This window comes from Sporosarcina sp. Y838 (assembly GCF_056786515.1).
Window position 1 is genome coordinate 382250 of record NZ_JBXCJD010000002.1, and the last position, 41666, is coordinate 423915.

The 41666-nt window shown below is 44.8% G+C and carries 44 protein-coding genes, 1 pseudogene and 1 riboswitch (1 of these 46 cut by a window edge); of the genes and pseudogenes, 12 read left to right on the top strand and 33 right to left on the bottom strand.

Annotated features, from left to right (window positions below; genetic code table 11):
- The 22 genes from icmF to AC1TO4_RS04580 form a co-directional block, all read right to left on the bottom strand.
- Window positions 1-2660 carry the 5' portion of a fused isobutyryl-CoA mutase/GTPase IcmF gene (icmF, locus tag AC1TO4_RS04475; protein ID WP_482104332.1) on the bottom strand. 598 nt of this gene lie to the left of the window's left edge, so the window shows 2660 of its 3258 coding nt (coding positions 1-2660); its start codon is at window positions 2658-2660; its stop codon lies beyond the left edge, outside the window.
- A 118-nt stretch (window positions 2661-2778) separates the two neighbouring features.
- On the bottom strand, window positions 2779-3399 hold the full coding sequence (locus tag AC1TO4_RS04480) for a TetR/AcrR family transcriptional regulator (protein ID WP_482101141.1): 621 nt from the start codon (window positions 3397-3399) through the stop codon (window positions 2779-2781).
- A gap of 19 nt (window positions 3400-3418) precedes the next feature.
- On the bottom strand, window positions 3419-4558 hold the full coding sequence (locus AC1TO4_RS04485) for an acyl-CoA dehydrogenase (protein ID WP_482104333.1): 1140 nt from the start codon (window positions 4556-4558) through the stop codon (window positions 3419-3421).
- 48 nt (window positions 4559-4606) lie between these two features.
- The gene (locus tag AC1TO4_RS04490; protein ID WP_482104334.1) at window positions 4607-5743 is read right to left on the bottom strand and encodes an acyl-CoA dehydrogenase; all 1137 of its coding nucleotides are present in this window, start codon (window positions 5741-5743) and stop codon (window positions 4607-4609) included.
- Window positions 5744-5774: 31 nt separating this feature from the next.
- Window positions 5775-6626 carry a 3-hydroxybutyryl-CoA dehydrogenase gene (locus AC1TO4_RS04495; protein ID WP_482104335.1) on the bottom strand — a complete coding sequence of 284 codons (852 nt, stop codon included), beginning with the start codon at window positions 6624-6626 and terminating at the stop codon, window positions 5775-5777.
- A gap of 21 nt (window positions 6627-6647) precedes the next feature.
- Window positions 6648-7844: an acetyl-CoA C-acetyltransferase gene (locus AC1TO4_RS04500; RefSeq protein WP_482104336.1), complete on the bottom strand. Its 1197-nt coding sequence runs from the start codon at window positions 7842-7844 to the stop codon at window positions 6648-6650.
- A gap of 173 nt (window positions 7845-8017) precedes the next feature.
- A complete protein-coding gene (locus AC1TO4_RS04505; protein ID WP_482104337.1) occupies window positions 8018-10168 on the bottom strand; it encodes a (Fe-S)-binding protein in 2151 nt (716 codons plus the stop codon).
- A 303-nt stretch (window positions 10169-10471) separates the two neighbouring features.
- A complete protein-coding gene (locus AC1TO4_RS04510) occupies window positions 10472-11155 on the bottom strand; it encodes a hypothetical protein (protein ID WP_482104338.1) in 684 nt (227 codons plus the stop codon).
- Window positions 11152-11637, bottom strand: coding sequence for an ECF transporter S component (locus AC1TO4_RS04515; protein WP_482101148.1), 486 nt, complete (start codon window positions 11635-11637; stop codon window positions 11152-11154). Before AC1TO4_RS04515 ends, AC1TO4_RS04510 begins: the two co-directional genes overlap by 4 nt.
- Window positions 11638-11640: 3 nt before the next feature.
- On the bottom strand, window positions 11641-12222 hold the full coding sequence (locus AC1TO4_RS04520) for a cob(I)yrinic acid a,c-diamide adenosyltransferase (protein ID WP_482104339.1): 582 nt from the start codon (window positions 12220-12222) through the stop codon (window positions 11641-11643).
- Complete coding sequence (locus AC1TO4_RS04525) at window positions 12219-12641, bottom strand: bifunctional adenosylcobinamide kinase/adenosylcobinamide-phosphate guanylyltransferase (RefSeq protein WP_482104340.1); 423 nt, start codon at window positions 12639-12641, stop codon at window positions 12219-12221. Before AC1TO4_RS04525 ends, AC1TO4_RS04520 begins: the two co-directional genes overlap by 4 nt.
- Window positions 12593-13186: a histidine phosphatase family protein gene (locus AC1TO4_RS04530; protein WP_482104341.1), complete on the bottom strand. Its 594-nt coding sequence runs from the start codon at window positions 13184-13186 to the stop codon at window positions 12593-12595. Before AC1TO4_RS04530 ends, AC1TO4_RS04525 begins: the two co-directional genes overlap by 49 nt.
- Window positions 13159-13920 (bottom strand): adenosylcobinamide-GDP ribazoletransferase, encoded by a 762-nt coding sequence (cobS, locus tag AC1TO4_RS04535; RefSeq protein ID WP_482104342.1) that lies wholly within the window; start codon window positions 13918-13920, stop codon window positions 13159-13161. The genes AC1TO4_RS04530 and cobS overlap by 28 nt, the downstream gene beginning before the upstream one ends.
- The gene (locus tag AC1TO4_RS04540; protein WP_482104343.1) at window positions 13917-14753 is read right to left on the bottom strand and encodes a cobyric acid synthase; all 837 of its coding nucleotides are present in this window, start codon (window positions 14751-14753) and stop codon (window positions 13917-13919) included. Before AC1TO4_RS04540 ends, cobS begins: the two co-directional genes overlap by 4 nt.
- Window positions 14750-15343: a bifunctional adenosylcobinamide kinase/adenosylcobinamide-phosphate guanylyltransferase gene (locus AC1TO4_RS04545; protein WP_482104344.1), complete on the bottom strand. Its 594-nt coding sequence runs from the start codon at window positions 15341-15343 to the stop codon at window positions 14750-14752. Before AC1TO4_RS04545 ends, AC1TO4_RS04540 begins: the two co-directional genes overlap by 4 nt.
- On the bottom strand, window positions 15325-16404 hold the full coding sequence (locus AC1TO4_RS04550; RefSeq protein ID WP_482104345.1) for a pyridoxal phosphate-dependent aminotransferase: 1080 nt from the start codon (window positions 16402-16404) through the stop codon (window positions 15325-15327). The genes AC1TO4_RS04545 and AC1TO4_RS04550 overlap by 19 nt, the downstream gene beginning before the upstream one ends.
- Window positions 16391-17359 carry an adenosylcobinamide-phosphate synthase CbiB gene (gene cbiB, locus AC1TO4_RS04555; RefSeq protein WP_482104346.1) on the bottom strand — a complete coding sequence of 323 codons (969 nt, stop codon included), beginning with the start codon at window positions 17357-17359 and terminating at the stop codon, window positions 16391-16393. The genes AC1TO4_RS04550 and cbiB overlap by 14 nt, the downstream gene beginning before the upstream one ends.
- Window positions 17347-18819 carry a heme ABC transporter ATP-binding protein gene (locus AC1TO4_RS04560; RefSeq protein ID WP_482104347.1) on the bottom strand — a complete coding sequence of 491 codons (1473 nt, stop codon included), beginning with the start codon at window positions 18817-18819 and terminating at the stop codon, window positions 17347-17349. Before AC1TO4_RS04560 ends, cbiB begins: the two co-directional genes overlap by 13 nt.
- Window position 18820: 1 nt before the next feature.
- Window positions 18821-19816, bottom strand: a complete 996-nt coding sequence (locus tag AC1TO4_RS04565; protein ID WP_482104348.1) for a FecCD family ABC transporter permease — start codon at window positions 19814-19816, stop codon at window positions 18821-18823.
- Entirely contained in the window at window positions 19809-20774 is a 966-nt protein-coding gene (locus tag AC1TO4_RS04570) for an ABC transporter substrate-binding protein (RefSeq protein WP_482104349.1), read from the bottom strand. Before AC1TO4_RS04570 ends, AC1TO4_RS04565 begins: the two co-directional genes overlap by 8 nt.
- 120 nt (window positions 20775-20894) lie before the next feature.
- Window positions 20895-21078: riboswitch (cobalamin riboswitch) on the bottom strand.
- 186 nt (window positions 21079-21264) lie between these two features.
- Window positions 21265-22932 (bottom strand): arginine--tRNA ligase, encoded by a 1668-nt coding sequence (gene argS, locus AC1TO4_RS04575; RefSeq protein ID WP_482104350.1) that lies wholly within the window; start codon window positions 22930-22932, stop codon window positions 21265-21267.
- Window positions 22929-23372 carry a YwiB family protein gene (locus AC1TO4_RS04580; protein ID WP_482104351.1) on the bottom strand — a complete coding sequence of 148 codons (444 nt, stop codon included), beginning with the start codon at window positions 23370-23372 and terminating at the stop codon, window positions 22929-22931. Before AC1TO4_RS04580 ends, argS begins: the two co-directional genes overlap by 4 nt.
- 158 nt (window positions 23373-23530) lie before the next feature.
- Between AC1TO4_RS04580 and AC1TO4_RS04585 the strand changes: the two genes are divergently transcribed.
- The gene (locus AC1TO4_RS04585) at window positions 23531-25588 is read left to right on the top strand and encodes a transglycosylase domain-containing protein (protein WP_482104352.1); all 2058 of its coding nucleotides are present in this window, start codon (window positions 23531-23533) and stop codon (window positions 25586-25588) included.
- A gap of 283 nt (window positions 25589-25871) precedes the next feature.
- Here AC1TO4_RS04585 and AC1TO4_RS04590 read toward each other — a convergent pair whose 3' ends face one another.
- Window positions 25872-26402, bottom strand: a complete 531-nt coding sequence (locus tag AC1TO4_RS04590; protein WP_482101162.1) for a YwhD family protein — start codon at window positions 26400-26402, stop codon at window positions 25872-25874.
- 68 nt (window positions 26403-26470) lie between these two features.
- On the opposite strand from AC1TO4_RS04590, the gene AC1TO4_RS04595 reads away from it, so the two are divergent.
- Complete coding sequence (locus AC1TO4_RS04595; RefSeq protein ID WP_482101163.1) at window positions 26471-26656, top strand: 2-hydroxymuconate tautomerase; 186 nt, start codon at window positions 26471-26473, stop codon at window positions 26654-26656.
- 62 nt (window positions 26657-26718) lie between these two features.
- Here the strand turns inward: AC1TO4_RS04595 and AC1TO4_RS04600 are convergent, their stop codons facing one another.
- Both AC1TO4_RS04600 and AC1TO4_RS04605 read right to left on the bottom strand, forming a co-directional pair.
- Window positions 26719-27222, bottom strand: coding sequence for a YwgA family protein (locus tag AC1TO4_RS04600; protein ID WP_482104353.1), 504 nt, complete (start codon window positions 27220-27222; stop codon window positions 26719-26721).
- Between the two features lie 11 nt (window positions 27223-27233).
- Window positions 27234-28532 (bottom strand): HD domain-containing protein, encoded by a 1299-nt coding sequence (locus tag AC1TO4_RS04605; RefSeq protein WP_482104354.1) that lies wholly within the window; start codon window positions 28530-28532, stop codon window positions 27234-27236.
- A gap of 182 nt (window positions 28533-28714) precedes the next feature.
- On the opposite strand from AC1TO4_RS04605, the gene AC1TO4_RS04610 reads away from it, so the two are divergent.
- Window positions 28715-29350, top strand: a complete 636-nt coding sequence (locus AC1TO4_RS04610) for an RsfA family transcriptional regulator (protein ID WP_482104355.1) — start codon at window positions 28715-28717, stop codon at window positions 29348-29350.
- A 32-nt stretch (window positions 29351-29382) separates the two neighbouring features.
- Here AC1TO4_RS04610 and lipL read toward each other — a convergent pair whose 3' ends face one another.
- Both lipL and pta read right to left on the bottom strand, forming a co-directional pair.
- On the bottom strand, window positions 29383-30219 hold the full coding sequence (gene lipL / locus AC1TO4_RS04615) for an octanoyl-[GcvH]:protein N-octanoyltransferase (protein WP_482104356.1): 837 nt from the start codon (window positions 30217-30219) through the stop codon (window positions 29383-29385).
- Window positions 30220-30234: 15 nt separating this feature from the next.
- Window positions 30235-31206, bottom strand: coding sequence for a phosphate acetyltransferase (pta, locus tag AC1TO4_RS04620; RefSeq protein WP_482104357.1), 972 nt, complete (start codon window positions 31204-31206; stop codon window positions 30235-30237).
- A gap of 177 nt (window positions 31207-31383) precedes the next feature.
- On the opposite strand from pta, the gene hemQ reads away from it, so the two are divergent.
- The 3 genes and pseudogenes from hemQ (at window position 31384) to gerQ (ending at window position 33042) form a co-directional block, all read left to right on the top strand.
- Entirely contained in the window at window positions 31384-32133 is a 750-nt protein-coding gene (gene hemQ, locus AC1TO4_RS04625) for a hydrogen peroxide-dependent heme synthase (RefSeq protein ID WP_482101168.1), read from the top strand.
- A 106-nt stretch (window positions 32134-32239) separates the two neighbouring features.
- Window positions 32240-32660, top strand: a pseudogene (locus tag AC1TO4_RS04630) (cell wall hydrolase).
- Between the two features lie 25 nt (window positions 32661-32685).
- On the top strand, window positions 32686-33042 hold the full coding sequence (gene gerQ / locus AC1TO4_RS04635) for a spore coat protein GerQ (protein ID WP_482104358.1): 357 nt from the start codon (window positions 32686-32688) through the stop codon (window positions 33040-33042).
- Between the two features lie 49 nt (window positions 33043-33091).
- Here gerQ and AC1TO4_RS04640 read toward each other — a convergent pair whose 3' ends face one another.
- Genes AC1TO4_RS04640 through AC1TO4_RS04660 form a run of 5 tightly spaced genes read right to left on the bottom strand, consistent with a single transcriptional unit; the run spans window position 33092 to window position 35456 of the window.
- Entirely contained in the window at window positions 33092-33472 is a 381-nt protein-coding gene (locus AC1TO4_RS04640) for a DUF423 domain-containing protein (RefSeq protein WP_482104359.1), read from the bottom strand.
- A gap of 52 nt (window positions 33473-33524) precedes the next feature.
- Window positions 33525-33788 (bottom strand): YwdI family protein, encoded by a 264-nt coding sequence (locus AC1TO4_RS04645; protein ID WP_482104360.1) that lies wholly within the window; start codon window positions 33786-33788, stop codon window positions 33525-33527.
- The gene (locus AC1TO4_RS04650) at window positions 33785-33961 is read right to left on the bottom strand and encodes a uracil-DNA glycosylase (RefSeq protein WP_482104384.1); all 177 of its coding nucleotides are present in this window, start codon (window positions 33959-33961) and stop codon (window positions 33785-33787) included. Before AC1TO4_RS04650 ends, AC1TO4_RS04645 begins: the two co-directional genes overlap by 4 nt.
- Window positions 33962-34010: 49 nt before the next feature.
- On the bottom strand, window positions 34011-34697 hold the full coding sequence (locus AC1TO4_RS04655; RefSeq protein WP_482104361.1) for a uracil-DNA glycosylase: 687 nt from the start codon (window positions 34695-34697) through the stop codon (window positions 34011-34013).
- A 6-nt stretch (window positions 34698-34703) separates the two neighbouring features.
- Window positions 34704-35456, bottom strand: a complete 753-nt coding sequence (locus AC1TO4_RS04660; protein ID WP_482104362.1) for a DUF4230 domain-containing protein — start codon at window positions 35454-35456, stop codon at window positions 34704-34706.
- 207 nt (window positions 35457-35663) lie between these two features.
- Between AC1TO4_RS04660 and AC1TO4_RS04665 the strand changes: the two genes are divergently transcribed.
- The 5 genes from AC1TO4_RS04665 (at window position 35664) to AC1TO4_RS04685 (ending at window position 39680) form a co-directional block, all read left to right on the top strand.
- Complete coding sequence (locus AC1TO4_RS04665) at window positions 35664-35930, top strand: hypothetical protein (protein ID WP_482101174.1); 267 nt, start codon at window positions 35664-35666, stop codon at window positions 35928-35930.
- A gap of 60 nt (window positions 35931-35990) precedes the next feature.
- Window positions 35991-36824, top strand: a complete 834-nt coding sequence (gene thiD / locus AC1TO4_RS04670) for a bifunctional hydroxymethylpyrimidine kinase/phosphomethylpyrimidine kinase (RefSeq protein ID WP_482101175.1) — start codon at window positions 35991-35993, stop codon at window positions 36822-36824.
- A 291-nt stretch (window positions 36825-37115) separates the two neighbouring features.
- Window positions 37116-37466 (top strand): YojF family protein, encoded by a 351-nt coding sequence (locus AC1TO4_RS04675; protein WP_482104363.1) that lies wholly within the window; start codon window positions 37116-37118, stop codon window positions 37464-37466.
- 16 nt (window positions 37467-37482) lie between these two features.
- On the top strand, window positions 37483-38163 hold the full coding sequence (gene bshB2, locus AC1TO4_RS04680) for a bacillithiol biosynthesis deacetylase BshB2 (RefSeq protein WP_482104385.1): 681 nt from the start codon (window positions 37483-37485) through the stop codon (window positions 38161-38163).
- A 164-nt stretch (window positions 38164-38327) separates the two neighbouring features.
- Window positions 38328-39680 carry a YjiH family protein gene (locus AC1TO4_RS04685; RefSeq protein WP_482104364.1) on the top strand — a complete coding sequence of 451 codons (1353 nt, stop codon included), beginning with the start codon at window positions 38328-38330 and terminating at the stop codon, window positions 39678-39680.
- 77 nt (window positions 39681-39757) lie between these two features.
- Here the strand turns inward: AC1TO4_RS04685 and AC1TO4_RS04690 are convergent, their stop codons facing one another.
- A complete protein-coding gene (locus AC1TO4_RS04690) occupies window positions 39758-40702 on the bottom strand; it encodes an L-threonine 3-dehydrogenase (RefSeq protein WP_482104365.1) in 945 nt (314 codons plus the stop codon).
- Between the two features lie 193 nt (window positions 40703-40895).
- On the opposite strand from AC1TO4_RS04690, the gene AC1TO4_RS04695 reads away from it, so the two are divergent.
- Window positions 40896-41567 (top strand): hypothetical protein, encoded by a 672-nt coding sequence (locus AC1TO4_RS04695; protein WP_482104366.1) that lies wholly within the window; start codon window positions 40896-40898, stop codon window positions 41565-41567.
- Window positions 41568-41666: the final 99 nt, after the last annotated feature.

The window sequence follows — 41666 nt, forward strand, 5'->3', positions numbered from 1 at the left end:
GAGTTACAGTTGTCCTGCAGAGCCATAAGTGCTTGTAACGTAGTACGGATATCGTTAAAATCAATTTCCTGTGCGTGCAAGCTGCGCCCGGATGTTTGGACATGGTACTTCAACTTTTGGCTACGTTCGTTTGCGCCGTATTTCTCGCGCATTGCCACAGCCCAAATGCGGCGAGCAACTCGGCCGATTACCGTGTATTCCGGATCGAGTCCGTTCGAGAAGAAGAACGACAAGTTCGGAGCAAAATCATCGATATTCATGCCGCGGCTCAAGTAATATTCCACGTACGTGAAGCCGTTTGATAAAGTGAAAGCCAATTGTGAAATGGGATTCGCGCCTGCTTCAGCAATATGGTAACCCGAAATCGATACCGAGTAATAGTTACGCACTTTTTGGTCGATGAAGTACTGTTGGATATCCCCCATCATACGCAGTGCAAATTCAGTCGAAAAGATACATGTATTCTGTCCTTGGTCCTCTTTCAGAATATCTGCTTGGACCGTACCGCGCACGGCTTGCAGTGTTCCCTCTTTGACCTCTGTAAACTCTTCAACTGTCAAAGCACGACCAAGTTTTTCCTCATTGATGCGCACTTGCTGATCAATAGCCGTATTCATGAACATTGCTAGAATGATAGGGGCTGGACCATTGATGGTCATCGAAACGGATGTTGCCGGTGCGCACAAGTCAAACCCTTCATATAGCTTTTTCATGTCTTCAAGTGTACAGACACTGACACCCGATTCCCCGACTTTACCGTAAATATCCGGGCGTTCATCTGGGTCTTCTCCGTACAATGTCACGGAGTCGAATGCTGTTGATAGGCGCTTTGCATCGTCATCTTTTGATAAATAGTGAAAACGACGGTTCGTCCGTTCAGGCGTTCCTTCTCCTGCGAATTGACGTTTTGGATCTTCCCCTTCACGTTTGAACGGGAATACGCCTGCTGTATAGGGATACGATCCCGGAACGTTCTCTGCATACACCCAACGAAGAATTTCCCCATAATCCTTGAATTTCGGCAATGCGACTTTCGGTATTTTCAATCCAGAAAGGCTCGTTGTCGTCAAAGCGGTACGCAGTTCTTTATCGCGCACTTTTGTGATGAATTCATCACCCGCATAGGCTTCTTTCAACTTTTCCCAGTTTGCTAGAATACGTTTCGATTCCGCCGTCAATTCTTCCTTAATGCCCTCCGCAAGTGTTTGCAGCGAAGTTACGAGTGCATCATCCGGTGCCTGTTCGTTGACCGTTTGAATGGCTCCTTCAAGCTGGAAGAGTTTGCGAGCCAGTGTTTCCTGCACGATGGACTTTTTATGGTAACCGCGGACTGTATCGGAAATTTCCCGTAAGTATTGCTGACGATCGTTCGGTATGATTACATTTTGTTTTTGTGTTTTTACAAATTGTCCATACGAAGTTTCCCAGTCAAGATCACATTTTTCATTCAGCACATTTACAAGTGCCGCGAAAAGCGAATTCGTCCCTTTATCATTGAACTGGCTAGCGATTGTGCCATAGACCGGCATTGTATCTAAGTTTTTATCCCAGAGAAGATGGCTGCGCTGATACTGTTTTTGCACTTGGCGCAGTGCATCTTCAGAGCCTTTACGTTCGAATTTATTGATGACGATGAGGTCCGCGAAGTCAATCATGTCAATCTTTTCAAGTTGTGTCGGCGCGCCGAATTCACTTGTCATAACATACATCGAAGCATCGGATACTTCTGTAATTTCTGCATCGCCTTGACCTATTCCGCTTGTTTCAATCACGATCAGGTCGAATCCGGCTGTTTTGACGATGTCTAATACATCTTTAATGGCACCGGAAAGTTCCGTACGAGAACCGCGTGTCGCAAGACTTCTCATGAATACACGTTTGTTGAAGATGGCATTCATGCGAATTCGGTCCCCTAACAAAGCACCACCCGTTTTCTGTTTCGTCGGGTCGATGGATAGAATCGCTACTTTTTTCTCAGGCAGTTCGTGGAGGAAGCGGCGAATGAGCTCGTCAGTTAACGAACTTTTCCCTGCCCCACCCGTTCCTGTAATTCCGAGAATCGGTGTATTTTTAGATAGCGTACGTGCTTTTTCAAGAACGGCAGTCGCTTGCGGATCGTTTTTACCGTACATTTCTTCCGCATAAGTAATTAAATTCGCAAGTATTTCCGGCTGACTAGCACTAACTTTTTCAAGATTTTCCATTTCGTTATCTGTTTCTGTAAGGAAATCACATTGTTCCATCATCCGGTTAATCATCCCTTGTAGGCCCATTTTGCGCCCGTCTTCCGGTGAAAAGATCCATGTGATGCCATAATCATGCAGCTCTTTAATTTCCTTCGGGATAATTACTCCGCCGCCACCTGCGTAAATGTGGATGTGCGGAGCCCCTTTTTCCTGAAGAAGATCATACATGTATTTGAAGTATTCAACGTGCCCCCCCTGGTACGATGACATTGCGATTGCTTGGACGTCTTCCTGAATTGCGGCATTGACCACTTCTTCAACAGAGCGATTGTGACCCAGGTGAATGACCTCAGCTCCGCTTGCTTGTAAAATGCGACGCATAATATTAATGGATGCATCATGTCCATCGAAAAGACTCGACGCTGTAACGAACCGGATATGGTGTTTCGGCTTGTAAATCTCAACTGTTTCCATATATAGAACACCCCTTCTGATATAGGTGCCAGGTACTCAAACAATTCGAGGTTCATGAATTTAGTAAGTTTCTGGCGCCTTATGAACATTCAACCATTTAGATTGTCGTTTTTTTAATCTATCCCCCGATTAACCCTTTGAAAAGCTGATCCGTTTGAACGCGGATATAATCTTCTATTTTATAGTTTTTTTGCAAAGCCCATCTGCGGAATGCCCACATCTGACCTTGAACGACGATATGATGTGCTGCAATTCCGATTTCTTCTTCAGCAATGCGCAGTTCCCCCGACTTTGCACATGCCTGCAGAAGATTTTCGAACAAGGCGGCCATTTCCATTTCTTTCGTTAAGACGTATTGCAAGGCATCTTTTGGCAACGATTTCGTTTCTTGGTACATGACAACGAATTCATCCGACATATCGTCTATCAAATGGAAATACTGATCAATGGCCACTTTTAGACCTTCCACAGTTCCTTCCTTAATAGGCAGGGCGGATAGGCGATCGTGCACTTCGTTATAAATGCTGTCGCAAACTAGATAGAGCACATCTTCTTTTGTACGGATGTATTCATAAAGCGTTCCGATGCTGAACCCCGCCGCTTTCGCGATTTCACGGGTCGTTGCTCGATGGAACCCTTTCTCTTTAAATAGTTTCACCGCACCATGGATCATCTGTTCACGCCGTTTTTCAATCAAACTTTCATCTTTGACAGACGATTTCACTTCTCTTTTGTTCATCCTAATACTCCTCCCTAGCTTATTTAGTTAGCATACGGGAGATGACGAGACGCTGAATTTCTTGCGTTCCTTCGTAAATCTGCGTAATTTTCGCATCACGCATGTATCGCTCAACCGGATAATCTTTTGTATAACCATAGCCACCGAATACTTGAACAGCATCTGTCGTAACTTTCATCGCTGTATCTCCAGCCATCAATTTCGCCATTGCAGACGCTTTGCCGTACGGTAAATCGTTCGACTCAAGCCAAGCCGCCTGGTAAGTCAACAGTCTCGAAGCTTCTGTTGCTGTCGCCATGTCTGCCAATTTAAAGCCGATGCCTTGGTTTGCTGCAATCGGTTTACCGAACTGAACGCGTTCTTTTGCATAGTCAACGGATGCATCAAGTGCACCTTGTGCAATTCCAACTGCTTGTGCAGCGATTCCGTTACGACCGCCATCAAGTGTTTTCATCGCGATGATGAAGCCCTGTCCTTCTTCGCCAAGAAGGTTTTCTTTTGGTACGCGGCAATTGTCAAACATAATTTCAGTTGTAGGCGATGAACGAATTCCGAGTTTGCGCTCTTTTTTCCCAACTGAGAAGCCTGGGAAGTCTTTTTCTACGATAAATGCGCTTGTGCCTTTATGTTTTGAATCTGGGTCAGTGACCGCGAAGACGATGTATATGTCTGCAATTCCGCCGTTTGTGATGAAGATTTTAGAGCCATTCAAGACATAGTCGTCCCCGTCTCGTTTTGCAGAAGTGCGCATGGCGCCTGCATCAGAACCCGAACTTGGTTCAGTTAAGCCGTATGCGCCCATTTTCGTACCTTCTGCCATTGGACGAAGGTATTGCTGTTTCTGTTCTTCCGTACCGTATTTGAATACAGGCCAGCCTGCAAGTGATGTATGTGCGGAAAGTGTAACTCCTGTTGAAGCACAGACGCGTGACAATTCTTCTACAGCGATACAATAAGCAAGGAAGTCACTGCCAATGCCGCCGTATTCTTCCGGCCAAGGAATACCTGTCAGGCCGAGTTCAGCCATTTTCTTGAAGATATCCATGTCAAAACGTTCTTCTTCATCGCGTTCAGCTGCAGTTGGTGCAACTTCTTTTTCTGCGAAATCGCGGACCATTTTGCGAATCATTTCGTGTTCCTCGGATAATTTAAAGTTCATTGGGTTTCCCACCTTATTTGGTATTTTGTGTTGGCGTGTTTTTATGAGTTACTTCATCAAATGTTTGCTAATGACAATGCGTTGAATTTCGCTTGTACCTTCATAGATTTCCGTCACTTTTGCATCACGGAAATAACGTTCGACTGGATAATCTTCAGTATAACCGTAGCCACCAAACACTTGGACCGCTTCAATCGAGCCTTCCACTGCCGCTCGTGATGCGAACAATTTAGCCATCGATGCTTCTTTTCCGCAAGGCAGTCCTTCTGCGCGCAGTTGTGCAGCCCGGTATACGAGCAATTTCGCCGCTTCGACTGCAGTGGCCATGTCTGCTAGTTTGAATCCTACGCCCTGTTGAGCGGCAATTGGTTTACCGAATTGGACGCGTTGTTTCGCGTAATCTGTTGCTGCTTCAAGTGCCGCTTCAGCGATTCCAAGTGCTTGCGCCGCAATACCGATGCGACCCACGTCAAGATTCGCCATCGCAATTTTGAATCCTTCGCCTTCTACGCCCAATAGGTTTTCCGCAGGAACTTTCATTTGATCAAACGACAACTCTACTGTTCGTGATCCGTGAAGCCCCATTTTTCGTTCATCTTTCCCAATTACGAGACCCGGAGTGTCTTTGTCAACGATGAACGCGGATATTCCGTACGTCCCTTTTGTTGGATCTGTCGTTGCGAAAACGATGTAGACATCTGCTTCTCCACCGTTTGTAATGAACATTTTAGACCCGTTTAAGACGTAGTGGTCCTCTTTTTTGACGGCGCGTGTTTTAAGGGATCCCGCATCAGAACCGGAAGAAGCTTCTGTCAGACAGAATGCACCAAGGTATTCGCCGCTCGCTAGTTTAGGAAGGTAACGACTTTTTTGTTCGTCGTTACCGAAATAGATAATCGGATTTGTGCCGACTGAAGTATGAACGGAAAGAATAACACCCACAACCGCGCTGACTTTCGATAGTTCATGGATAGCGCTAATATACGAGATGAAATCCATGCCCGCTCCCCCGTATTCTTCAGGAACGGTAATGCCCATTAAACCGAGACCGCCCATTTTCTTCAAGATTTCACGTGGAAATTCCCCAGCTTCCATACGTGGAATGAACGGTTCAATTTCGGTTTTCGCAAAGTTTATTACCATGTCGCGCATCATCTGCTGTTCTTCGGTGAATGATAAATCCATTATAATTTCCCCTTTATATTGAAGGCATTAGTTATTCGTAAACGTAGAATCCTCGGCCTGATTTCTTCCCTAGCCATCCTGCTTTAACATACTTTCTAAGTAGCGGACATGGGCGATATTTTGAGTCGCCGAATCCTTCGTGCAAAGTTTCCATAATATACAGGCATGTGTCAAGTCCGATGAAATCTGCTAGTTGTAGCGGCCCCATTGGGTGATTCATGCCAAGTTTCATCACTTCGTCAATTGCTTCTTCAGTTGCAACGCCTTCATAGAGCGTGTAAATTGCTTCGTTAATCATCGGCATAAGTATGCGGTTTGCGACAAACCCAGGAAAGTCATTCACTTCAACTGGTGTTTTTGATAATTTCACGGTCATTTCTTCGACTGCTTTGTATACTTCGTCAGCTGTTGCCAGACCCCGTATGATTTCAACAAGTTTCATAACAGGAACTGGATTCATGAAGTGCATGCCAATCACTTGTTCCGGACGTTTTGTCGCCGCCGCAATTTCAGTGATTGGAAGAGATGATGTATTGGATGCGAGGATCGCATGTTGCGGTGCAATTTCATCCAACTTTTCAAAAATCGACTTTTTAATGGCCATGTTTTCAACAGCTGCTTCGATGACAATATCAACGTCTGAGGCGTCTTGTAGATCGAGTGATTTTGTGATGCGTCCTAGGACTTCAGATTTTTCATCTTCCGTCATACGTCCTTTTTCAACGTTGCGTGAAAGGTTTTTCGTAATGACCGCAAGTCCTTTAACATAGGATTCTTCTTTGATATCATTCAATTTCACGTCGAAGCCCGCTTGTGCACAAACTTGAGCAATGCCTCCGCCCATCTGTCCTGCTCCGATAACCATTATCTTTTTAATAGCCATTTGGTCGATTCCTCCTCCGTATTATTCTGATTTAGCTACTTCAATCATGATCGCGTCGCCTTGGCCTCCGCCTGAACAAATCGCTGCGATACCAATGCCGCCGCCTTGACGTTTCAATTCATGTGCAAGTGTCAGGATAATACGCGCTCCACTCGCTCCGATTGGATGACCTAGCGCAACCGCCCCGCCGTTGACGTTTACTTTTTCAGGATCTAACTCCGCAATTTTCGTACTTGCTAGCGCAACTGCTGCAAATGCTTCATTTATTTCAAAAAGCTTTATGTCTTCTAGTTTCTTACCTGTTTTTTCAAGTAATGCATTGATGACAAGTCCAGGTGTTTGCGGGAAGTTTTCCGGTTCAATGGCAACTTCTGCATGGCCGATAATTGTCGCAAGAGGTGTTTTCCCTTCTTTTAGGGCACGCTCTTCATTCATCAGAATCAGTGCACATGCACCGTCGTTAACGCCAGGTGCGTTTCCTGCCGTGATGGTACCGTCCTTACCAAATACCGGACGCAATTTCGCGAGTGATTCAAGAGATGTCGTACGGCGTGGTGCTTCATCCGTATCAACTAAAACGGGCTCGCCTTTACGCTGCGGGACCTCTACGGGAATGATTTCTTTTGCGAACAAGCCCGAATCAATTGCTTTAAGTGCACGTTCATGACTGCGCAGTGACCACGCATCTTGTGCTTCGCGCGTCAAAGCGAATTCTTCTGCTGTCGCATTGCCGTACGTGCCCATATGGACGCGCTTAGGTGAGAATGAACAAGAAAGTCCATCGTAAATCAAACCGTCAATCAGTTCTGCATCGCCCATTTTCAGTCCGTATCGTGCTTTTGGTAAGTAATAAGGGGCGCAAGACATCGATTCCATTCCACCTGCAACAATTACTTCTTCGTCCCCCAGACGAATTAACTGATCGCCAAGTGTTACGCTTCGCATGCCCGATGCACAAACTTTGTTAATGGTTTCCGTTTTCACAGACCATGGCAGTCCTGCCTTCGTCGCAGCTTGTCTTGATGGAATTTGTCCTTGCCCCGCTTGTAATACTGTTCCAATAATCACTTCACCGATTTCTTCCGGTTTTACATCCACGCGGCTCAATGCCCCTTTGATGGCAATACCCCCGAGATCACTTGCTGTCATCGATTTTAATGCTCCGCCTAACTTTGTAAATGGCGTACGTGCCCCGCTCAAGATAACTGTTCTTCCCATTCCCTTATCGCCCCTTTTTGGTGTAGCCGCTTTCATTTTTCATTTACATCGAACGACTGAACGCTCGCTCGGTTAATATTCAAGAAAAAAGGAGTGTTTCCACTCCTTTTTATTGGTAATTCATAGTTAGTATTCTATTAATTGTACGACAGTATTGTCTGTTGCGCAATGATTTATTGCAAAATTGACTCTACATCTTCTGCTAGAACAGGACTCCAGTTTTCACCGAAAATGGAACGCTCCAGCAATTCAGCGATGTCGTACGTACCGACCGTTTCTTCGACTTCTTTTGCTTTCGTTCCGTCTGATAGCATTGTCAGGCAGTAAGGGCAGCCTGACGAAATGATTCCCGGACTCACTTCAAGCGCTTGTTCAGTTCGGGCAACGTTAATGCGGTGGCCTGAATCTTCTTCCATCCACATTAGTCCTCCACCCGCTCCACAGCACATGCCGTCTTCGCGATTACGCTTCATCTCAACAAGCTCAACTCCTGGAATCGCTTTGAGAATTTCACGCGGCGGATCATAGACGTCGTTGTATCTACCCAGATAACATGAATCATGGAATGTGATTGTTTCATTGATGGCATGTTCCGGCTTCAATTTCCCTTGAACCACAAGTTCGTACAGCATTTCTGTATGATGGACGACTTCCGCTTTAAATCCGAAGTCCGGGTATTCGTTTTTAAAAATATTGTACGCATGCGGGTCAATCGTAACAATTTTTGTGACGCCCGCTTTTTCGAACTCATCAATGTTGGATGTAGCCAGTTCTTGGAATAAAAACTCATTCCCAAGACGACGCGGCGTATCTCCCGAGTTCTTTTCTTTATTGCCCAGAATAGCGAACTTGATGCCTGCTTCGTTCATGAGATGTACAAAGGATAAGGCGATCTTTTGTGAACGATTGTCGAATGAACCCATCGAGCCTACCCAAAACAGGTACTCGAATTCTCCACCCGCTTTCTTCAATTCTTTAACCGTTGGAATTTGAAGATCTGGACGTGCATCTCTCCAGTTTTCTTTTTCTTTCCGGTTCAGCCCCCAAGGATTTCCTTGACGTTCGATGTTTGTCATCGCGCGTTGTGCATCCGGGTCCATTTTCCCTTCTGTCATCACAAGGTAACGGCGAAGGTCGATGATTTTATCAACGTGCTCATTCATAACTGGACATTGGTCTTCACAGTTACGGCAAGTTGTACATGCCCAGATTTCCTCTTCAGTGATAATATCGCCGATTAGGGACGGGTTATAGATATCGTCCATTGTTGCGCCTTCAAGTCCGGCTGCAAATGCAATCTGGTTACCTTTTGTTTTGTTGAATGCGAGCGCTGGCACCCACGGATTCTTCTTCGTGACAAGTGCACCCGTATTGGTCAAGTTATCACGAAGTTTTGTGATCAAGTCCATCGGGGACAGCATTTTACCAGTCCCTGTCGCTGGACACATATTCGTACAGCGTCCACATTCGACGCAAGCGTATAAGTCAATCATTTGCAGCTGTGTGAAGTCAGTGATTTTCCCTACTCCAAGCGGCGGCATTTCTTCTCCTTCTTCCACATTTTCCAATGCTTCGAAGTCGATTGGCTTTAATCTGCCCGCATGGTCAAGACGGTGAAAATAAACGTTGGCAGGCCCTGCAATCAAGTGCGCGTGTTTCGATTGCGGCACATAGACAAGGAATGTTAGTAAGATTAATAGATGAATCCACCAAGCAATAAAGAATATGACGGCTGCCCCAGTTTCCGGCATGAAGCTGAAAATCATGGCAATCGCAGATGCAATTGGTTCAGTCCATGACGCTGCATGTCCTTGCCAAATCATGTTCATACCGTTTGCAAGTAACGTCGAAACCATAAGCCCCCCAATGAAAATCAGAACAAGTCCCGATTTCCATCCGCGTTTCAGACGAACTAGTTTCTCAATATAACGGCGATGGAATGCCCACACAACCGCAACGAGAATCGTTAATGCAACGATTTCTTGGAAAAATGTAAAAGCAGGATAAAGTGGACCGAATGGTAAGTGAGATCCCGGCTTTAACCCTTTCCAGATTAGATCGATGGCCCCGAATTGTACGAGTAAAAACCCGTAGAAAAACATGAGGTGGATCGCTCCACTTTTTTTATCTTTTAATAGTTTCTTTTGTCCGAAAACGTACACCCAGATTTTACGTAGACGTTCGGAGACATTATTATCAAATTCTTCTTTCTTCCCCAGTTTGATAAATTGAATCCGTGTTCGAATTAAATGTGTGAACAGTGCAAGCGCATAGGCCACGACTGCGAGAAACAGAATCCAATTGGCAATAAGCAATGGATGCATATATTCTCCCCCCCTTAAATTGTTTGAATATTATAGACAGTGTAGTCGAAAATAGTATTCTTGTCGATGTCTATTTTCTATCTTAATTATGAATGAGCATTCAGTCAACAGATATTTTTAGATTAGATAGAAATTTAGTTTCGGTTTTGGTTTGATTGCTGATGGGTGGGTGGTTCGGGGTGGAATTCAGGCGGTTGGGGGCCGGGATTGGGCGGTTGCATGTCGGATACGGGCGGTAGCTCGCGCCGAATATACGATTCCGCTTCTTAATCATAGAAAAAACCTGCCAGAAATCTACAGGTTTCAAGTAATTATGATTAATTGATTCAACAGCCTACCGAAAAACGTTGCGGCCTCCTTTATTTTCGCTTCTGGAATGGCGAGGAGGACGACTGTTGACGGACCCGCTGATTTCAGTGGATCTAAAACAGTTTCAATGCGCGCATCTTTGATTCCGGTTAACAAACGGACTTCTTCTAAAATTCCGCTTGAGCCAACTGGCCAGATTTGATGGATGATTTCCTTTTTCATCGCCTCATGAATGAGGGAAACAGATGCAATTTCTTCCGCTTGTTCCCGCACTTCATCCCCGACTAGGGGCTTACCGTATGTAAACCAGGCAACTCTTTCTGTAGCTGGGGCCTCTCCTCGCTTCCCAATCATCGTTACTGCCATTGCTGATTGAACCAGCTCCATATTCGTTTCCGAACTGCCGCTAATTGACGGCACTTCAAGCCCTGCTTCAAGAATTAAATCCGTCACACCAGCCACGTAGTTCCCCCAACTGTCACTGCCGCTAAAATTATGAATTAGAATCGTAATAGGTTCCGCTCGCGTTGCCCATTGCTCGAGCAGCGTCACGCGAGCAGCAAAGTATGCCGTGATTCTGTCTGGCACAGTAACGAGATCGCCTGGTTTTTCACCAATACCGCCCGAATTATCGGTCGTCGCGATCATGCCATTTCCGATATCAATGGCATTCCTCACTTAAGAACACCCAAGCGCCCCGTCACGATATGCTGAAGTGACGGCATGACAACCGCCGCAACAACTGCGTTGACGATTGTAGCAAGCAATAGGAACGGTACTGCTCCTATGAAAAATGCTGGTGAAATTAGGAAATAAAACGGCAGTGGCGCAATCAAACCATTTGCCACTATGAAAAATAGCCATTTCGCAATCGGGCGCTCCGCTTTATGCAGACGTGCAAAGATGATAACAATGACGAACATTTCAAGTGCAATGAGCACGTGAAATGGACCTAAAGGAAAACCCGCATACATTGCAGAGGCTGTGTGCCCGAGCATTGCGGCTACCCCCGAGAAGACGGGTGGAAGAAAGGCAGCCGAGATAAGCGCAGGAACCGTATCGAGTGCCAACGAACCGATGCCAGACGGGATTTTTATCATTCCGCCAACGACACAAAGTGCGACAAACAACGCTGTCAATGTCAGCTTTTTCAACTGCATCGTTTAATCCTCCTTTTTCTTGTCAGTTCTGAACACTTTCGCGCTTCTTACATACTCATTATCAGGCACATTTACCCGTGAATTCGCAATGCGTGCAGCGACAAAAAGATAGTCGGAAAGTCTGTTCAAATAGCGTTGGACAACTGCAGGCACATCGTCTTCAGCTTTCAAAAGCGAAACTGTTTGGCGTTCAGCACGTCTCGCGACAGTTCGCGCAATATGAAGCGTTGCGGCAGCAGGTGTTCCACCCGGTAAGATGAACTTTTCCAAAGGCGGCGCTTCTTCCATGAGTGCATCAATACGTTGTTCAAGTACTTCCACCGGTTCTTCGGCTAATTTATAATGACGTTCTTTCATAACGTTTGCTAAGTCGCCTCCGCCATCGAATAATTCATTTTGAATGGCTTCTAAATCCGTCAGCATATCTGCAAAAATGGCAGGATCTAGTTCCGTCATTGCCTTCCCTACGAATGAATTCAATTCATCCATCGTGCCGTATGCTTCAACTCGAAGACTGTCTTTGTCGACGCGTCCTCCAATTAGACTCGTTTGTCCTTTATCCCCAGTACGTGTATAAATCTTCATTTAAAATCTCCCCTTTTCTTTAGTGGTTTTGCAAGGCCGTACCAAATTCGTGTCACGTCATCCGCTTCCGTGAGCAACCGCTGATAAAGCCGGCCGACAGTATCTCTTAACTTTCGCTGGTTTGCATCTATCGGAACAATTCCCCGTCCAATATCGGTTAAAATAAGTACTGTATCCTGTTGTAGCGATACGCTCTTCATTACATATTCAACTGCCGCTTCTTCCGGCAATTTTGTTTCAGCTAGCCACTTCTCAATTCCGGCTACAACGATTGTCTGGCTAGCATCCTGATTGACTGGATTACTAGCCTCTGGACAATTCCCTTCGAACCATTGAACGTTATGTTTACCTCGTTCCATCAGCCACTTTTTCACATAGTCCCGCTTGCCGTTATGGGCACCGCCGATAAATACGTGCATACTTTCCCCTCCTCGAATGCATTGTCACTTTTCCATTCAAGCCGGTACCCTGTTCCGTGGGGGACATTCCACGACCAGAACTCTTTTGCATCAGGTGAAAACTTCGTTAGAATTGCACGGATTGGTCCGCCATGCGTGACAACAACCGATTTGTTTGGCAATTGTTTCAGCGCTGCAACTACACGCATTTCTACATCCGCCAAACTTTCTCCATCAAACGGTGCAATCGCATAGGGATCGTCAATCCAATTCCTATAGTTCATGTTCTTTTCAAGTTGTGCGTACGTTTTCCCTTCAAATACGCCAAAATTACATTCTCGCCAACTAGTATCTGCTTGAAAATTGGCTTGTGGGAAATAGAGTGCCGCACTTTGTTTTGCCCGAAGAAGATCGCTACCGTAAACGTGTTGCGGCATGTCCGGTAGCATCCACTGCCGTTCGCTAGTTTCCACAATGGGTTCATCCGTCCAGCCAATGTACTTACGCTGTTGATTGCCTAAAGTTGGGAGATGCCGAATCAGATAAAGCACAAAACTGTGAGCCATAAAAGCGCCTCCAACCCTTCAATGAATGCACCGCACAAGTCACCACTAACACCTCCGAAATGTTTCACTGTCCATCTGCGGTATATGAACAATGCGACTATGAGCACAACCGCGAGGGTAGCGGGAATTACCATGTTCATCAAAAATCCGATCCCTACTAAAATCACGACACTACCGAGTAACGTCCATCCAATGACCGATTTTGATGACATATTCCCTTTAAAAAAGTGCGCGATTCCTTTATCTTTCGCGGGTCGTACAGTCGTGAAATACAGATTCATAGCAGCTCTCGCTAGAAAAGGGATGGCTATAAATAATGCACCATTTCCTATTTCACGCATTAAGATTTCATTGAACAAAGCGATTTTTAGAATGATTAGTAAAACGAGCGCCATCGTTCCAAATGCACCAAGGCGCGGGTCATCTAGAATTTCCAACCGTTTTTCACGATCTTTGTATGAAAAGAATGCATCGCCCGCATCCGCCCAGCCATCCAAATGTAAACCGCCCGTCAATAGGATACCCGTCAAAACAACCAACACAGCCGCCAGAAATGTGCCTATTTGCAAATCATTCAATAGGAGTTCTGACACGCCGTACATCGCAAGTCCAATTACCGCTCCAACGAAAGGAAGCGCCACATACATTGCCGTCACTTCTTTTCGGCCAAGTGGCAATTCTTTTCGTATGGGAATTGCGGTGAAAAACTGTACGGCAAGCAATAATCCGTTCATTGTGTCCCACCGGATTGTGAAATCACTTTTTTCATAAGCGGCCAGTTGAGATGTGATTTGACATGACTTGCCCACGCATCAAAGACGTCGACTCCCACAGGCGCATCCATAACTGGTCGGTCCATATCTTCCTCTTCGATGCCATGATCGACTTTAAAAGGAATAACGCCCGCCACCGGAATGCCCGTGTAGGTTTCGATGAATTCAATTCCATCTTGGAACAACGAGACATCGCCATGGAATTTGTTGATAATAATTGCTTTGACGCGCGCACGGTGTTCGGGTTGTAAGAGTTGTAACGTACCCACAATCGAAGCAATGGCACCGCCTCGATCGATATCGGCCACCAAAACAGCCGGCACATCCGCGATTTCCGCAACACGCATATTAACAATTTCTCTGTCATTGAGATTCACTTCAGCAGGACTTCCCGCGCCTTCGATGATAACTGTTTCATACATTTCCGACAGTTTGGCCAGTGACGTTTGAATTGCTTCAATTCCGCGGGTGAAAAATTGTTCCCGATATGCCATTCCGGCTACAGGTCCAAATTTTTTCCCGAAAAAGAGCACTTCTGATTTCATGTCTGCTATCGGTTTTAGTAAGATCGGGTTCATGTAAATCGACGGTATCGTTCGAGCGGCCGTTGCTTGTAAAAATTGCGCACGACTCATCTCTTGTCCATTTTCCGTAATTGCAGAAAAACCGGACATGTTTTGAGATTTGAATGGCGTCACTTGAACACCTTCGTCGGATAAAATACGGCAAAGCGCTGTACAAATCATTGTTTTTCCGGAGTCTGATGCTGTCCCCAGAACAATTAGTCCTCTCATACCGTCATCTCCCGCCGTTCATTTTTCCATACGACCGGAATACCATAGTCCATTTCTATCGCTCTATCCGCTTTTGCGACAACCTTTTGATGGATAGATCCCAGCCATTTTCGGTAGATTTCTGTTTCAGTGTATTCTGTCGGAAGCTCATCGAAGACTTCATTCGAAACGATTACCAGGTGAGCGGCTTTCGCTAAGAGTGCGTCGATAGTTATGTACAGTTGCTCTTCCTTCTGCTCCATACATCCTTTTTGTTCGATACAAGGTTGTCCTAAATCCCAGCCAACATATAACTCGTTTGCAAGCCACGTCGTCGCGCAGTCCCAAAGAATACAATCCCCTGAATGGATAGATGGCAATACGTCTTCCAACTTAGTAGGCTGTTCAAACGTCTTCCAATTATGAGCAATACGATCGACTATGTGCCGCTCGATTCGCGCCTGCATTTCCAAGTCTGTTGCGGTACCAGATGCAATATAGACAAGGCGTCCTCCGCTTTTTCGTACCTCATCTACAAGTGATTTCTCCGCGTAAGCACTCTTCCCACTTCGCACACCGCCGCTTACAAACGTCAGTTTTCCGCGAACCATTGCGACAACTCCTCCTTTAAGCGATTCATGGAAGCTTCGTTTTTCATGCCAATGCGCAACCACCTTCCGTCCATTCCTCTAAAGTTTTCGGAATGACGGAGAACAATTCCTCGCGACAGCATGTCTTTGTAAAGTTTCCTTGCATCCTGCCCTACCCCAGGTCTGAATGAAATAAAATTCGTGGTGGAATCTGTGACGGCGCACCCATTGTCCAGTAAAAACTGTTTCATATTCTCCCGCTCGTAATTACTATGCCTAATTGCATGCTCTCGGAATGATGCTTCTTGTAAACAAACTGCTCCAATTTGAGCCGCTAACCCATTAACGTTCCAATGCGGAGCCAGAGCTTTAATTTCCTGAATAACTGTCGGACTTGCCACTACATAGCCGAGTCGAATTCCCGGAATCGCATACATTTTCGTCATTGAGCGCACGACTAAAACATGCGGATTGTGCTTGATTGCTTGAATAGAGGAAAGGGATTCATCGACGAAATCGATAAAGGCCTCGTCTAATACGACGTCACATTCTAGTTCAGCGCCGTGGTCAATAATCTCCTTTAACTCCGCACGCGTCGGCATCATTCCGGTCGGGTTGTTCGGTGTGCAAAGGTATAAGACAGACGCTGATTTCATGGCATAGAGAATCTCATTCAACGGTAATTTAAATTCGTTTTCTTCCGAAGCGTGAATCCGAATAATCTCCACTTTTTTTGCTGTGAGTGTCGCCTCGTATTCCGAAAATGTGGGGTGTACGATGATTGCCTTCTTCCCTTGATATCGATTTGCCAGAAGAGCTAGCAGTTCGGCTGCCCCGTTTCCTGCAAATACATAATCCGTCGAAACGCCGTGATAATCTGCTGCCGCGGATAGGAACGGCTCCCCTTCCGGATTCGGATAAGCCGTCAGACTTCCGAGTAAATCCGGCCACATCTGTGTAATGGATTCAGGAGGTCCTGCTGGATTAACGTTTTCACTGAAGTCGAGCAGCTGTGCAGGCGGTTGTATTCCTAATTTTACGTATACGCTGTGCGGATTTGCACCGTGTTCAGGCAACTGCATAGAATACCACTCCAATCATTGTTAGTACCATCCAAAAAATGAAAGACACGACATGCATCTGTGTAATAGTTTGTTTGATATGTATTGCCGTCAGTGTACTGTTTCCTGGGCCGAGTTCTGGACGCTTTGATAGGACTTTCTGATAGGTACTCGCTCCGCCAAGTGTAACGCCAAGTTGCCATGCTGTTGCCGCTTCTAAAAATCCGCTGTTCGGGCTTGGATGTTTTCTTGCATCCTTACTCCATCCGGAAAACCGTTTCCCGAAAGGTATCTTGCCTTTATTCGGCGCATATAAAATGATTAATAAACCCGTTATGCGTGCTGGGATGAAATTCAATAAATCGTCTGCGCGGGCGGAAAACTTCCCGAATTTCTCGAAACGCTCGTCTTTGTAACCAATCATCGAATCGAGTGTGTTCACCGCTTTGTACATCCAGAGCCCGGGTGCTCCAAGTAAAAAAGCCCAGAATAAAGGGGATGTGACACCATCCGCAATGTTTTCGGATACCGTTTCCACAGTGCCGCGTACGATACCACTTTCTTTCAATTTGTCGGTGTCGCGACCGACAATCCAAGACAATTTCGTTCGTGCCGCTGGTAAGTCATTCTCAGAAAGCGGGAGATAAACGTCTAGCGCTGCTTCCCGTAAACTCTTCTGTGCAAGCCCGATGGCGATGAGTACTGATTCTACAAGAATCCCTATGTAGAGGTTGAATTGATAAGCCATTCCAACCAAAAAAAATACAATGGACAAAACAATTCCGACGGTGAGGAAAAGTGTAAATGCCCCTTTCAATGTACGGAATCGTCCTTTATTCAAAACTGCTGCCATTTTGGAAATGAACGTCCCAATCCAGCGGACGGGATGCGGCCATTCCGGGGGATCCCCAATTACCCTGTCTAGCAGAAAACCAATAGCGATGGCCATAAAATGTGCAGGAATCACGGCTTCCATCCTTTCGCCTTTTTGTATGCACGGATTGCCGTTACTGTGCAGTCATAGACGCCATGGCCAATCAGTTTCCCTAGTTCCGTGATTGGACCTGCATACGGAAGAAATTCGCCTTGCTGAGTCGACGCAACAAGCAGGCTATCTGTTGAAGTTCCCGTCGCAGTTGTGCCTGTGAGTGGATCCAGAATCGATTCCGTTTGAAGTGCTTTCACTTTCGCTTCCGTTGCAGTAATCATCGCTTGGATAAATGCTTCGTCTGGCAATTGACCATTGATAATCACCCAAGTATTAATCGTACCAACGCGGGGTTTTTCGTCACGCGTAAGTGCTTGCGAAACGTCTACAGCATTCCCGACTCCGGCTGTAACCGCAATAAGGATCGTGCCGAAATCGCCTTTGTATTCCTTGACTTCTGCATGCTCCGTTGTGACAGCAGTCATCATACCGACCGTTTCCGCCAGATGAAAACCTTGACTCTCGAGATAAGATGCATTTTCAGCTTTGACATCATCTACATTGTAATCAGCGTCAACATGCCGATTAACAAACGATCGATACCAACCCATTCCAGCATTGTGGACTGCAGAAGAGATTGTTTTCAACGGATGGTGTGTTCTGAGCGCAACATAGTTTGATGATATCGAAAAGTCTTCTCTTACGATGGTAAAAGGTTTCATTTCTTCATTCGTGTCTGGTAACAATGTAATTTGAGGCTTCGGTAGTTCAGGATGAGGCTGTGATTTGACACGCGCGCCATAAACAGACTCGATTTCTCCTTCTTTCACGACATCCTGCGGTGCACCGATTTTAACGATTTTCCCTTTATTCATCAACAGCAGTCGATCGCAGTACAATGACGCCAAGTTGATGTCATGGAATACAGAAATGACTGTCAGGCCTTTATCGATTGCCTGTTTACGAATCGTGTCCAGAAGTTGTTGCTGATGCGCGATGTCCAAGTGATTTGTTGGTTCGTCGAGCAATAAAATCGGCGCTTCCTGAGCAAGCGCTTGCGCTACGAAAACACGCTGTTGTTCACCGCCCGATAGCAATTCAATGGCGTTCCCAGCGTAGCGCGTGATTTCCATACTGCTCAATGCTTCTGTGACAGCACGCTCGTCTTCATCCGACCACGAAGAAAATAACCCTGACTGATGTGGATAACGCCCTAGTTCTACCGTTTCACGCACAGTGTGGGAAAATGCGACGGCATGCAGTTGCGGCAGGACTGCCACTTTTCTGGCGAATTCTTTTTGCGAGTAACTCGATACATCTTGACCTTCAATTTGGACAGAACCCGATTCCTTCGGGAGAATGCCAGAAATGATTTTTAACAGCGTTGATTTTCCACTGCCGTTTGGACCGAGTATTCCAAGTACTTCCCCTTTAGGGACATGGAACGTCACCGATTGCACGATTGGTTCTTTGCCGTAACCGCCGGAAAGATTTTCGACGTTTAACATGTCACATTCCTCCTGCCCTTCGTTGTTTATAAAAGATGAATGCGAAAACTGGCGCACCGATAAAGGCGGTAATTACACCAACCGGAAGTTCCGTCGGCGCAATAATCGTCCGCGCAATCAGGTCACAAATGATAAGCAATGTCGCACCATTCATGAATGATAACGGCAGTAGGTGGCGGTGATCCGAACCCCATAATAATCTTGTCATATGCGGAACTACAAGCCCAACAAATCCAATCGTACCTGACACCGCGACCGCAGAACCGGTAAGGATAGATCCCCCGATTAAAATGCTGAATTTGCGTCGTTTCACATTGACGCCTAAGTAATGCGCCCGTTCTTCCCCGAATAGCATAGCATTTAATTCGCGGCGGTTCAGCCACAACATGAAGGACCCGATGACAACAAACGGCAATATCATCGTTATGTAATTCCAGCCCCGCATCGATACACTGCCGAGAAGCCAACCAATAATTTGCCGCAACTCTTCTCCAGTAAGCGCAATCATCAATGACAAGACAGAACCGAGGAATGAACCAAAAATAATTCCAGTTAAAATAATTGTTTCCATCCTCATTGCACGGTCCACGAGACGTGCGAATCCGAGCACAAGGAACATCGTCAGTGCAGCACCGACCATACTGAATATAGGAAGCGTATAAGTGCCTAGAAACGGAATAGAAATACCAAAAAAGAGTGTCATCACAGCACCGACCGAGGCGCCGGATGACACTCCGAGGGTATATGGATCAGCGAGCGGATTTTTCAGCAGACCCTGAAAAGCAGCTCCTGAAATTGCGAGCGACGCACCAACAAGTCCAGCGAGTACGACACGCGGCATGCGAATCTTCCACAATATGTTTGAAGCTGTTGCATCCGCCCCAGCATTCCATAACGTACTAATCGGTATTTGCACAGATCCGATCGAAACACCGAGCCATACCGCCACAACAAGTGCGACGGCAGAAACGATGTAGGCAACGCTTGACTTACTCACCGAAAGCCTCTGGATAGATGGCTTTCGCTATTTCTTCTAGTCCGTCCGCTAGACGTGGACCTGTACGGCTTGTGATATTTTCTTTAACCTGTACCACTGCTTCTTCTTTGATAGCCGTAATAGAATCAAAACCTGGTCGTGCATAAACATCTGCGACGGCCGTTTCGATGTAGTCATATAACACAATAATCACATCTGGATTGCGGTTGACGATTTCTTCCGAATCTATCATGAACCAACCTTCTTGATCGGCCGCGATATTTTCCGCGCCAATCATTTCAAGCATTTGATCCATGAATGTATTTTTACCTGGTGTGTAAATTTCCGGAGCTGGTGATGTTTCAACGAAAACGGTCTTTTTATTCTCAACTTTTGCAGTTTTCGCTACCACTTCTTCGACTTTCGCTTTCATGTCTGTAACGATTTTTTCTGCTTCCACTGTTTTACCAGTCGCTTTACCGATTGTTTCAATCGTCGTATAAGTTTCATCAAAGTTTAATGCGTTTTTCACAACAAAGACAGTGATTCCTGCATCACGGATTTGTTGCAGTCCTTCCTTGCCCATTCCAAGTCCTGATTCATGTGCAAAAACGATTTCAGGTTGCATCGAAACGATTTTTTCGACGTTAAATTCCTGGCCGCCGATTTTCTCTTTTTCAAGTGCTTCTTCGGGATAATCATCGTAGTCGTTGACGCCGACGATTTCATCAGCAAGACCAAGTCCAAATAATATTTCTGTATTGCTTGGCATCATCGAAACAATTGTTGCTGGTGCTTTTTCTAACGTAATTTCATTGCCGACCGCGTCCGTTAGTGTCATTGGGAAATCAGCTTTGACCTCTTCTGCGTTTGGTGTTTCGTCCACTTTCGGCTTATCTTCTGTAGCAGTCCCTCCGCATGCTGCGAGCAGGAATACTGCAAAGACAGCCGTCAATCCCAATTGCCAAATCTTCTTCATGTTGTTTTCCTCCTGTTTTTTGCCAAATAAAAATCCCCCGCAATTGCTACGGAGGAATAAGTTGAGTAAAAATCTGGACGCACGGAGACGCCGATTTCCACCAATCCTATCCTCGTAGGGTACGTGTGATCCATAAAGGCAGGTCTCCTGGCTCGTGTTCAAGGCTTGTCGCGTCTTCCCGGATTGTTTCCAGTGACTCAATGCGACTTGCTCACACTTACAGTGGCGGGACCGCGCCGGCATTGAACCGGCTTCCCTTTTAACCCCGTCTTTTAAACGGGGCACCTTTATGTTTGGTATGTATTTTTTGTTCAAAATTCAGTATACTACATTTTTTTGCCTGTCGGTAGCATAACTTGTCGATATTCGGGCAACTCAGGGGGTTTTTGTCCATTACAAAAACCGCCACACCAAAGAGGCAAACTTCTTTGGCGTGGCGGTCATATTGAAAGTTAAGGAACGTCTGGACGGCGCCCTGCGCTTTTGTTTATTACATTTTTTCCGGTGCAGAAACACCAATCAGTTTCAGTGCGTTAGCAATCGTTGTGCGTGTGACTGTAATTAGCGCTAGACGGGCTTCCGATAATTCACGATTATCCGGATCCAACACTTTTTCTGCATTGTAGAAACTATGGAAAGTCGCGGCTAGTTCCTGGATGAACGTAGCAACACGGTGTGGTGAACGGATTCTTGCCGCGTCACTGATCACTTGCGGGAAGTCCCCAATTTTCTTCAGCAATTCCAATTCTTTTTCAGCTTGCAATAAGGAAACATGCTCAACAGAAGCAGACATTCCATTTTCTTCAGCCTGACGTAAAATCGATGAAATCCGTGCATGCGCATATTGTGCGTAGTACACAGGGTTTTCATTGGACTGGGAGATGGCAAGGTCGAGGTCGAAGTCCATTTGGGAGTCGCCCGAACGCATTGCAAAGAAGTACCGGACCGCGTCCAAGCCAACTTCTTCAACCAATTCACGCAACGTAACGGCTTTCCCTGTACGCTTGCTCATTTTGAATTTTTCACCGTCTTTATACAATTGAACCATTTGTACGACGCCGACTTCGAGTGTGTCGTCACCGTAGCCAAGTGCTTCGATTGCCGCTTTCATCCGCGGAATATAACCGTGGTGATCTGCGCCCCAAATATTGATAAGTTTATCAAATCCACGGAACAATTTGTCTTCATGGTACGCGATATCCGGTGTCAAATACGTGTAAGTACCATCGTTTTTAATGAGTACACGGTCTTTGTCATCACCGAAAGTTGTTGAACGGAACCATGTTGCGCCATCTTCTTCGAAGACATGGCCATTGGCACGTAATTTGTCGAGAGCAACGTCGATTTTGCCATTTTCATATAATGACGTTTCCGAGAACCACACATCAAACGACACACGGAAGTTGGCAAGGTCCGTCTTTAACTTCTCTAATTCATGAGCAAGGCCGTATTCGCGGAAGAATGCATAACGTTCTTCATCTGGCGTGTTGACGTATTTATCGCCAAATTCAGTTGCTAGCATTTTCCCGATATTAATTATATCCGGACCTTGGTAGCCGTCTTCCGGCATTTCTTTATCCAAACCAAGCGCTTGGAAATAACGTGCTTCTACAGATTTCGCGAGGTTGTGCACTTGATTACCCGCGTCGTTAATGTAGTATTCACGCGCTACATCGTAGCCTGCAAAATCGAGAACGTTGGATAGAGAATCGCCAAGGGAAGCTCCGCGTGCATGACCAAGGTGAAGGTCACCTGTTGGATTGGCAGAAACGAATTCGACTTGGACTTTTTGTTTATTGCCGAAATTTGAACGACCATAGTTTTCGCCTTGTTCAAGAACGGTCTTGACGATGCCTCCTAAGTAATCCGTTTTTAACTTGATATTAATAAAGCCGGGTCCTGCAATTTCAATCGATTTGATGGCAGTGTCTTCTGTATTTAACTTTTCAAGAATCGCTTCTGCAATTACACGTGGTGGCTTTTTCGCCAATTTTGTCAGTTGCATCGCAATGTTGGTTGCGTAATCGCCATTGTCTTTGTTATTCGGTGTTTCAAGCATAATGTCCGGTATCGCTGTTTCTTCCGCCAGACCTGCGTCAATTACTGCTTGACGCAATGCATTTTTCACTTCTTGTTGAATTTGTTCTACTGCATTCATAGTGTTCCCTCCGTGTATGTAATAGTAAGTTTGTACGTTCCGAGAAGCGATCCTTCTGCATGCAACTCATAGTTGACATTGAAGCGACCTCCTGAATTGTCCTCTTCTTCCGTAAAAGAAAGCTCTTCCGTTTTGACAACCAAATTGAAAGTCGCTGGACCACTTTCATATGAACCGACACGTTCACCTGTTGCCATGAACGGAAGCCTCATATTGACTGCACCCCGACGCATTATAAGTGCATCTTCAGAATCGAGTTTAACAATTGTCTGAATTTGTTGGTCACTTTGTGTTTCTTCATATTTCAAATAGGTTTTTCCTGCTTTTTCAATCAGTAAACCTGTTGCGGTCAATTCATGTTTCTCCTCGTCTTGGTCCGGATGCCGGATTGACGAATAGAGCCGGATCAACACGTTTCGGTCTTTTTTCCGCGATTCCATACGCTCACCGTCCTAGTCATAAAACATCTTCTCATTATATCCTTTTACCAGTCTACATTTCAATCTATCCGAGTAAAGCAAGTTTTTACGTGTGTACCGTTTAATCTGTTTGCATGCGTCGCATACTAGATGGAATGACATGGACGGGACGGGATCGTATGCGACGGACAGTGTATGTAAAAGAGAAAAAAAAACGGACGACGACACGACGGCTGTTGCTATTATCCGTTACGATGCTGATGGCGGCGCTAACCGTATTCATATCGCTCAGACTGTATGCACAGATTACAGGGGCCCCTTCTTTAAGTGTGCCTAAAGCTTCTGTCTTTCTCGATAAAAACGGTAGGCAAATCGGCGATCGTTTTTCTGCGGAGCGGCGGTACTGGGTTGGTCTTGACGAGATGTCCCCTTTTCTGATTGACGCAGTCATTGCAACGGAAGACAAAAACTTTTATAACCACGACGGCTTTGATTATAAACGGATTGCAGGAGCTCTTTTAAAAGATGTGAAAGCAGGAAAAAAAGTTGAAGGTGCCAGTACGATTACCCAGCAGTATGCGCGTAACTTGTACCTGACGTTTGAAAAGACATGGAAACGAAAGATTCATGAAGCGCTGTATGCATACCGAATGGAAGTATTTTATGATAAAGATGTCATTTTGGAAGGATATATGAATACTGTTTACTTCGGCCATGGGATGTACGGAGTTGAAGCAGCAAGTAATTTTTATTTCGGAAAATCCGCAAAAGACTTGACGCTTGAGGAGTCTGCTGTCATTACGGCAATAGCGAAAGGGCCATCGATCTATTCGCCGGTTGATAGTCCTGAAAATTCGAGGAAACGGCAATTGCTTGTTCTTTCATTGATGGAGGCACAAGGATATATTACGGCGCGGCAGGAAGAACGGGCAACAAACGAAGCCATCACGTTAAAAAATCGTGAATGGGCTGATTCGAAGCGCATTGCACCTTACTTTTTGGATGAAGTATGGCGAGAAGCGGAAAAAGTGCTTACCGCGAAAGGACGCTATCCCGCTGAAGGCGGCTGGACAATACGCACAACGTTGGATCCCCTTCATCAGCAAACCGCAGAGGAAATGATTGAAAAATGGATGCCCGACAGCGGATTACAGGTCGGTTTCATGTCAATCGAGGCTGGAACGGGAGCCATCACGTCTCTTGTAGGTGGAATAGATTACACTGAAAGTCCGTTCAATCGGGCGACACAAGCAAAACGCCAACCCGGCTCTGTGATGAAACCTATTTTGTATGCGGCTGCACTGGAAGATGGATTTAGTCCACTGACGTTTTTATCGACTGAAAAGACTATTTTCACGTATGATAACGGCCGCTCGACATATGAGCCAAACAACGTAAACGGTAAATTTGCAGGACACCCCTTATCCCTAGCGCAGGCACTCGCTATCTCTGACAACATCTACGCCGTAAAGACACTTGAGGATATTGGCTATAAGAAATTCAGCAAAATGGCAGAACGTCTTGGTGTCAATGGCGATTTTCCAGAATCACCTGCAACGGCACTCGGCACTTCCCTCGTCACTCTTTCCGATATGACGAATGCCTATAATCGGATTGCATCGGGCGGGGTTGAAACTGTACCAACAACGATTCTATCCATAACAGATGCAGATGGAAAAACGGTATATGAGCGTCCCAAAAAGAGTACAAAACACATCATGAGTGAACAGGATGCATTCGTTCTTTCTCACTTGATGACTGGCATGTTCGATCCCGTGTTCAACGATTATTCTACATCAACAGGATTATCAATGCGGCAAAAACAAACACGTCCTTATGCTGCCAAATCTGGAACAACGATTTCCGATCAATACCTGATTGGTTATACGCCTTCGCTGACAGCTGGCATCTGGACGGGATTCGACGTCGGAAAGCAACTGACCGATGCATCAGATAAAGCGGCATCGAAGAAAATATGGATTGACTTTATGGAGACAGTCCATCGCGGAAAAACGGCAGAACCGTTCATCCCACCAGAAGGTGTAAATGGCGTCATCGTTGACGTTGACACGGGCGGAATTGCAGTTAACGGTTGTGACAAGCAAAGGCTGGTCTATGTGAAAGAGAAGGATATGCCACAAAAGTTATGTACGGATAAAACGCTAAGAGAACAGCGCTCTTCAGGTAAAGCTGACGACAAGAAATTTGAGCTGTTCCCATTTTCGTTTTTTGAGTAGGGATTGGGCGGTCCGCACTCTACTTCGAGCGGTCGACATTGTCATCAAAATCAAAAAAGCTATCCAATCCCAAATCAATTCGGGGTTGGATAGCTTTTTTACCAGTCAAGGCCTCCTGTTAAAAGGTGTATCACGCTTGGGTTTGTTTGATACGGTATTTATCAGGTAATGCACGATTCCGGTTGTCCTAGCTTACAACAGCAAGCTATGATGTTAGTTTACTTCTATTCAAGCTGACATTCAACCTTGGAAGTCAAAGTCTACAAAATTTGTCGTTTTTTGTTCACAATCCAGGTGAGTCTACACTTAGACCGATATGCAATTTCGGTTCGCTTCGATCCCACATTTCCTTATTATGATTTGCAAGGAAGTCGGCAAGGATTTGCTTTGATTTATCATCCATGTGGTCGACAATGATATTGCGTTTCATCGATTTGTCCATCCGATTGACGTGATCGGCGAGTACTTTATAGCCCCGACGTTTTTCACGGTTGATGACCATTTCACAAGCTGTGATGCCGGCATAGTAAGGTCCTTCTTCTCTGAAATCGATTGTCACCCAGACAAGCCAGTAGGGTTTTCCACCTTCTGAATCTTCCCGGTTCAGCGTAAACTTGATACCCCGCTCCGTGTCGCTTCTTGCGTGCATCGCGCCAATTTCGATCTGTGCGACCCCTTCTTCGACGTCGATAATAACTGGCGACACGTTTTCAAGAGACAACGATCCGATTCCATATCCACCATGACCGTCAGTAGGATCATCCTTTATAATTGTAAAACCCAATTTCTGCTTCGGTTTTTTTTCATTTGGCATTTCTTCGTCCCCTCCAAATCTGATACTATATATACTATACCCAATAACTACAGGGAGGGGGAAATGAAATGCCAATCGTCACTGTAAAAATGTTGGAAGGTCGCACGGATGAACAAAAACGTGCGCTTTGCGATAAAGTAACACAAGCAGTCACTGAAACAACAGGTGCACCTGCTCAAAGCGTCACAGTTATCATCGAAGAGATGGTAAAAAACCATTACGCTGTTGCTGGAAAACGTTTAAGCGATCAATAATTAGCAGAAAAAAGGCTATGCCCTTGCGGAATTTTTCCGTGAGGGCATAGCCTTTTTTATTTTTAGATCGCACACTTCTGCATTTCACCGATGAAATCGAATGCAGCAGCCATCTCCGTGTCGGAGAAGTTCAGTTTACTTTTCACGATATGGACTTTGGCAATTTGCTCATCTTTTGCGAGATGATCGAAGTAGAGCAGTGTTGAAACTAACTCTAAAAAACGTGAACTTTTTACATTCATGCTATCGATACAAGTTCCAAGATTTTCATGAGCGTTGTCAGCTGTCTCAAGAAAATGCTGCCCTTCCTCTGTTACCTGGTAGCTGTATTGGACGTAAGATCCCTTATCTATGCATTGTTCCGCTAGAAAGCCCATCTCACGCAGTTCTTCTACGCGCAACGTTAATTCCTCTGAATAAGGTCCATACATGTGGAGCTCGTATTTTTCCGCAAACGGGAAATTCATTTTTTTTGCGATATAAATCATTTTTTGTAATTTTTTTCTGCCAGTCACTTCATTCGCGATTGAAATGAACTGCACAATTTTTGCGTGTTCCTGTAACAACTTAACCTCTCCTAACCTTTCAACATATGTAAAATCTGTCCATACAGTGGATTTTGTTCTTTTCCTGCCTCCAGCACATCTTCGGGGAAATAGATTTTATGGTCTGTCCGTCTTTTACCTGAAATCGCATCCACCACATCCGATGAACGTGACAACTCGCTCAACTCGCCATTTGGCATTTGTAAAAAGATCGGCAAACGTTCATTTTCTTCGCCCGGGCCGTAAAAGTCATAGGGCAAGTCAGACGACGAATCTGTCACGAGATAATACGCGGGGTCAATTCCCGCGTCTTTGAATAATTGTTCGAGTACACTGATTTTGCGGTATTCTGTTGCCGGATCAAATTCCGCATACTGAAAGAGTTTGCGGTTGATGAAACGATAGCAAAGATCCGCTAAAATAGAGTCGTCTTCCTTCATCCAAATCTGGAAATAGGTCAATAATATACTTTCATCAAGTGCTATATAGTCTTCCAGAACAATAACTTTATCGAAAAATGAACGGAAGTGGGTAGGCTCTTGTTTAAAGACATATCCCAATTCATGCAAATGTTTTGCCCGATGTAAGATTTTCGTTAAAATGACTTCAGCGCTGCGCGATACCGGGTGGAAATAAACCTGCCAATACATCTGATAGCGGCTCATTATATAATCTTCCACGGCATGCATGCCGCTGTATTTAATGACGGCCTGGTCTTCAGTTGGCCTCATGACGCGTAAAATCCGTTCCATATCAAAATGCCCGTAGGACACCCCTGTAAAATAGGCGTCACGCTGTAAATAATCCATTCTGTCCGCATCAATCTGGCTTGAAATCAAACTGACCACAAGCTTATCGGGATAGGTTTTACCGATAACGTCAGCCACTTTTTGCGGAAAATCAGGTGCTACCCGGCGAAGTACTGCATTCACTTCCGTATCCCCCAGCAAAATTGCTTGCGTAAATTGTTCATGGTCAAGATTGAACACTTTTTCAAAGGCATGTGAAAATGGACCGTGCCCGAGATCGTGCAGCAGCGCCGCACACATCGTCACTAGTCTTTCATCGCTGTTCCATTCAGGACGACCACTAAAACCATCGTCAATGATACGCCTGATGATTTCATAGACGCCCAGCGAATGGTGGAATCGGCTATGCTCCGCCCCGTGAAATACGAGATAGGTTGTCCCTAGTTGTTTAATACGGCGAAGGCGCTGAAATTCACTTGTACCGATCACGTCCCAAATCACCTTGTCGCGCACGTGTATATAGCGATGCACAGGATCCTTGAATACCTTTTCTTCTTTCAGTTTTTCATTTTTGTATTCCATCGTGCACCTCCGATAACTCATTCCTCTTAGTATAATCATAAAATTGCTTCTCTGGAAGATGGAAAAAGGTTCATTTAAGTGAAAAAGAGATAGAATGCTTTTTTCATTATGAATAAAGTAACACATTCCTGTACACACTAACCGTAGTTAGAAACTATGAACATATGACAGGAGGCACGGAAATGGTGAAAGTTAGGCAGGATGCTTGGATTGAAGAAAATGATACTTTATTAGCCGACACAGTATTGCGGCATGTCCGCGAAGGTAGTACACAACTCAGCGCTTTTGAAGAAGTTGGGGATGCGCTCAACAGAACGGCAGCGGCTTGCGGGTTCAGATGGAACGCAGTTGTAAGGCGCGACTATGAAAAGGAACTAGCGGACGCGAAAAAAGAACGCAAGCAAGCCATACGTGTCCTGGGCAAAGACTTTAAACGCCGGGGACAACAATTATATAGCCCTTCACAAGGCACAGTAGAAGAAAGAAAGGTATCCGTACCATTATCGGACTTATCCCTAGATACGGTTATCGCATATCTCGTACGCATGCATCATACGGGTGCAGGTGATAATGAGTCATTTCGATGGAGGCAAACTGCTAAAATCGCGAATGAAAAGGTCGAGCAGCTCCAAAAAGAAATCGAAAACCTTCAACAGGAAAATAAAACACTGCGCGCTGATTATGAGCAATTTGTTCAAATTATGAATCGTGCACGTCGTCTCGTTACGCTAGATGACGAAACCGATCGCTCGGCACCCGTTTTCAAAATGGAACAAAATGGTAACCTTGTATCTAAAGAACCGCCTATCAATCATTGATAGGCGGTTTTACCTTGTGTGGTGTTTTGTTATTAGTGCTCTAGCATTTTTTTATTTCGTTCAAAGACACGATTCAAATAATAGGTATACAGTTCCATTTCTTCCGGTTTTAAGCCGCCCATGTCAACGTAGTCCGCAAGTTTACGCAGCACAAGCTGTGTACGGATGACAACTTCACTGACAGTCAGTGGCATTTCCAACAGTTCTGATAGCGATGCCATCACTTCCGGTTTGATGGATGGGTAATCGAACTTTGTGGCCTTCCCTTGCAAACCGACCTCGTAAAAAGATCGAATTAACTCGGCACGTTCCGCTCCGCTTCCTTCGATGCAAAGATAGACCTGAACCGCTATGCCATGACGCAATCTGCGCTGCGAGATACCCGCAAACTTACGGCCCCCAATACTCAAATCAAACGATCCTGGACAGTACGAGCCAACAATTTCATAAGCTTCAATCCGGTTGCCAGCTTCAGGGAAAAGCATGCGCACGAATGCGAGCATCACTTCATACCCCGCTGGAATATCAATTGAAGAATCAAGCTCTGACAGTACGATCGATATGTTTAACACACCTTCGTCAAGGCACACTGCAAGACCACCTGAATTGCGGACGATTGCATTATATCCCGCAGTTTCAAGTATCGATATGGCTTCTGCAACATGCGGAAGCCGATGATCTTGAATTCCGAGCACGACGGTGTTGTCGTGAACCCATGTACGAACTGTCGGTTTACTCATTTGCTGGCCAACAAGGTGACAAAGCGTATCGTCCGCGGCGAAGGATTCCAATGCGGAGCGATTGCGGGATGTCATTGATTCATCCACGAAACGCCATTCGGGAATGTATAAAAAAGAGTCATATGTCATTTCAGATTCTCCTGTTCATAGACTTTGTGCCGCTGTCAACAAAGCAAGCTTGTACACATCATCTGCGGAACAACCGCGCGACAAGTCGTTTACGGGTGCATTCAATCCCTGAAGAATGGGTCCAATTGCTTCGAAACCGCCCAGACGCTCCGTTAGTTTATAACCGATATTACCCGCTTCAAGCGATGGGAATACAAAAACGTTTGCATTGCCTTGAATGATTGATTCTGGTGCTTTTTTCGCTGCAATTTCCGGTACATAGGCCGCGTCGAATTGGAATTCACCGTCTAGTGGTAAATCCGGCGCAAGCGATTGAGCAATTTTCACCGCGTTCGCAACCTTCTCCGTTTCTTCAGTGACCGCGGACCCTTTAGTGGAAAACGAGAGCATTGCAACCCGTGGATCCACACCAAATGATCGCGCTGTTTTTGCACTTTCGACTGCGATTTCAGCCAGTTCCTGCGCTGTCGGTGCAACTGTAATTGCACAATCTGCAAAAACGAGACGTTCGTCGCCTTTCATCATGATGAAAGCCCCGCTTGTTCTTGAAATTCCCGGTTTTGTCTTAATGATTTGCAGTGCTGGTCTTACTGTATCTGCAGTTGAATGTGCAGCCCCGCTTACTAATCCGTCTGCACGCCCTGTGTAAACAAGCATTGTTCCGAAATAATTGACGTCTTTCAGTTGTTCACGCGCTTGTTCTAAAGTAGCTTTACCTTTACGACGCTCTACGAATTTTCCAGCGAGTTCTTCAAAATAAGCAGCACTCGCGGGATCAATAATGTCTATTTCCGAAATATCAATTCCCTCTTCAGTTGCGGCTTCTTTCACCTCAGCTTCATTACCAAGTAGGACGGGTTTCACAAGACCCTCCCCTTGAAGGCGCGATGCAGCTTCCAAAACGCGGATATCCGTTCCTTCAGGCAGGATTATCGTCTTTCGTTTACCACTTAAACTCTCTTTAATACCGCCAAATAAATCAGCCAATGGATATCCACCTTTCACACAATCTAATGCTTCAAGCATACACCAATGGGACAGGCTGTAAAAGCGTTTTACTTCATGTCAAATTCGTGACACTGGCGCAAGTCAAGAGGCCTAACACGTCGGTTTATGCTACACTCATATAAGAAGTTAATTCATAATGAGGGAGTCTGATTTGATATGATCGAAGCAGCACAAACACTCGATGGCTGGTACGTATTGCACAATTTACGTTCAATGGACTGGGCGTCATGGAAATTGGTTCCACAAGACGAACGCCAAGCAGCAGTCGAAGAACTTCTTGTCTACCTTGAGAAGCTTCAAAAAGCGGATGACGATAAAACCGGCGCACACGCTTTCTATACAGTAATTGGTCAAAAAGCGGATTTCATGCTAATTACATTGCGTCCAACAATGGTTGAACTGCAAGAGCTTGAAACGGAATTCGATAAACTCGCAATCGCGGATTTCACGATTCCAGCTTACTCGTACCTGTCAGTTGTTGAACTGTCGAACTACCTTGCAGGCGAATCTACGGAAGATCCTTATCAAAACCCACATGTACGTGGGCGTTTATATCCCGAACTTCAACGCAGCCAATACATTTGCTTCTACCCAATGGATAAGAAGCGCGACGGCGACGTTAACTGGTATATGCTAGATATGGATAAACGCAAAGAACTAATGCGCGCACACGGTTTAATTGGCCGAAGCTACGCTGGTAAAGTGAAACAAATCATTTCGGGTTCTGTCGGTTTTGACGACTACGAATGGGGCGTTACATTGTTCGCAGAGGACGTTCTCCAATTTAAAAAACTTATTTATGAAATGCGTTTTGATGAAGTAAGCGCACGCTATGCTGATTTCGGTTCATTCTTTGTTGGAACCATTTTGGAAGGCGACAAAAGAGAAGCGTTTTTCAATATCTAAGCAATTCTATAAATACCGTCTACCTGTAAAAACAGGTAGACGGTATTTTTTTTCGGAGTTATAAGTGATGCCCATAGCGCATATGATTCATCAAGGAGGTTGTGCCGTGGCTGTAATAAAATACACGGACGCTGAATTAGATTTGCTCGCACGTTTGATCCGCTCTGAAGCGGAAGGAGACGGTCAATTAGGGGTGCTTTTAGTCGGCAATGTTGGGGTCAATCGCGTACGAGCTGGGATGTCTAGACTTCAATGATATTCGGAGTTTTCAGGACATCGTTTTCCAGAGTCCCGGCGGCTTCGAAGCGACAACAAAAAGTTATTTCTATCAGCGTGCCTGTGAGTCAGATCGAAAACTAGCAAGACGCACCATCAACGGTGAACGTTTCACTCCTAGCGAACAGTCATTATGGTTTTTCATGCCGGCAGGTGATTTCCCTGCGCAATGGTATAACCAGTGGAACACCGGCAGATTCAAGTCGCATTATTTCTTTAGCCCGACTGTAGAAGACTGCCAGAATTTATAATCTCTAATGGAGAAAGGATGAAATAATGGTCCAATATTATTGGAACCCCGCTTATCAGAATCAACATGTCGCACCCCCACAAGGAACAGTTCCTGCTAGGCCAATGAGTCCACAAGCAGGACCACCTCAACGTGAGCAGTCATACATTGAAAACATTTTACGATTGAATAGAGGTGAACCTGGAACTTTCCACTTTTCATTCGAACGTGCAACTGGAGAAGGTACAAATACGAAAGCAGTACGTGGGACTGTAGAAGCAGCCGGCCGAGATCATGTCATTTTAAGCGATTCGAAAACTGGTCATCGTTTCCTATTTCCGATGATTTATTTCGATTATGCCGAATTTGATAATGAAGTCAGGTACTTCCCACAACAACCTTAAATTCAAAAAACTTCTGAATCCCCAGTACTTGGGCTTTCAGAAGTTTTTTTTAGTTTGAGAATTTAATGGCCGCTATAATCAGCATGACCCATCCTACAATAAATGCAACGCCACCGATTGGTGTAATGGCACCAAGAATGCCAATTCCAGTCAAACTCAGCACGTACAAGCTACCGGAAAAAATAATGATTCCCGCAAGAATTAAATACCCGGCCCAACTCAACTGCGCGGACGATCCAAGAAGCGATGAGCTCATAAGGATACCGATAGCAATTAGTGCGAGTGCATGGAACATTTGATACTGCACTGCAGTGCCCCAGATAGCCAGATAGTGTTCAGTTAGTTTTTCTTTTAGAGCATGTGCTCCGAATGCTCCAAAGGCGACGGCAATTGCTGCGTTGACAGCCCCTGCAATAATGAAAAATGGCAAATCGTTCCCTACTCTCTTGTTTTAAACTCAGTCATTCATGTCTTTCTGCCTATCAAAAATCAAATAGCGAGCCGCCGTTAGCATCTTCTTCTTCAAGCGGTTTGCCTTCCAACGCATTTATCGATGGGACAGTGTTTCCGGTCGAAAGCATTTTCGGAAAAACTTTACTTTCACGGTTACTCTCTCCTCCAAGTGCAACTTCGCAAAGCGATCTAACAGCAGAAAAAGCTTCCCGCATTGTGCTTTCTTCATTTGCTTGCTTTGCCACACTGAGTTGTCGCTCCATTTCCGATATGATCCGATTGTAAGGAATCATGGTTTAGCATCCCCTTTCTTCTGTTCAAATTGCAAACAGTCCATGCCTGAAGACCTTCTGACGACGACCGATGGCATTTCCCGCGTTTTAAATCCATATGCTTTGCAGCCACGTGGGCTCCGCTGATCCCATGTTATGAAGAAATGTTGGCATTGAAAACAATTGATTGCCACAACGGTCCACCTCTTTTCATCTCCAACTTTATCATGCAAACTGTGCAATTTAAAGCACTCCGCCTGTTCGGCACCAATCAATCGGGGTTTCATCCCACGCTTTTAAAGCCTCATTTGCTTGTGAATATGGACGGCTACCTAGAAATCCACGGCTCGCACTCAGTGGACTGGGGTGAACCGATTCAATAATCGCATGTCGCGTTGCATCGATGAGTTTCTTTTTCCCTTGGGCAGCTCGTCCCCATAATAGAAAGACGACCGACTTTTCCCGTTCAGACAAATACCGAATCACTTCATCCGTAAACGTCTCCCACCCTTGCTTTTGATGTGAATGAGCCTGGCCTTGGCGCACAGTCAGCACCGTATTTAGCAACAGTACGCCTTGGTCTGCCCATCCTGTCAATGTGCCGTTTTCCGGAATTGAACAACCCATGTCAGTCGCCAGTTCCTTGAACATATTGCGCAGACTGGGCGGTATTTTGACACCCGGTTTCACAGAAAAACTTAAGCCATGTGCTTGTCCAGGTCCATGATAGGGGTCCTGTCCTAAAATCACGACCTTCACTTCATTGAATGACGTCCTTTTGAATGCAGTCCATAAATCATCCATCTGTGGAAATACCGTCGCTTCAGCATATTCCTTTTTCAGAAATTCACGTAGCGTACTGTAGTAAGGTTTTTCAAATTCCTCTTTTAAGACTTCATCCCATTCGTTACCTATATGCTGATTTTCCACAGTTACTCACTCCTTGAAATCAATCGTTACGTGATAACCTGCGAATGAAAACATTTCTGTTAGTGTCTTCTCGGCATTTTGCTGCGCCGTGGCTAAAACACCCTGTGCTGTCGTTTCTTTCATGATTAGTTTTTTTGCTTCATCGGCAAGTTCGTACGCTTCTTCGATATTCGCCTTTTCCCGGAATACGCCTTCGTAGGAGTACACTTCGACTTTATCGAAAAAGATTTCTGCTCCCCCAAGGAAAGTGGCAGGCGGTAAAGTAAGTTTAGCAGTTTTATTCTTTTCATCGATTACCACATCTTTTTTCGTTACTCCGGACATGTCAACGCCCGCTTTTACTGATCCCGGAACGACGACCAACAACTGTCGTTTTGTGCCCGGCACGTTTAGACCGATGCTTTGCCCGAAAAACGTATTATCTTGCCGCTCTATAATGACTTTTGTGAATGCTTCTGCCGTTGCAAGTTCGTTCAAGTCCTGGATTTGTTCAAGGAAAGCACCTTTTTGCTCCGTAAATGTGCTCCCTGTTTTCAGAATGAAGTATGTCGCAAATGGCAAAGCAACCATGAGTAGTAAAAGGAGAATTGCAATTGCTAAAAAAGACTTTTTCCATAACGAAAAGAAGACTTTCCCAACATGCCAGAATCCCGACGAGCGTCCTTCCACTTCTTCCACTGTCACTGCAGTTTCTTCCTCTGAAGCTTTCAATTCTTTCAGTAGGCGCTCAATTTCGCCGATTTTCTTTTCATCCGCCACGTCATCCCTCTTTTCCTCTTTTTTCGATACTATTCTTATACGTTTAGATTATAGGAAAGTTGCATTTCAAACAAGAACTATTGCCCAGGTCGCCTGGAGTCCCGACTAAATTGCGATGTCAATATTTTAGAAGTTTTCCACTCTACAAAAATTTTTAATTCTCCAAACAAACTAAAAAGGTGGTACGATTAACCGAGGGGGTGTGACATGGCTGATATGCACTTACGCGAGAAGATGAAAAATGTTTCTGAAGCTGCAAAGAATAGTGATTTGGTTCCTGAGCGCTCTAAAAAGGCGGGAATCATTGTTTTCATCATTTTAGTAAGTTTTGGAATTATCGTCATGCTAGCTCTTGCCATAAGCCTCATTTTAAACAAACATGTCGTCTCGGCTGCCGTGATTTCAAGTATTGCAGCCTTTCTCGCTTATTCCATCTATAAAATGATAAAAGCCGATAATATCGGACAATTGTAATTTCAATTTTAATTCGATAAGATTAACTTAGAATTTATTTAAAAAGGAGATAGACCCAATATGACTTTGAAAAAGACGTTAACAATTGCAGGATCTGATACTTCCGGCGGTGCAGGTATTGCGGCGGACTTGAAAACATTTCAAGAACACGGCACTTACGGCATGACAGCAATTACAGTCATCGTGACGATGGATCCGGATAATAATTGGTCACACGGTGTTTACTCATTGCCAATCGACGTCTTAAAAACGCAAATAAAAACTGCGCTTTCGACAGGAATCGATGCCATTAAGACTGGCATGCTCAGCACAGAAGAAATCATCAAAATTGCGGGTAATGCGATTTCAGAATCAGGTCTCTCACATGTAGTCATCGATCCAGTTATGGTTTGTAAAGGTGAAGATGAGGTATTGAATCCTGGGACAGTTGACGCCATGGTTGAATTCCTTCTTCCAAAAGCGGAAATTGTCACACCGAACTTGTTTGAAGCTGGACAGCTTGCAGGTACAAAAACGCCGAAAACCATTGAAGATATGAAAGTGGTAGCTGTAAAAATCCATGCACTGGGCGCTCGCAATGTTGTCATCAAAGGCGGCAAACAGCTTGAACACGATAAAGCGGTCGATTTATTCTATGACGGCAAAACGTTCACACTTCTTAAAGCAGAGAAAACAGAGACATCTTATAATCACGGCGCCGGTTGCACGTTTGCAGCTGCAATCACAGCTAACCTTGCAAATGGCCTTGATGTAAAAGAATCTGTATTCGAAGCGAAAAAGTTCGTCACAGCGGCAATCGCTAACGGCTGGAAACTGAACGAGTACGTTGGACCTGTCATGCACGGAGCGAAAAACCGTTTCGGCGCAACTGAAATTACGACAGTTGAAATTTAATATGTTTTAAACGCCAGGAGACATGTGGAATGTCTCTTGGCGTTTTTTTGGTTGTTGGAGGCTTTCTGAAGTTGGTTGTAGGCTTTCCCGAATTTGTTGGTTGGACACTTCGGCGAGTTGGTTGGGCACTCTGCGGGTTGTTGAACGCTTCACGTTGTTGATTGGACACTTCCACAATTTAATTGGACACTCCCCCTTCCATTTTCCAGATCTAAGCCCAACTATCGCATTCACGCCCCATTTTCTATATACTGAAGAGAAGCATTGTTATAGATTTAAGGAGGCATATGCATGGAGAAAGTGAAAGCGGACCATTTACAGGAACTCATAACTTCATTTGCAAATAAAGATGTGTACATTCATCTTGAAACGACGAACGGCTCATACGCTGCCCATACCAATGAGGCATTTTTCAATGCGGGCGCATTTATTCGTAATATTATTGTCAAATTCGAACTTGGTAAAGTGGCTGGCGATTCGCCTCATCGCATCGGTTTGAAACTGCCATCCGGCTGGATTTACGCACAAGGCATCACACATTATAAGCTCGATGAACATGGACGACTGCTCATGGCAGGACTTGAAGCAGAAGGAAAACTTGCAGTTGCGCTTGAAATTAGCGAGACACCATTCACATACTGAGGAGGATACGATTTTGATAAAAAAAGAACGCCACGTACTTGTCATATTCCCACACCCAGACGACGAGGCATTCGGCGTATCAGGCACCATTTCTTCCTACCGGGATATGGGCGTACCCGTTACGTACGCGTGCTTGACACTTGGTGAAATGGGTCGTAACTTAGGAAATCCGCCGTTCGCAAACCGTGAAACGTTGCCGCAGATCCGCAAAGAAGAACTTAAATTAGCGTGTGAAGCGATGGGACTCGACGATTTAAGAATGATGGGATTCCGCGATAAAACCGTTGAATTTGAAGATGATGAAAAGATGGTGAAGCTCGTTACAGATTTAATCGAAGAACTGAACCCTTCACTTATCATTACTTTCTATCCTGGCTTCGCTGTTCATCCCGACCATGATGCAACGGGTCGCGCAGTTGTCCGCGCCGTCCGAAGAATGCCGGAAACGGAACGCCCTACAATTTATGCACTTGCTTTTTCAAATAATTCAGTTGAAGTGCTTGGCGAACCTGATGTTACCCACGATATCACAGCAAATGCTGGCAAAAAAATAGCGACATTAAAAGCACATGCATCCCAGACAGTATGGATGATGAAAGAGATGGAAGAGAAATTAGAAGCGCTAGATCCAGACGCGCTTAAATGGTTGAATTATGAGCGTTTTTATACGTACCGCTGGGACAGGGATTTAGTATAATATCCCCAATACTACAACTGCAGTCTATACAAAGGCTGCAGTTTTTTTCATTACCAATAGATTGAAAAATGGAACATATGTATATGATATTTACATAAAGAGAATTACGAGGTAATATGTATAAATATTCATCTTATACAAACGTTATGCAAAAAGGAGATATTATGAAAAAGTTTAATTTATCCACTTGGTTTTTATTCCTCGTTCCATCCATTCTCGGTATTCTTTTATTTATGATTCCGGTAAAGTTTGGTGGAGAATGGAAAATCCCTATTGCCATCCTTGCAGATTTATTATCAAATAGAATTGCACCCATTATGCCATGGGTTGCTACGATTACACTTATTATCGCTGCACTCGGCTCAATCGCTTATATGTTTATTCCAAAAAGTTCTGTCAAGCCTTCCTTTATGACGAACTTATTCAAAGTATCGCTTTTCTGGACAATCGTTCGGATCATCGGGGCAATTTTAGCCATCGCCACCTTACTTCAAATTGGTCCGGAAGCCATTTGGAATGAAAATACAGGTGGACTGCTACTTAGTGAAACCGGTCTTGTCACATTCCTATTTACCATTTTCCTTTTCGCAGGAATGCTCTTGCCACTTCTTCTAAATTTCGGTTTACTCGAATTTTTTGGAACGATGATGGTGAAAGTAATGCGTCCTGTATTTAAAATACCGGGTCGTTCTTCAATCGATGCACTTACATCATGGATTGGAGATGGAACAATTGGTGTCTTACTAACAAGCAAACAGTATGAAGAAGGTTTTTACACGAAGAAAGAAGCGGCCATTATTGGAACAACTTTCTCTGTCGTATCGATTACTTTTTCTATCGTCATCATCGAAGAAGTTGGCCTCGGTTCATACTTCTTACCATTTTATGGGACAGTCGTTCTAGCCGGGCTTGTCCTTGCATTTATCATGCCGCGGATTTATCCTCTTTCCAGAAAGAAAGAAGAATATATAGACGGAAGACCGTTTACGGGTGATGAAGAAAAATTACCAGAAGGATACAGCTCCTTGACACATGGACTTGAAAACGCATTAACAAAAGCGAATACAAATCGTTCTTTCGTTAAAATGTTATCTGAAGGTATAAAAAATGTCCTGGATATGTGGGTTGGTGTCATTCCGGTCGTTATGGCTTTCGGGACAATCGCATTAATTCTTGCGGAGTATACAAGTGTCTTCAAAATTCTAGGTATCCCGTTCGTACCGATTCTGTCCATCCTGGGTATACCTGAAGCGGCTGAAGCGGCGCAACTTATGGTTGTTGGATTCACGGACATGTTCCTACCTGTAATTCTTGCGAATGGCATGATTACATCTGAGTTAACATTGTTCGTTGTTGCCACTGTTTCAGTGACACAACTCATTTTCATGGCAGAAGTTGGCGGACTTCTTCTAGGGTCAAAAATCCCCATCAACTTTTGGGAACTCGTCGTTATCTTCCTTCTGCGTACGGTGATTTCATTGCCAATTATTGCAGGAGTCGCACATCTTTTATTTTAATGAACAAACGAAAGACCTCGCAGGAGTTTGCGAGGTCTTTTTTGATTTGACAAGGAATAAATTCCATGAACGGATACTCATTTATTCAATTTAAGTTTCAATTTCTCAAGCATATCCACCGTCATTTTATCCAAATCATAGTTCGTTTTGAAACCCCATTCGTTCACAGCCGCTGTTGCATCAATGGAATCAGGCCAGCTATCGGCAATCGCTTGACGTACCGGGTCTACGTCATAGCTCATTTCGAAGTTGGGTATGTATTTTTTTATGGACGCAGCGAGTTGAGAAGGTTCGAAACTCATCGCGGTTACATTGAACGCGTTGCGATGAATCAATTTCGCTGGATCGGCTTCCATCAAGTCGACAATCGCCTGCAATGCATCGGGCATATACATCATATCCATATACGTGCCTTCTGCAATATAAGAAGTGTACTTCCCTTCTTCAAGCGCTTTGTAATAAATATCCACCGCATAATCCGTTGTGCCGCCACCCGGTTGTGCTACATACGAGATTAACCCCGGGAATCGAACTCCCCGCGTATCATGTCCGAATTTATGGAAGTAGTAATCGCATAGCAACTCACCTGCAACTTTGTTGACCCCATACATGGTTGTTGGTCGCTGTAATGTGTCTTGAGGTGTGTCCGTTTTCGGAGTTGACGGTCCGAATGCACCGATGGAACTCGGTGTAAAAAATTGCATATTTAGTTCACGCGATACTTCTAGTGCATTCATCAAGCCGCCCATATTAAGATTCCATGCAAACAATGGCTCATTTTCAGCTTTCGCTGACAACAATGCAGCCATATGCATCATTGTATCCGCACCGAAATCTGTCGCAAGTGTGTGCATTTTTTTAGCATCTGTCACGTCGAGCACTTCAAAAGGACCCTCTATTGCCGAATCCGTGCAACGAATATCTGTTGCCAAGACGTTTTCAGTACCGTATTCTTTACGCAACTTTGCAATTAACTCTGAACCAATTTGACCTGAAGCACCTGTCACCAAAATTTTCTTCATGATAAACTGTCCCTCACTTTCGAACGATTGTATTTATGGGGAGTACACTACTATTTAACTTTAATTTTATTGTTGATTTAAAGGCCTTTGTCCATTATAAAACGTTCTCCCGGAAAAGACAACGTTGTTTTCCATAGAAGTCTATTTGCTATCAGCTTATCTGTTATAATTAGAGGAAGACTTGAGGTGAATCATGTTACCAAATAATAAGCCGTCTGTCTTTTCAAAATTCTATAGATTGATACTCCTATTGGCTACAGGGATTATGCTCATATTTGTTCTAGTATCATTTGATGCGCCAAAGTGGATTGTTGTCTCCGCGGTCTTGGTTTTGTATATTTCCGTGTCCATTTTTCGGCCAATGTATATAATCTATAAATCCAAATCTCTTCGAGCGATTGGCCGATATGTTTCTGCTAATTATAAGAAACCTATTTTCGGTTATTCCTATGCGCTGGCAAATGGAAATAAGCAAGATATAGAGAAATCATTGAAAAGAATTATAAATACCTATACGCAACAGGATATGTCCGATATTTATGGCGCAAACCTAGCAATTTTCCAAAACAACTCCAAAGCTGTGATGGGGCACGCTGAAAAACTCAGCGGACAAGAATATAAAGAGTATTATTTAGGACATGCCTATGTAATGAATGGGAACTTCGACAAAGCTTCCAACTTTACTTCTAAATTGCAAACGCCTTGGATGATCCACTCTTTAAAAGCCTATGCGGCCTTGAAACGCGGAAACCGTGATGAATACGAGACTGAAATGGATCGCTCCATTGATAGCGCTACCGGAATGCAGCGTTTTGTATTGCATCATACAAAGAAACGCTTCGTTAACGGTGATTTCAAAGTTTAATGAAATCGAGTAGGAGGGAGTGATTAACTCCCGACCTCTCACACCACCGTACGTACCGTTCGGTATACGGCGGTTCAATTAAGATTGATGACGCAAAGT

Coding starts and splice junctions, on each gene's coding strand:
- AC1TO4_RS04665 (WP_482101174.1), top strand. CDS start 35,664: ATGGCTGATATGCACTTACGCGAGAAGATGAAAAATGTTTCTGAAGCT.
- AC1TO4_RS04530 (WP_482104341.1), bottom strand. CDS start 13,186: ATGGCTCACAGTTTTGTGCTTTATCTGATTCGGCATCTCCCAACTTTA.
- thiD (WP_482101175.1), top strand. CDS start 35,991: ATGACTTTGAAAAAGACGTTAACAATTGCAGGATCTGATACTTCCGGC.
- AC1TO4_RS04590 (WP_482101162.1), bottom strand. CDS start 26,402: ATGCCAAATGAAAAAAAACCGAAGCAGAAATTGGGTTTTACAATTATA.
- AC1TO4_RS04645 (WP_482104360.1), bottom strand. CDS start 33,788: ATGATTCCTTACAATCGGATCATATCGGAAATGGAGCGACAACTCAGT.
- cbiB (WP_482104346.1), bottom strand. CDS start 17,359: ATGGAAGCCGTGATTCCTGCACATTTTATGGCCATCGCTATTGGTTTT.
- AC1TO4_RS04560 (WP_482104347.1), bottom strand. CDS start 18,819: ATGTTAAACGTCGAAAATCTTTCCGGCGGTTACGGCAAAGAACCAATC.
- AC1TO4_RS04490 (WP_482104334.1), bottom strand. CDS start 5,743: ATGGATTTATCATTCACCGAAGAACAGCAGATGATGCGCGACATGGTA.
- AC1TO4_RS04610 (WP_482104355.1), top strand. CDS start 28,715: ATGGTGAAAGTTAGGCAGGATGCTTGGATTGAAGAAAATGATACTTTA.
- AC1TO4_RS04690 (WP_482104365.1), bottom strand. CDS start 40,702: ATGAAGAAAATTTTGGTGACAGGTGCTTCAGGTCAAATTGGTTCAGAG.
- AC1TO4_RS04495 (WP_482104335.1), bottom strand. CDS start 6,626: ATGGCTATTAAAAAGATAATGGTTATCGGAGCAGGACAGATGGGCGGA.
- AC1TO4_RS04595 (WP_482101163.1), top strand. CDS start 26,471: ATGCCAATCGTCACTGTAAAAATGTTGGAAGGTCGCACGGATGAACAA.
- hemQ (WP_482101168.1), top strand. CDS start 31,384: ATGATCGAAGCAGCACAAACACTCGATGGCTGGTACGTATTGCACAAT.
- argS (WP_482104350.1), bottom strand. CDS start 22,932: ATGAATGCAGTAGAACAAATTCAACAAGAAGTGAAAAATGCATTGCGT.
- cobS (WP_482104342.1), bottom strand. CDS start 13,920: ATGAACGGATTATTGCTTGCCGTACAGTTTTTCACCGCAATTCCCATA.
- AC1TO4_RS04570 (WP_482104349.1), bottom strand. CDS start 20,774: ATGAAGAAGATTTGGCAATTGGGATTGACGGCTGTCTTTGCAGTATTC.
- gerQ (WP_482104358.1), top strand. CDS start 32,686: ATGGTCCAATATTATTGGAACCCCGCTTATCAGAATCAACATGTCGCA.
- AC1TO4_RS04525 (WP_482104340.1), bottom strand. CDS start 12,641: ATGCACGTATTTATCGGCGGTGCCCATAACGGCAAGCGGGACTATGTG.
- AC1TO4_RS04550 (WP_482104345.1), bottom strand. CDS start 16,404: ATGCAGTTGCCTGAACACGGTGCAAATCCGCACAGCGTATACGTAAAA.
- AC1TO4_RS04500 (WP_482104336.1), bottom strand. CDS start 7,844: ATGGGAAGAACAGTTATCTTGAGCGGGGCACGTACGCCATTTACAAAG.
- AC1TO4_RS04515 (WP_482101148.1), bottom strand. CDS start 11,637: ATGCAGTTGAAAAAGCTGACATTGACAGCGTTGTTTGTCGCACTTTGT.
- AC1TO4_RS04580 (WP_482104351.1), bottom strand. CDS start 23,372: ATGGAATCGCGGAAAAAAGACCGAAACGTGTTGATCCGGCTCTATTCG.
- AC1TO4_RS04505 (WP_482104337.1), bottom strand. CDS start 10,168: ATGCATCCATTGCTTATTGCCAATTGGATTCTGTTTCTCGCAGTCGTG.
- AC1TO4_RS04485 (WP_482104333.1), bottom strand. CDS start 4,558: ATGAACTTTAAATTATCCGAGGAACACGAAATGATTCGCAAAATGGTC.
- AC1TO4_RS04480 (WP_482101141.1), bottom strand. CDS start 3,399: ATGAACAAAAGAGAAGTGAAATCGTCTGTCAAAGATGAAAGTTTGATT.
- AC1TO4_RS04540 (WP_482104343.1), bottom strand. CDS start 14,753: ATGAGAGGACTAATTGTTCTGGGGACAGCATCAGACTCCGGAAAAACA.
- AC1TO4_RS04605 (WP_482104354.1), bottom strand. CDS start 28,532: ATGGAATACAAAAATGAAAAACTGAAAGAAGAAAAGGTATTCAAGGAT.
- AC1TO4_RS04675 (WP_482104363.1), top strand. CDS start 37,116: ATGGAGAAAGTGAAAGCGGACCATTTACAGGAACTCATAACTTCATTT.
- AC1TO4_RS04585 (WP_482104352.1), top strand. CDS start 23,531: ATGCGACGGACAGTGTATGTAAAAGAGAAAAAAAAACGGACGACGACA.
- lipL (WP_482104356.1), bottom strand. CDS start 30,219: ATGACATATGACTCTTTTTTATACATTCCCGAATGGCGTTTCGTGGAT.
- AC1TO4_RS04545 (WP_482104344.1), bottom strand. CDS start 15,343: ATGGTTCGCGGAAAACTGACGTTTGTAAGCGGCGGTGTGCGAAGTGGG.
- AC1TO4_RS04520 (WP_482104339.1), bottom strand. CDS start 12,222: ATGAAGATTTATACACGTACTGGGGATAAAGGACAAACGAGTCTAATT.
- AC1TO4_RS04685 (WP_482104364.1), top strand. CDS start 38,328: ATGAAAAAGTTTAATTTATCCACTTGGTTTTTATTCCTCGTTCCATCC.
- AC1TO4_RS04695 (WP_482104366.1), top strand. CDS start 40,896: ATGTTACCAAATAATAAGCCGTCTGTCTTTTCAAAATTCTATAGATTG.